A 57,671-nucleotide genomic window follows, 5' to 3' on the forward strand; every position below is an offset into this window, starting at 1 on the left:
AGGGAGCGGGACCCATCCATGGAAGTGCGCCCCGGGCAGACGCCCGCGCACTCCCGGTCGTTGATCCCCAACACCACGACGAGGGACACGATCCTTCTCGCAGCGGGGCCGCGGTCGCCGTCCAATCCTCCCAGTTGCCGGCGGATATGCGGAAAGCGACGGCCCTGCTTGCCTCCGGCAGCGGGATCCGGACGGTAACGGGGGCGCCGTCGCCGGACAGCCGGTACAGGCGTGAAGAGCGCCCCTTCCTGCCCAGGAAACGCAGGTGGACCCCTGTCTGCCCGCTGATCGAGAAGACCATCACAGCCGGGCTGTACGACGGCATCTTCAGCCGGTGGGTCTGCTCGCCGCTGCCTCTCATACCGCTGACCTGCGGCTGGGGGGCAGGCATCGGCAGGCTGGGCTCCGCCTCATGTGGCTGCGCGCGGACGACGCCGCCAGAGCCCGGCCGGTCCGGAGTGCTTGCACTCGAATTTTTGGTCAAGCGGACCGCGTCCGCCGCGCACACGGCGATGTTGCGGGTGACACCCCCAGCAGGTGCCCAACTGATCTGCCGGACGGCCCGACCATGCCGGGCGTCGAAAAAGCACAGCGGCATGCGCTCCGGCAGAGGCCGGCCAGCGATCAGGGCATCCAGACAGGCCAGCGCATGCCGGCCCTCGTCCAGCGACCGCAGGACAGCAGGTATGTCCGCCCGGGTGCGATCGCCGTCGGCGTCCCACTTGGCCTGGTCGTATGCGTCGAGAGCACGTTCCAGCTCGGCCCGCATCTCATCGGTGACGCCGGGCTGGCCGGAATGGAAGGGATGGACGTCCAGAGACTCACCGAAGGCGGTGATCTCGGCCTCGATCTCGGCGAGCGCCGACGCGTCGCGTCCGGCCCATGGCCACAAACGGCAGAGCTGCCGCCCACTCTTTCCCGCATGGTCGCAATCATGCGGCAGGCCCGGCAGGCCCGTCCTGAGGGCGCCGGCGGAGCACAGAGCGGCCAACTGAGGCACTCGGTCACACCCGGGCTCGCGGGCTCGCGGGTGTGACTGAGCGCTGCATCCGGAGAGTCTCGCCGGATGAAGCGCTCACGCGAAACCAGAGCCTCTGCGGTCAGTCCTGATCTTGAGCGTTCTGAGCTGCGTACCAGTTGGAGTCGATGGCGGGGTTGCGCAAGGTGCCCCAGAATCGTTCGTCAGGTATCGGTGGCAGTGACGGTCTGCCCAGGTCTGCGTGCAGATCCGCACGCCAGTCGACCGTAAGGCGACTGCGGATGCCCGCGCTCTCGTACACGGACCTGTAAGGCGAACCCCAGATTCCGTGTGCCATTGTCTCCGCGGCCCACCTGCGACTATCGTCCCGGTGGGCATTCGCCTGCACGAGTACCGCACGCAGTCGCAGGGCCAGCGGGTCGTTCTGGTCCGGCCGCGAGGGGACTTCACCCCGCTCCAACGCGTCCAGGGCCGACGTGACCTCCGGGTACTTGTTCAGGCCCGTTTCGACCGCCAGTCTGCGCAGCTGCTGCCGAGCGGCTGCAACCACCCGCTCCCGCGGCAGGACCGCGAGCAGTGCACCGAGTTCCTCCAGTCCGTCCGGGTAGCTCGCGTGGAGGAGGTCGGTGGGACTGCAGGAGAGGTCCAGCTCCGGGAGCTGTTCATCCCGTGCGCCAAGAGGATCGTCGGCACTGCCCCACTCCGGACGGGCAGGCATCGCCCACTCCCAGAACAGCCGGGCGTTGAACGTGACGACACCGGCATCCCGGCCGCGCTCGAGCTGGCCGGCCAGCTCTGCCAGATACCCACCAAGTGAGTCGGCCTTCCCCGAAACTGGTGCCGGTCTCGTCGAAGAACCGCCCGATCGCGCCGAAGGAGTCCCGCCCAGTACGGCAATCGATCATGAGACCGTCCGACGTTGCCCCATAGGAACCGAACTTCGCGTAGCCGTGCTGCCAGTAGTCCTCGGCCTCCTTCTCATCCAGGTCGTCGGCGACGGCGCGCATGAACCTGGTGTCCTCGAGGATCCCGCTCACTCCGAGTAGGCGGTCGTGCGTGTTGAACCGGAAGGCCTCTGGTCCGTCCAGTGCCCCGTCGTGCCGGAGCAGTGAAGCGATCAGGTCCGGAGGAAAGGTGATGCCCAGTCCATCCTGTGCCGCCGTGATCTCCTCAACTTTCGCGGGCGGCCGGAGCGTGGCGAAAGTGCGAGGCGCGTGCTCGCGCAGCCACGCGTCGATGCGGCTCCATGATTCCTGGACCAGGTCTGCTGTCATAGAGCTGACCCTAGAGTCAACCACTGACAGCTTGATCGTCGCTCACTGGCAGTCCGGCCGATCCGACTGTGACGCGTGTCCCTGCTCACGAGTGTGACGCGTGTCCCGGCTCACCGAATCATTGGCACCCCACGCTCCAGTCGCCGACTCAAGTGCTCACTCACCAAGCCGAACGCTCTGTCACAGCGGGCTCGCGGGCTCTTCGGGGGCGGCCTTCTACAGCTCGAACTACAGGTCCAGCACGTCATTGATCTGCACCTCCTGGAGGGAGCCGGCGCGGCGGCCACCATCCTGGAAGTACGCCTCTTCGAGCGCGTCGGCGGGCAGCTCGCTCAGCCGGTCGTCGCCGGCTCCTTGCTGCTGGGCGTCGAGGAGCCGTGCGGCGTACTGCGTACTGCGGGGGCAGGGCGACGGTGAGATGCCGGATGCGGCCCTCATCGCATGACAACGGCCGTCGTCGCATGAATGACAACCAGCAGCGAGGCCCCCGCGATCATCGTGGACTTGCGGCGGACGGCTCCGATCGCGACATCGCCCGCCTGCGCCGCGGCCGCTGCGAAAAGGAGCAACGAGCAAGCGGGTGACGACCCCAGGAAGGGAACGACGCCCGCCGCCACGCCCAACGGCACCCCCCTGACGGCGTACATCCAGCCGTGGAAGCGTTCACCGCCGGTCGGCGTGCCGCTGTCGCTCAGCGCCTGCGGGCGCATACCTCCCACCACCGCGAAGACGACCGAGCCGAGGGACACGATGGCGTTGGCGACCAGCAGGGCGGTCACGGCGCGTACTCCGTGGACGGTTCGGTGCCGTACTTCGTCCACACCTGTGCCACCGAGTCGTGTGTCAGCGGTCGTCCTGACTCGACCATGTCCCTGAGATCGCGGAAGTACTGCACATAGAGGTCCGGCGTGAAGGTGTTCAGCATGACCGCCGGCACGTCACCCACGTTGGCGAAGGTGTGCGGTGCCCCCGGCGGGACCATGACCCAGGTGCCGGCTGCGGCGTCGTGGTCGTCCTGCCCCACGGTGAAGCGCACGCTGCCCGAGAGTACGTAGAAACCCTCGTCGTGCTGGGCGTGACGGTGCTGCGGGGGTCCGGGGGTGTGCGGAGGGATGGTGATCTCGCCCAGCCCGAGGCGGTGGCCGGTACCGCTGCCGTCCTCAAGGATCCGGATCTGCGACGGCCCGTTGACGATGAGTTCACCCTCACCGGGGCCGACGATCGAAACCTGAACCATGAGACCTCCTGGGGCTGTTGATGCGTTCTGCTGACCAGGACTCTAGGCCCGATCCATCACTCATGCAAGTCGACTCTCACGAAGCGACTTCACTATCGTCATGAGAACGATGCGATACAGTGACGGGCGGCAGGAGAGGAGAGCCATGGACGGCAAGAGCCGCACCCGCCCGCGCACCAACCAGATGGAGCGCACCCGGACCGCCATCGTCGATGCGGCCCGCACCCTCGCCGACAGTGGCACGGAGATCAAAATGTCAGCGATCGCCGCCGAGGCCCGGGTCTCCGAGGCGACCGCCTACCGGTACTTCCCCGACCTGATCTCACTCCTGCGCGCCGCCGTCTCCCCCGAGGACCAGGTCGCGACCCTGCGAGCGGCGACGGACAGCGACGACCCGGTCGAACGGATCGGCCTGGCCACGCAGATCCTCGGCCGGGCGGTGCTGCGCCGGGAGGGCGCCGTGCGGGCGGTCATCGCTTCGACCATCGTGAAGCCCTCGACCGCCAAGGACCGTCCGGCCCGCCGCTTCGAACTCATCGAACACGCCCTGGCCCCGTGGATCGACGCAAACGGACTCGCGGGACACGCGGACGTCGAACAACTCGTCCGCGACCTCTCCGTCATCATCAGCGCCGAATCGGTCTTCACCCTGACCGACCTGTGCGGCCTGTCCCCCGACACCGCGATCGCCAGCCTCGTGGCCACCGCACGCCGCACCACCGCTGCTGCGGTCGCGGCCACCTTCCCCACTGCCGAACCTCACTGAACGACTCTGTCGAGAACCTCCGGGAACGACAGTTGACGATCTTGGCGTCGCGCCGGCTCACCATCCTGGAGCGCCATCTCGATGCGGACCGGAACAAGTTCGCGCCGGCAGACCGGGCACTGCTCGCCGCTCTACCGGCGCCCCTGTCGCGCCAGTCCCTCCGCCGGTCACGTCTGCGCGTACTGACCCAGCGTCTGGTCCGCGTGCACCCGTCGTGGGGGCTACCGCCGGGTGCACGGGGTGGTGGTGTGGAGCCTGAGCAGTTGGATGGTGCGGCGCCGGCACACGTCGCACGGCCGGCGCTGCTCCTGCGGGGGCCGGGTCGGTCCGGTAGGCGAGCGCAGGCGCCCTGAGGTGTCGTGCCGTCAGCCCTTGACGGGGCCACCGTTGATGGCGACTCGCTGGCCGTAGCGGGCGTAGGGGTAGTAGTCGTACGTGGCGTGGTGCTGAACGCAGCGGTTGTCCCAGAAGACGAGGGTGCCCGGGGTCCAGCGGACGCGGCAGTGCAGGATCGGCCTGCAGGCGATGGTGTCGAAGAGCATGTCGAGCAGGGCCTGGCTCTCCTGAGTGGCGAGCTGCGGGATGCGGCTGGTGTAGGCCTTGTTGACGTAGAGCAGCCTGCGGTCGGTCTCGGGGTGCCGGGCGATGAGCGGGTGCTCGCTCTTGGGGATGACGTAGTCCGCGGGCGGGGTGTATCCCGCCAGGGCCTGGGCGCCGTCGTGGATGGCGGTGAGCCCGTCCAGCAGGGAGCGCATGGCCGGCGAGAGCATCTCGTAGGCGAGGTGCATGTTGGCGAAGAGGGTGTCGCCGCCGCAGCCCGGCTCGGGGATCTCGGTGATGTAGAGCATCGACCCCAGCGACGGTTCGGCGTCGGCGGTGCCGTCGGCGTGCCAGCCGTTGCCCGCCACGTTCACCGCGGCCGACGTCGTGCGGATCTCCAGGATGTACGGGTCGCCCTCGGGCGGCGGCGGGTTGACGGGACGCGGCTCGCCGAAGGCCGTGGCGAAACGCTTGTGGTCCTCGGCGCTGATCGTCTGATCGCGGAAGACGAGGACATGGTGATCGAGGAACGCGGTGCGTATCTCGTCCAGTTGCTCCGCCGGGATCTCCTTCGACAGGTCGACGCCTGAGACCTCCGCGCCCAGGACCGGGGTGATGCGTTCGACCGTGAGCGTACGGTAGGGGTGCACGGGACGCGTGGTCACCGCTTCCAGTGCTTCGCGTTCGTAGGACTCCATGACTCCTCCAGAGGGGGTGGGGTTACGTGTCTCGGTCGAGCGGTTCGGCGTCGGACCAGTTCATGCCCGGGTCCAGAGGCCCGGCCGGTCCGCGCGGCCGAACAGGAACCCGCGGTGACGACCGGGCGTCCTGCGGTTCACCGGGTGCACCGTCTTGACCGGGTGCGTCATTTTCACTGGATGCATCGTTCTCACCGGCTTCACCCGCCGGCGTCACCGGGCGCGCTCCGTCTCGTCCTCGCGGCGTGCGCGGGCACCGGCTGCCGGGTCCGCCAGCGTTGCCGTGATGCTCTCGGCCACCGTCCGCACATGGGGTGGCGCGACGATGCCGTAGTGGTCGGTGGGCAGGGTCCGTCGTACGGCGGAGGGTGGCAGCAGGGTGCTCCACTGCCGGTCCGTCTCCTGCGGGTCGCCGGGGGCCGGTACACCCGCCGTGGGCTGTTCGGCCAGCCACACGAACGTGGGGACGGAGGCGAGCGGCCGAACCCGGTGCTCGCCCAGGCTGCGCAGGTTCGCCCGGCAGCAGCGGGCCAGTCTCTCGGCGTACGCCTGTGCGTGCTCCGCCGCCACCGAGGAGACGCCGGTACCGAGTTCGGCGGCGAACACCTTCTCCAGGTGGGTCTCGTCGTAGGCGGCGACCAGCGCGTCCGCCCGCGGCGGTGGCGGGTCCAGCAGATGGAGCGCCTCCAACGGCCGCCCGGCCGACTCGGCCAGAGCGGCCATCTCCATGGCCACCCGGGCTCCGTAGGACCATCCGGCCAGGTGAAGCCGGTGGTCGGAGCCGCCGAAGCGGTCACTGAGTGCCGCGTCGTAGTGGCGGGCGCGTTCGGCCAAAGACCATGCGGGCACCGCGGCGTCGCGGAGTGCCGGATCGGCGATGAGGCACACGGTCGGTGCGGGTCCCAGCGCTGCCACCAGAGACCGGTAGGCCTGGATGTCTCCGCCCACGGGGTGTATCAGGCACAGGACGGCCGGGCCGGTTCCCTCCTGCCAGATGTCGAGGGCGACCCGGGGGGCGGTGGTTCCGGCCGCCGCGGCGCCGGGATCGCGGGGACTGAGGGACGCCTCGATGTGTTTGAGGATTTCGGAGAGGCTGACCCGGTGGCTGAAGGAGGCCAGGTCGAAGGCGAGTCCGTAGTCGTCCTCGATCTGGGCGATCAGGCTGATCAGGGTCAGTGAGTCGGCGCCGAGGTCGTACAGGGAGTCGTCCGGGTCCAGGTCGTCCACGCCCAGCAGGTCCTTGATCACGTGAGTCATGGCGCCGGCCCGCTGCGCGGCACCGTGCGGGTACGGGGAAGACGAACCGCCCGGGTACGGGGAAGGCGGACTGTCCGGATACCGGGAAGCTGAACTGTCCGGGTACGAGGCCGCGGAACCCGCCTCGTCGTCCGTGCGGTGCGCCGGTGCTGATCGCGGGGTGAGCGGCTGCGCCCGGCCGTCGGGCGAGGGAGCGTAGAACGCGCGGGAGGCGTCGATGTCGGTGGTGGAGACGAGCAGCTGCGGCAGCTGCAGGGCCAGGGCGTGGGCGAAGACCGCCTTGCCCTCCGCGACCGTCAGACCGGTCTCCAGGTGGGCCCTGTGGCGGCTGTCCGGGTTGCGGACCCGGGTCGCCATGCCGGTCTCGCTCCAGATGTCCCAGTCGATGCCGATCCGGACGGTCGTCTCCGTCTCCTCGGCGCGGTGGTGGGCGAAGCCGTCGAGGAGGCCCGCGCCGGCCGCGTAGTCGCTCTGGCCGACGCCGCCGAGCAGGGCGGACATCGAGGAGCAGTAGACCGCGATGTCCGGTTGGAAGGTCTCGATCAGGTGCTCCACGACGAGGGCGCCCTTCTCCCTGGCCGCGGCGGCGTCGCGCATCGCCGTGGCGTCGCGTTGGACGAGCAGCCCTCCGAACCCGAGGCCGGCCGCGTGGACGACGCCGTCCAGCCGCGGCGTGCGCTCGGCGACGGCCGCCGCGACCTCGTGCACGGGCATCTCCGCCAGATCCGCCGGTACGAGGCCGACGCGGTCGGCCCAGCGGGTCAGTTCCGCGGGCAGCCGTGGATTCCTCGACGACAGCAGGACCCGGCCGCCGGTGTGCTCGAGGAGCCAGGCGGCGATGGCGCGGCCGATGCCGCCCGTGCCGCCCAGTACCAGGTGGACGGTGTCCCCGCCGCACGGTACGAGGGGCTCGGCGCCCGGCGGCACCGGCACGGGCGTGGTGCCCGGTCGCCACCAGTAGCCCTGCCGCAGCGCGAGCTGCCGGGGCAGAGCAGGGCCGCCGGGACGGCCCGCCCGGGGGGCTCCGGCGACGGCCGCGGCCACGTGTGCCGCCCAGCGGGTGAGGTCGCCGTCGGGGAGGTCGAGCCAGTGGCCGTCCAGGGCGCCCTCCTGAGGGGCGACCTCGACCGGCCCGGCGAGAAGCGCCAGTTCGGGACGGTCCACCGTCCCGGCCACGGGCCGGGCGCCGTACGACAGCCACCACACGCGCGGGCGGCCGGTCCGTCCGGACAGTGCCTGGGCCAGGGCGGCCGTGGTGTCCAGGCAGGCGTGGCGGGCGTGTTCCAGCGTGCCGGTACCGACCACACCCGTCACCTCCAGCGGCAGCGCGTGCACCCACTCCACATCGGCCAGGGCCCTGGTGTCGTCGGTGCCGTCCCCGGACAGTGCGTCGAGCAGCAGGCGCAGGGACGCCGGGTCGGCCGGGTCGGCGTCGAAGACGTCGGGGCCCCTGCGGGCGAAGGTGCCGGCCGGGTGCACCCGTACCACGCGTGACGCCACGGCTTCGAACGGCGCGAACGCCGTCCGCGGTGTGCTCTTCGAGGCCATGACGACCACGACGGACGCGCGGTCGGCCGGTGCGGTGGTGACCGCGACGGCGGCGCGGCGCAGCCGGACCCAGTGCGGCTGGTGCAGCCAGTCGCACTGGGGCAACCGCTGCGGCCGTGGCGGCCGCTCCGGTTGCGCGGCCGGGGCCTTCGGCGTGCGGTCGAAGTCGTACTCCGTGAGCGCGAAGGACGGAGGCGGGAAGTCCCAGGGCGCAGGGGCGGATCCCGTCCGCCAGTCGACGGACCGTCCGGCGGTCCAGTCCTCGGCGAGCTCGTGGGCCGTACGACCGGCGGCGGGGACCGGCACGGCGTCCGGGTCCGCGGTGCCGTGCGGGACCTCTCCCGCGGCCACCGCGTGCAGCCAGGCCACGGCGGCCGCGACGTCCGCGACGGCCGCCGCGGTCCGCAGGCGGCGGGCCGTACGACCGGATTGCAGATGGCGCAGTACGGACTCGTAGCGCTCGGGCCGCGCTTGGAGGTAGTCGGCGATCCGGGCGGCGTCGGCGGCGAGGGCGTCCGCGCTGGAGGCGGACAGCACCAGGCACCTCGGTACCGCGCCGGATCCGGCGGTCGTGGCGGTCCCGGTCCCGGTGCCCGCTCCGGCACCCGTGCGCGTTCCGGTCTCCGTTTCCGTACCGGTGTCCTGTTCCACGATGATGTGGGCGTTGGTGCCGCCGATCCCGAAGCTGCTCACCGCGGCCACCCGCGCGCGTCCCCCGGACCAGGGCGTGGCACGGGCCGGGACGTGGAAGGGGGCGGGGTCGGGGCCGATCTCCGGGTTGAAGGCGCGGAAGTTGAGGGTGGGCGGGATGGTCCCGTGATGTACGGCGAGGACGGAGCGTACGAGGCCCACCACCCCGGCGGCCGCGCCCAGGTGGCCGAGCTGGCTCTTGACGGAGCCGAGCGCGCAGCGGCCGGACTCGCTCACGCCGAAGGCCTGGCGCAGTGCGCTCACTTCGATGGGGTCGCCGAGCCGGGTGCCGGTTCCGTGCGCCTCCACGTAACCGACGTCGGCGCCCGTGCATCCGGCGCGGGCCAGGGCGGTCTCGATCACCTCGCGCTGCCCGGCCACGGACGGCGCGGTGTAACTCATCTTCGCCGTGCCGTCGTTGTTGACCGCGGAGCCGGTGACGACCGCGTAGACGGTGTCGCCGTCGCGCCGTGCCCGCCGCAGCGGTTTGAGGACCACGACACCGACGCCGCTCGCGCCGACCGTCCCGGTCGCGTCGTCGCTGAAGGGGCGGCAGTCGCCGTCGGCGGAGAAGATGTGCTGCGGGCGGTAGCGGTAGCCGCCGGTCAGGGTGGGGTCGACGAGCACTCCCCCGGCGAGCATCACCTCGGCATCGCCCTGGCGGAGCAGGCCGGCCGCGAGGTGCACGGCGACCAGGGAACTGGAACACGCCGTCTGGGCGCTGAACGCGGGTCCGGTCAGCCCGAGGTGGTAGGCGACCTTGGTGGCCAGGAAGTCCTTCTCGTGGTGCAGGGCGAGCTGGAAGCCGTCGGGCAGCCGGCCGGGGTCCGCCTCGCGCAGCATGGACTGGAAGTAGGTGCTCTCCCCCGCGCCGGCCACCAGGCCCACGCGTGCGGCGGAGGTGTCCGCGATCCCGGCGTGTGCCAGTGCCTGCACGCAGGCCATCAGCAGGTGCCGCTGCTGGGGGTCCATCAGGCGTGCTTCGTGCGGGCTGATGCCGAAGTGGCCGGGATCGAAGTCGAGCATCCCGTCGAGCGTGCTGTGCGCGCCGATGACGCCCTTCGGGGCGTCGACACGGCGGATACCGGTGCCGCCGGAGACCACCAAGTCCCAGAAGGCTGCGAGGTCCGGGGCGCCGGGCACCCGCACCGCCATGCCGACGACCGCGATCGGCTCGCCGGGCTGCGGTATCGCGCCGTGCGTCCCGGCCGGTGCGGCGGGTGTCCGGGTGCCGGGGCGGCCGCCGGCGGCGAGGTGGCGGGCCAGGGAGCGGACGGTGACGTGCTCGAACAGGTCCGCGACGCCGAAGCGCAGCCCGAGCGCCGTGGTGCAGCGCAGGTGGAAGCGCATGAGGGCGAGACTGGAGGCACCCGCCTCGAAGAAGGTCTGGTCCGGTCCGATCGCCGCCCCCGTGACCTCCTCGAAGGCGGCGGTGAGCCGCTCCTCCTCGGCCGAGAGGCCGGTGCGGGCGGCCACCGCCCGGCGTATCTCCTCGCCCGGCGCGCGAAGCGCCGCCTGCCGGTCCAGCTTGCCGCTGGGGGTGCGCGGCAGCGTCCGCAGTCTGCGGAAGCGGTCCACGCGGACGTAGGAGGGCAGCGAGGCGGCAAGGTGCGCGGTCAGGTCGTCGGCGGACGGGAATCCGTCACGGATCTCCAGACAGGCCGTCAGCCGGTCGCCGTCCCGCGCGACGACGGCGCCCGCCACCGCGGGATGGCGCAGCAGGGCCGCTTCGACGGAGCCGAGCTCCAGCCGGTGCCCGCTCAGCTTGATCTGCTGGTCCTCGCGGCCCGCGTAGTGCAGCAGGCCCTCGCGGTCGAACCACGCCCGGTCGCCGCTGCGGTAGAACAGGCCCGCGCCGGGCACCTCGATGAAGCGGGCGTCGTTCAGCAGGGGTTCGCCGAGGTAGCAGCGGGTCGTCATGGTGCCGCCGATCAGCAGCTCGCCGGTGCACCCGGGCGGAACCGGATCGCCCCCGGCGTCCACCACCCGCAGGTCGGCACCGGCCACCGGGCGTCCGACGGCGGGCCGCTCGGGCCACTGCCACGGGTCGCCTGCCAGGCACAGGGCACCGACCACGTGCGTCTCGGTCGGCCCGTAGTGGTTGAACAGGCGGGCGCCGGGCAGTGCGGCGAAGAAGCGGCGGACGGTGTCGGTGCACACCGGTTGCTCGCCCGCGGTGACCACCTCGCGCAGCCGGGAGGGGAACCGGCCCAGGCGGACCGCGTACTCGGCGAGCAGTTGCAGGGCCACGTACGGCAGGAAGATCCGCTCGGTGCCCGCGGACTGAAGCCGCTCCAGCAGCGCGGGGACGTCCTGGCGCCACTCGGGGCGTACGAGTTGGAGGCTGCCGCCGGTGCACAGCGTTCCGAAGATCTCCTGGAAGGACACGTCGAACGCCAGCATCGAGAACTGCTGGGTGGCCGCCGCGCCGGTCAGGCCGCCGGGTCCCGACTGCCACTGGATCAGGTCGCACAGGGTGCGGTCGGAGATCTGGACGCCCTTGGGGACGCCGGTGGAGCCGGAGGTGAAGAGTGTGTACAGCGGCCGGGTGCCCTCGTGCGCGCGCCTGTCGTGCGGCGCTTGCGCGTCGCCGCCCTCCCGCGGCGCCGGGTCCGCCGGATCCGCCGGCACGACCGGGTGGCGCACCACACCGCCAGGGAGCAGCGCGTCCAGCGCGGGCGCGCCGTCGCGCCCGACCAGGACGCACAGCGGGTCGACCCGATCCAGGACCCGGCGCAGCATCTCGGCCGGGTAGGAGGGGTCGAGGGGGACGGCGGTGACGTTCAGCCGCGCCAGCGCCAGCAGGGCCACCACGTGCTCGGCGGAGGGGTCCAGGTACAGGGCCGCCCGGCAGGGGCCGCCGTCGGCCGGGATCGGGTAGCGGTCGGCCAGTTCCGCGGCGAGGGCCCCGGCGAGGACGTCGAGCGCCGCGTAGCTCAGGGCGCTGCCGTCGGCCGTGAGCACGGCGGGGGCGTCCGGGGTGCGGGCGACCTGCTGTGCGAAGCCCTCGGCGATCGTGGTGAAGCCCGGTTCCGGGACGGGCCCGCGCCCGTGCTCCGGAAGGGACCGCCGGTACGGCGCGACCAGCTCCCGCACGGTGGAACGGCCGCCGGACGCGAGTGCGTCCACGCCCCGCCGCAACAGCTCGGCCATCGCCTCGACGTCCTCGCCGGTGAACCGGTCCTCGGCGTACTCCCACAGCAGGTCGAGTCCGTCCGCGTGCTCGACCACGGAGACCGTCATCGGGCACTTGGCCTCCGGCGCGGCCCACCACAGGGGGCGCTGGACACAGCCGGGCAGCCGCAGCCCCGCGAAGTCGGTGTTCTCCAGGACGAACAGGAAGTCGAACGGGGTGCCGTCGCCGACGGCCTCCCAGCCGGTCAGCACGTCCGCGAGCGCCACGTCCTGGCGTCGCAGCACCTGCCCCGTGCCGGTCCCGGTGCGGGCGAGGTGCGAGCGCAGGTCCGCAGCGGGCTCGACGACGACGGGCAGCAGCACGGTGTTCGCCATCATGCCCACGCTGTCCTCGAACTCGCCCAGCGGGCGGTTGGCGACCGGGGCCGCGATGCGCGGGCGGAGCAGGCCGCTCACGCCGTACAGGCTCCAGGAGAAGACGCTCAGCAGCACCTGGAAGCGGGTCAGTCCCAGCTCGGCGCAGAGGCGGTCCACCGTTGTCCGGCGTACGACGTCGAGGGACATGTGCAGCAGCCGCGCCCGCGGCGCCGGATCCGCGTCCTGGGCGGGCAGCGCCTCCTGGGGCTCCTGCAGGCCCCGGTAGTGCGCCAGGAGTTCGTCGCGCTGCGCCTGGTAGGCCGCGGTCGCGAACCAGTCGCTCTGCCAGGCGGCGAAGTCGAGGGGGTTCGGAGCCGGTGCCGTTGCCGGTGCCGTGTTCCGGCCGGTGTCGGCATCGGTGGTCCCGGCGGCGTAGTCGGCGGACAGGTCCCGCAGCAGGACGCTCAGTGACCAGCCGTCGACGGCGATGTGGTGCAGGTGCAGCAGAAGCGTCCCGCCGCCGTCACGGGGCAGCCAGCAGGCCCGGAACATACGGGGGACGGCGAGGTCGAAGGGCTCGGCGAAGAAGGCGTCGGCGAAGGCGTGTGCCTCCTCCTCGTCCCACGCCTGCTGTGCGCTGCCCGGCTCGCGCCAGGGGTCGTACGGCTCGGTGACCGTCTGCCGCAGTCCCTGCGGCGCGAGGGTGAAGCCGGTGCGCAGTGCCGGGTGGCGTGCCACCAGGGTGCGCAGGGCCCGGCGCAGGGCGGCGGTGTCGACGGGCCCGTCCACGCGGAAGGCCTGGCCCACCGAGTACGCCCGGGAGCCCGGTGCGCGGCGCTGGAGCAGCCACAGCCGCTGCTGCTCGCTCGTGGCGGGTGCCGAGGAGGCACCGGCGGCCGCGAAAGCCGGATAGGTGCCTTCCCCGCCAGGAGAGACCGCGGTGACGGCCTGGGCGATCGCGGCCAGATCCCCGTGCAGAACGGCCGCCTGCGGCAGATCCCGTCCCCATCTCTGCCGGACGGCGAAGCAGAACCGCAGGGCCTTCAGCGAGTCACCGCCGGCGGCGATCCACCGGTCACCGAGCCCGAGACCGGTGGCGCCCAGGATCTCCTCGGCCAGCTCCAGGACCTCGCGCTGCGTCCGTGTCGCGGCCGGTCCGCCGGAAGCGTCCGGCCGCCAGGGCCGGCCGGCCCGTTCCAGCAGCGCGACCTGGTCGACCTTGCCGTTGGCGTTGAGCGGCAGCTCCGCCACGCGATGGATCCGGTGCGGGCGCATGTAGACGGGCAGGCGGGCCGCGAGGTGGCTGTCGAAGTCCTCGTAGGACAGTTCCTGTTGCAGGACGACGAACGCCAGCAACTCGTTGGGCCCGTCCTCCCCCGCGCGGCGTGTGCACACGTAGGCCCGCCGGACCGCCTCGTGGGCGAGCACATGCCGTTCCACCTCGCCGGGCTCGATCCGGAAGCCGCGCACCTTGACCTGGCGGTCGATCCGTCCGACGTACTCCACCCGGCCCTCGTCGTCGGCCCGTACGAGGTCACCGGTGCGGTAGTGCCGCTCCTCGCCGCCGTCGAGCCAGGCGAGCCGTACGAAGCGCCGCTCGGTCTCCTCGGGCAGGTCGCGGTAACCGGCCGCGAGTCCGGCGCCGCTCAGCAGGAGCTCGGCGACCTCCCCGGGCGCGGCGACCCGCTCCTGGCCCGGCACGACCAGCACGGCACCGGTCTGCGGCAGGGGCCGGCCGATCGGCACCACGTCACCGTCGAAGTCCCGCGGGATCGGATGGCACAGGGCGAAGGTGGTGGACTCCGTCGGCCCGTAGATGTTGAACAGCCGGGTGCCGCTGTCGGCGTTGTCCCGGTACCAGCGGCCCATCACCCGGGCGTTGAGCTGCTCGCCGCCCACCAGGACCTCGCCGGCCGCGGCGAAGCAGTCCGGTACGGCCGCGACCACCGCGTTGAACAGCGCGGTGGTGACGAAGACGGTGTCCACCCGCTCGCGCCGCAGGGCCGCGGCGAGCCGCTCGGGGGTGTGCACGTCCGCGTCGCCCAGAACCACACAGCAGCCACCGGTCAGCAAGGGCGTCCACACTTCGAAGCTCAGGGCGTCGAACGCCGGGTTGGCCAGGCAGGCGTAGCGCAGGCCGGGTTCGGCACGTATGTATCCGGGACGGGCCAGCCGCATGATCCCGGCGTCGCGGACCTCGACGCCCTTGGGCCGCCCGGTCGTTCCGGAGGTGTAGAACAAGAAGGACACCCCGCCGGGGGCAGCCGGCTCCTGCACCGTGTCCGTGGTGTCCGCGACGGCCGCGGGTCCGGGCAGGAGGGTGTCCACGGCGAGTGCCCTCACGCCCGGCGGAAGCGCGGTGGCGCTCTCGGGGGTCTCGTACACCAGGGCGGCCGCTCCGGAATCCCGCAGGATGAGAAGACGGCGTTCGGCGGGGCTCTGTGTGTCCAGCGGCACCACCCGGGCGCCCAGTCGCAGCAGGCCCAGCATCACGCAGACCAGCCGCCACGAGCGCGGCAGCGCCACCGCCACGGCCTGCCCGCCCGCCACGCCCCGGCGGGCCAGTTCCCCGGCCACGGCGGCGGCCGCGGCGTTCAGCGTCGCGTAGTCCAGCCGTACGTCGCCGTCGGCGACCGCGTCCGCCCGCGGTGAGCGCAGCGCCTGGCGATGTATCGCGAGGGCGAGCCCGACCGGTGTGCTCGTGCTCGGCTCCGGACCCACGTCGGCGGGGGATGTTTCGGCGCGCGGTTTCATCGGGCCTCCGACGTGTCAGCAAGTGCCGTCGTGCCGGAAGGTGCCGGGATGCCGGACGGCGCGGTGCGCTCCGTTCCGCTGCCGCCCGGGGCGGCCGTCAGCCGGTCCAGTTCGGCGGCGAGGACGGCGGCGACGCGCGGCAGTTCGTCGCTCTCCAGCATGTCCCAGTGGCCGCAGGCCACCGGCTCGACCACGAACTGGCCGCTGACGCGGCGCCGCCAGAACGCGCGCAGGCCGGCGGCCGCGCTCTCGCCGTCCTCGTCCTCCACGGCCGTCGCCTGCATCAGCACGACACGGGCCGGCGACTCGGGGACCGCGTAGCCGCGCGCCGTCTCGCGGTGGTGGTTGTAGACGGTCAGGTACCGGGCCACCTGGTCGTCGTCGATGCCCGGGTACATGCCGTTGAAGCGCACCAGCTTCTCCCGGAACTCCTCCATGCCGACCGGCAGGATCGCGGGCGGCTGCTCCGTGTCCTGCGCGTCCTGCGCGCCATGGGTGTCGAGCAGGACCACGCTCACCGTCTCGTGTCCGGCCGCCACCAGGCGCCGGCCCATTTCGTAGGCGATCAGACCGCCGTAGGACAGCCCGGTGAGCACCAGTGCCTCGTCCGGGCGGGGAGCGACGAGCCGCAGATACTCCTGGGCCATCGCCTCGACACCGGGCAGGAGGGACTCGCCGGGGTTGATACCGGGCGCCTGGAGCCCCACCACACCGACGTCGTCGGGCAGCGCCGTGGACAGCGGCAGATAGCAGAACGCGGTACCGCCGGCGGGATGCACGCACACCACGCGCCGCCGGGCGCAAGCCGCGCGGAACTGAACCAGGCTGCTGGACTCCGCGGACGGCGGGGCCCCGGCGCCGTTGCCGCGCACCCGCTCGGCGAGCGCCTCGATGGTGGGGTGCAGCATGACGTCCCGGACCGGCAGCGGCACGCCGAGTTCCTCCTGGACGGCGGACGCCATCTTGATCGCCGAGATCGAGGTGCCGCCGAGCTCGAAGAAGTTGTCGCCGATGCCGACGTCCGGGTGCAGCAGGACGCGCCGCCAGATCCGGTACAGCGTCATCTCGACGTGGTCGCGGGGCGTGGCCGTGTTGACCCGTCCGGAGCGGGCCGCCGCCGTGGCGCGCAGCACGGCGGGCCGGTCCACCTTGCCGCTGCGGTTCAACGGCAGCCGCGGGAACTCGGCCACCGCGACGGGGATCATGTAGTCCGGCAGACGGTGCTCCAGGGCCGCGCGCCACTCGTACGCCGTCCGCGTGTCCGCGGCGTCGCATCCCACACCGGCGACCAGGTGGGGGCCTCCGGGTGTGTCCCGGTCGGCCAGCACGACGGCCTCCCGTACGCCGGGCACGGCCAGCAGCGCCGCCTCGACCTCTGCGGGTTCGATGCGGAAGCCGCGCAGCTTGAGCTGGTCGTCACGGCGGCCGACGTACTCGGCGTTGCCGTCCGGGAGCCAGCGCGCCAGGTCGCCGGTGCGGTAGACGCGTTGGCCGGGCACGAACGGGTCGGGGACGAAGCGCTCGTCGGTGAGGTCGGGCCGGTTCAGGTATCCGCGGGCCAGGCTCGCTCCGCCGAGGTAGACCTCACCGGGAACCCCCACCGGCACCGGGCGCATACGGTCGTCGAGCAGGTACAGGCGGGTGCCGCGCAGCGGCCGTCCGATGGGGCACGACCGCTCGTACGGCCCCGGGTCGGTGTAGGCGGTGGAGTAGAGCGTCGCCTCGGTCGGGCCGTAGCCGAAGCAGATGCGCAGGCCGGGCAGCTGCTCGCGCATGCGGTGCAGGGCGCTCTCGGGCAGGGATTCCACTCCGGTCAGGAGCTGACGCAGGCTCAGCCCGGCCAGGCGTGTGGCCGGATCCTCGTCGATCCACAGGACGTAGGACGGGGGCAGGAACGCCTGGGTGACCTTGCGTTCGCGCAGCCAGCCCATCAGCGCCGCGGGATCGCCCCGGAGCTCGTCGGGGACCATGTGGAGCACCGCTCCGGTGGTCAGCGGCATGAGGAGTTCGTGCACCGAGGCGTCGAAGCCGATGCTCGACCAGGCCGACGACGCCTCGCCGGGGGCGTCCGCCATGAGTTCGCGCCAGTGGTCGAGGAGATTGACGACACTGCCGTGCGTCACCGCCACGCCCTTGGGGCGGCCGGTCGACCCCGAGGTGTAGATGACATAGGCGAGCCGGGCGGGATCGGCGTCGGTGTCCTGCGCTCCGTCGTGCGTCCCCTCGGCCTCCACCTCCGCCAGGTTCCGCCACAGCCGCCGGTCGTCGCCCTCGGTGTCCGTCCGGTCGGTCAGTACGAGGACCGGTTCCGCGTCGCTCACCATGGCGGTGAGCCGTTCCGGGGGCTGCCCGGGGTCGAGGGGCAGGTAGGCGGCCCCGGCCTTGAGGATGCCGAGCACGCCGACGACGAGTTCGGCGGTGCGTCCGGCGTGCAGGCCCACCACGCGGTCGGGACCGGCACCCCGGGCGATCAGCGCGTGAGCGAGCCGGCCGGCCCGGCGGTCGAGCGTCGTGTAGTCCAGCTCGGCGTCACCGGCCACCACCGCGAGCTGCCCCGGCCGTTCGCGCACCTGCGCCGCGAACCGCTCGAGGACACCCGCCGGCGCCGGTCCACCCGCCGCGGTCGCGGCGGGCCCCGCGCTGAAGGTGGCCAGCAGTTCACGCTGCTCGTCCTCGCTCAGCAGCGTGAGGTCCGCGATCCCGGCACCGGGCCGTTCGGTCATCAGGCGCAGCACGCGCAGGAACTGGCGCACGTACCGTTCGACGGTCTCCCGGTCGAAGAGCGCCACCGCGTAGTCGATCTCGCCGGTGAGCTGCCGGCCCTCGTCGGCCAGGGCCAGGACCATGTCGAACTTCGCGGGCACGTGAGCGGCGTCCTCCCGCAGCTTCACGTCCAGTCCGTCGAGTTCGAGCTCGTTCCGCATGGAGGGGACCCAGGCGAACATGGTCTGGAACAGCGCCGTGTACGCGGGGCTGCGCGGTGGGTTGGCCACTTCGACGACTCGCTCGAAGGGCAGGTCGACGTGTGCGAGGGCGTCGCGGATCCGCTGGTTCACCCGTTTCAGGGCGTCCCGGACGCTGGGTGAGCCGGAGAGGTCCGCGCGCAGGGCGAGGGTGTTGACGAAGAAGCCGATCAGACCCCCGACGTCTCCGCGCCGGCGATTCGACGTCGGGGCGCCGACCACGATGTCGTCCTGCCCGGAGAGCAGGGACAACAGCACGGACCAGCCGGTCAGAACGGTCGCGTACAGCGAGACATCGTTGTCAGCGGCCAGGTCTCGCAACGCCCGCGTCAAGTCCTCGTCCACGGTCACGGAAAGCCGGTCCCCGCGGAAGTCCTGCTCGGGCGGGCGGAGCCGGTCGGTGGGCAGGGAGAGCACCGCGGGGACGCCGGCCAGTGCGGCGGCCCAGTAGTCGGCGTGCGCGCCGGGCTCGTCCCCCGACATCCAGTCCCACTGCCAGCGGGTGTAGTCGCTGTACTGCCAGGTCAGTTCGGGCAGCGACGCATCCTGCCCCCGCTTGAGCGCGGTGTACACCAGGCCCAGCTCGCGCAGCAGCAGGGAGCGGGACCAGCCGTCGAAGATGATGTGATGGGCCGTCAGGATCAGGACGTGGTGGTCCGGTTCCAGCGCCACGAGGCAGCCGCGCGCCATGGGCTCCTCGCCCAGGCGGAACGGGGTGGCTTCGGCTTGCAGCCGTATTCGCGCGAACCGCTCGGCCGCCTCCGGCAGTCCCGCCAAGTGCGCCAGGTCCTCGAAGGCCACCGGGAACCGGGTGTCCGGCGGGTCGACGACTTGAAGCGCCGACCCGTCGGCGGGCACCAGGCGGGTACGCAGGGCCTCGTGCCGGGCCGCGAGCAGGTGCAGCGCCTTGATCAGCAGGTCCGGGTCGAGCGGTCCCCGGATGTCGAAGGGCATCGGCTCGTTGTAGGCGGCGCTGGCGTCTCCGTCCATGCGCGCCATGACCCACAGACGCTCCTGTGCCAGCGACAGGGGCGCGGACGATGTTTCTTCGCCCGGGTGACGGGGGACTGCGATTCGGGGCAAGGACACGGATCACCCTTCACGAGAAGAGAACGCGGCGAGAATCGGAGCCCGTATTACCGGAGCACCGGTGATTCACGCGATCGTGCGCGAGCACGCCCGGCGCGATCGCCTTCGCGCGATTCCTCGCACGATTCCAGACCGACGTCCGGGACGCATGCCCGTGAATACCAAAACTCCATAAAACTGCGTCGAGTTCATGCGCAGGAGAGATTGCGGAGGTTTCTGCCTTTTCGACCGACCCTACGGTGGTCCATTTCCGTCGATGTTAAATGTGCGCCGATTAGAAGGTCAACCGTGACCCATCCCACATCAATTTCGCGACATCACGTTGTTTACGCGCGGCACGCCACTTCAAGGGAACTGCCAGAAAATAGCGGGCAAAAGCGACGACAGGGCGACAGTCGGCTCGAATTCCGCCCGCCCGGTACCTTCACTCCGGACGTGCCGCGCCCACGCCCTCCGGGACGGCGTATCCGGACACGGAAGGCCACCGCACGGTCAGCACGACGGAATCGTCCTCGGCGACCCAGGAGTGATCCACTCCCTGGCCCCAGACGACGTAGTCGCCCTGTTCCTCCAACAGCACGCTGCGACCGGGGAACCGCATACGGAAGCGTCCCGTGACGAGAACCAGGAGGGCTGTCCGCACCTCGCCCCGCACCCACTGGGCCCGCTGCTCGCCGCGCGGGTGGACACCCCACTTGACCTCGACGGCGTCACTGTGCCGGGGATCCCCGCGGTCCCTGAAGTGCCCGAGCAGCCAGCCCCGGTCCACTGCCGCGTCCTTGCCCGCGCTGCCCACGTACACACCGTCGTCCACGCCGTCCATGGCCCCCCACGCTAGCAACGTCCCCCTGTGTCACCGCAGCGCCCCGGCCAGCGCACCCGCGGCCACCTCCGCTCCGTCGGTGCGGAGCCGGCTGCCCAGCTCCCCCGCCCGCGCCCGGGTTCCGGGGGCCAGGGCCGTCTTGAGTGCGACGCCCAGGGTCTCGGCGGTCGCGCTCGGACCGTCGAGTGCCGCGCCGAGTTCGAGGTCCGCGACCCGGCCGGCCCAGTACGGGTTGTCCGACAGCTGGAGAGGTATCACCACCTGCGGCGTGCCCGCCCGGGCGGCTGTCAGCGTCGTGCCCGCACCGCCGTGGTGCACGACGGCGGCCACCCTGCCGAACAGCCGCTGGTGATTGGCCTCGCCGATGGCGAAGCAGTCGTCCGCGCCGTCGGCCACGTCCAGGTCGGCCCAGCCGCGGGACACGAGCACGCGGTGTCCCTGTGCGCGGATCGCTTCGACGGCCAGGCGGCCGATGTCCGGCGAGGGGCGCATGCTGCCGAACCCCACGTACACCGGCGGGGCGCCCGCGTCCAGGAACGCCGCCAGGTCGGCCGGGAGTTCGCGTTCGTCGGCCAGGGTCCATGCGCCCGTCTGTACGACGTCCAGGCCCGGGGTCCGCCGCCACGGCCCCAGGACCGGGTCCGCCGCCAGCCATGGTTGGCCGGTGAAGACGTGGTCGCGGACGTTGTCCACCGGCGGCAGGCCGAGCGCTGCCCGGTGGCTGTTGAGCACCTCGCCGAACTGCGCGTTCACATGGCCGGCGTCCAGCTCCCACAAGGTGCGGTTGCCGGCCGCCTCCGGCTCCGGCCAGCCCGGCCGCGGCGGTGGCGCATGGTACGGCGACGGCAGGTGCACCGCCGCATAGCTCACGTACACATAGCGGACGCCCGCGTCTTGGGCGACGGACCGCGCGGCGACCTGTGCCAGACCGGCCGCCACCACCACGTCGCATCCCTCGGCCGCCGCGGGGAGGGTGTCGAACTGTGCCCCGACCAAGTCGGTCCGGTACCGGTCCAGGTCCGCCGGCGACGGCAGAGCCGCCCCGCGCATCAGCTCTCGCACCGGCGGCCCGACCGGCACCATTCGCACGTCGATGCCCGCGAGGCGCTCGGCGAACTCCTCGTCCGGCGGGGCGCACATCCGCACCTGTGCACCGCGTGCCCGTAACCGCACCGCGAGTGCCACCAGTGGTTCGACATCGCCACGCGTCCCGTAAGTGGACAACAGCACCCGCATTCAGCGTCCTCTTTCGTCGTGTCTTCCAGCGGTGGGTGTCCCCACAGCACCACGCCGGGAAACAGCACTCGCCAAGGCATTACCGCGCTCCGGCAGCGGGAATGCCGGTCTCGTCCTGATAACTCGGCCATTGCGCCGCCATCGCGCGCCGGACCGAGGTTCGGCGTCGGCCTGCTCTGGGCAGCCTGTGCTCGGCGAGGTGTGCAAGGTCCCCGAACGTCGACACAATCGGAGAGCTACTCGATGCAGGGTTCATCCCCACCCGTGCCCGATGTTTCCGTCATCCTGCCCTGCGCTGGGCACGGAACCCGTTTCGGGTCGCCCTACCCGAAAGAGCTGCACTGCCTTAACCCCGGGGTCACCGTCCTGGACCGCAGTCTGGAAGCTGTCGTCGAACTCGCCAAAAGCGGGCTCGACGTACGCCTGGTCGTCGTGTTCGGGGCGCACAAACTGGAAACAGTGAATTATCTCGCGCGCTACGCCGACGTCTTCCACATGGTCTTCGTCTACCAGAACGAGTCGTTCGGAGTGGGCCTCGACGGGGCGATCCGGTCCGCCCTGCCCATGACCCGGGGGCCGGTGGCTCTCGTCCTCCCTGACATCGTTATCACCGATGCTGATCTGCCCGGCAAGCTCCTGGAGGCGATACGGCAGGCAGAGGTGACCGGCTGGAGCGTGGTGGCCGCCGAGGAGCGGGATCCCCGCATGCTGCGGCAGATGGGCGCACTTGCCCTGGCCGAGGCGGACGGCGGCGTGAGCGTGGAGGCCGCTACGGACAAGCCTGCGGACCCTTCGGGCTTCAACGCCTTCTGGGGCATGGTGGCCGCCGCCGAGGACGAGGCGCACAGACTGCCCGACGTCGTGGGCGACGGGACGGCCAGCCCACTGACCGGCGCCGTCGCCTGCTTGGTGGAGGGCATCGTCAACTACAACACTCCGGCGGGCTGAGCCTGCCTGTGTGATGCCCCCGCTCGAGGACTGTGCAGCCGGCTTCGATGATCTGCTCGACTCGCCGGCCCGGCGGCGGGGCTTCCGTCAGCACCTGACCGGGCTGCCGGCGCCGCGTGAGCGGAACAGGACGCTGACCCGACCAGCGGCCGGGGAGCGCCGGCGGTTCCATACTGAGCACTGACGCCGGGGCCCGCCGCCGTCGCGCGCATGCGACCAATCCGCGGCTCGCGCGGTCCCGGATCACATAGGGCTGTTCCGCCTCGCCGCGCCTATGAGAGAGCCATCGTGAAGGAATTCGTATACATCGGCAGTGATCCTGCTGCCCAACCTGATCTGCAACAGCTGGTCCACGAGGTGGCCCTGGGCGATCAGGAGGCTTTCGCCGCGGTCTACGACACCGTGGCCGGCTCCGTCCTCGGGGTCGCCCGGGCCGTCCTGCGTGACCAGGCCCAGTCGGAGGAGGTGGCGCAGGAGGTGCTGGTGGAAGTGTGGCGCACGGCCCGCGCTACCGGCCCGAGCTCGGCACGGCCATCAACTGGATCCTCACCCTCGCCCACCGGCGGGCCGTGGACCGGGTCCGCTCCGTGGAGGCCGCAGCCGCCCGTGACACCAGAGCCGCGCTGCTCGAGCACCAGCCGGCCTACGACGAGGTGGCCGAGCAGGTCGAAACGAGGCTCGAGCAGGAGCAGGTACGGCGCTGCCTGCGCACCCTGACCGAGCTGCAGCGCCAGTCGGTCACGCTCGCCTACTACCGGGGCCTGGCCTACCGGGAGGTCGCCGAAGCGCTGGCGCTGCCGCTCGGGACGGTCAAGACCAGCCTGCGCGACGGACTCATCCGGCTCCGCGACTGCCTTGGGGTGACCGCATGACCACGACCGATCTGCACGCTCTGACCGGCGCCTACGCCGTGCACGCACTGCACGGTGAGGAACGTGCCGCCTTCGAGCGTCACCTGGCCGAGTGCGAAGCCTGCCGGCAGGAGGTCACGGAGTTCACGGCCACTGCCGGACGCCTGGCCCTGGCTTCCACGGTGCGCACGCGCCCCGTCATGCGGGAGCAGGTCTTGCAGCGCATCACCACCGTGCGGCAGGTGCCGCCCGGTGCCGCGCCGCTGGAGCGGGTGCGTCGTGGCGCGCAGCGGGGACGGGGCCTGACCCGGTGGGCGCTGGCCGCCAGTGTGGCCGCCGCGGCCGCGTTCGGCGGAACCGCCGTGTGGCAGTACGAGCGCGCCCAGGACGCTTCGCACGAGGCCGCCCGGGCGCAGCGGCAGGTCGAGGACGTGGCCGGGGTGCTGGCCGCGCCTGACGCCACGTCGCGTTCGGCGAAGGTGGCGGGTGGCGCGGGCACGCTGGTGGTCTCCGCCGACCGGGACCGGGCCGTGTTCGTGGCCTCGGGGATGACCACTCCTCCGCGGGGCAAGGTGTGCCAGCTCTGGTTCGCCGACGGCGGGAGGATGCGCTCGGCCGGCCTGATGGATCCCGACCGCGGCAGCCAGGCGGTCCTGATGCAAGGTGCGGTGGACGGCGCCTCCAAGATCGGCGTCACCGTGGAGCCCGCGGGTGGATCGAAGCAGCCGACGTCGACGCCGGTCGCCCTGCTCGGCCTGCCGGTGTGAAGGTGCGCGTGCGGAGCCCCGCCCGGCGGCCGGGGCTCCGCACGCGGTTGTCAGCCTCGGCGCGGCGGCCGGGGGAAGAAGCCGCTGGTGCGGGCCACGTACGCATCCCACCCGGGACGGCCGGCCATGTGCCTCTCCAGCAGCCGCTTCCCGCTTCCGCCGATCAGCAGCACGCTCATCGCCAGCGGTGAGACAACGGACACGACGGCGGCCTGCCATCCGCCGTCGCAGGCGATGAGGAACAGCCCCCACCAGACGCAGAAGTCCCCGAAGTAGTTGGGGTGGCGGGTCAGCCGCCACAGACCCTGGTCCATGACGCGGCCACGGTTGGCCGGGTCCGCCTTGAAACGGGCCAGCTGGGCATCGCCCACGGCCTCGAAGAACAGGCCGACGGCCCAGAGTGCCGCGCCGGCGAAAGCCGGGGCGGACAGCGGCCGAGGCGTGTACTGCGCTGCCTGCACCGGCCGCGACACCAGCCACACCAGGGCCCCCTGCAGCAGGTAGATCATCCGCAGGGCGTACAGATTCCGGCTGCCCCGCGCGCGGGCCAGCATCGCCTCGTACCGCGGGTCCTCGCCGTGGCCGCGCCCCCGCCGGGCGATGTGCACCGCGAGCCGCAGCCCCCATACGACGGTCAGGACCGTGACCAGCAGACGTCTGCCCGGATCGCCCTGGCCCGCCGAGACACCGAAGGTCACCACGGCCACCGCGGCGAAGGCCGGCCCCCAGGCGATGTCGACGACACGGTGCATGCCCAGGCTGGGGGCGATGGCGAAGGTGCCCAGCATGACCGTCAGGTCAGCGGTGTGAGCGAGGGATCGTTTCGGCAGAGTATGTCCTGGCATGGCGAGCAAGACGGTCGAGGCTGCGCTGTTTCCCGGGATCGATGTGCGAGTGGAGCGCGTCAGCGACTCCTCCGACGTCCTCGTGGTGGAGGCCGTGTCCACCGCTCGCCCGGGCCGGTGCCCGGACTGCCGGTAACAGGCGAGACGCATACACAGTTCATACCAGCGCGCCCTGGACGAATGGCCATTGGCATCTCGCCGGGTCATAGTCCGGCTGCGGGTCCGCCGGTACTTCTGTGACTGGAAGTCGCTGATCACTGACACCTGTTGCAGAACCTGTCCGCCGCCGTGGAGAAGACCTGTCACCAGCATCGCGACTGCCTGCGTAAACGTGCCGAGGAGGAGACGGTGACAGAGGGGCCGGAGCCGCCCCCGATGCAGTTACCGCCCGCGGAACTGCCCCGCACCCAGATCACCGAACGCACCCGCCACCGCTACGAGGACATCCACCGCCTGCTGGAGAAACGCTGGACCCTCAGCGCCATCGCCCGCCGGCTGAACCTCGACCGCAAGACCGTGCGCCGCTTCCGCGACACCGACCTCGACGAACTGCTGGCCTCCGCCCGCGAGCGCCGCCCCAACGGCGTCCTGGAGCCGTTCAAGGCATACCTCAACGTCCGCTTCACCGAAGCCCAAGGCCAGGTCAGCGGCACCCGCCTGTTCCTGGAGATCCAGGCTCGCGGCTACCGCGGCGGCCTCCAGGTCGTCCGCAAACACCTCGCCGCCCTCCGTGCGGGCACCGTCGAACCGGTCCGAGCTGACATTCCGAGCCCTCGCAAGATCACCTCGTGGATCATGCGGCCCCGGGAGACTCTCGCCGAGAGCCAGGACGAGCGACTCCTTCAAGTCCGGCTCGCCTGCCCAGACATCACCCGGGCCTGCGACCTCGCTCGGGCGTTCGCCGACATGGCCCGTCACCAGCGCGGATACCTGTTACTGGAGTGGATCCGGCAGGCCGAGCAGGACGCGCCGAAGCTTATGAAGGGCTTCGCCGGCTTCCTCCGCCAGGACCTCGACGCCGTCACCGCCGGCCTCACGCTCCCCTGGAGTTCTGGCCTCGTTGAAGGCCACGTGAACCGGGTGAAAAACACTCAAGCGAGCTGTGTACGGCCGGGCCTCGTTCGAACTCCTCCGCACTCGCATCCTCACTCAGCCGTCGATGCCCCTTCAGTGGGCCTCTGGTGGTGGGGAAGGTTGAGCTGTTCATGCAGGAGAGCCGCAGCCCGGAGTTCATTGGTGACCATCACCTGAGCCAACCTGCCCGCGAGTGCGATCACGTTGCCCCAGGCTGGAGCGTCGAGGTAGACCTCGTCCGGGGCATCGCGCCCCACTTCGTCCTGCACGGTCGAGTAGACCTCGCCCAGTTCCTTCACGAGCGCGACTTCCTCCTCGGTCCGCAGGCTCTTGCCCAGCCACGGCGCGGGATCGTCTGCGTTGCAGAAGTCGTCGAACAGTACGGTGACCACGTAGTCCAGGTCCTCGAACTCCTCTGGCCGCAGCCAGACATCGCGCTGCCACGACGGACTCGCAAGGGCGAGAACCGCTGGCACAACGTGAAGTCGGAAGACCGGGAACTCAATGCCGTGATCCGTCACAACGCGAGCCTACTGACAGGGCGAGGGACACAACCCACTGACCAGTGCGCTGTTCACGGAACTGCGGACAGAGCCAGTTTCAAAGAGCCTCATCAGAGCCGCCCCCGATGACATGGACGTGGCCGGGCTGTCGCCGGACTCGCGCTGCCCGGCACCACACCCTCGCTGCGGGCCCGCTTCACCGCCCTGCTCTTCGACTCGCCGCACCCGGCCAACGCGTCCGCTCTGCCTCCGCTGCCCTGCGAGGAGGGCAACCTGCGCACGGCGGTCCACAACGTCACGCGCGCCCGAGACCGGCCGGGACGGCAGCGCTTCTTCGCGGCCGGGCATGCCTTCCCTTCCACGAGTTCCTCCCCTCCGGGGTGTGCCGGACCCGAGCCGGTCGGTCAGGGCCTCAGCTGGACCGTGGTGATCAGCCCTGATCAAAAGGGGGCCGCCGGCAGCTCGGGATCATGCGGTGGAGTGATCGAGGGCCAGGACGGCGGCGCCCACTGCGCCGGCGCTGTCGGCCAGCTCCGCGGGGCGGATCTCGGTGGGGACCGTGTACGCCGCCGAGCGTGTCAGCGACTGGTTCAGGCCGTCGGCGAACAAGGGCAGACAGGACGCCGCGCTGCCCCCGATGACAGTCACTCTCGGCTGGTAGACGGCGTGAAGGGCGGCCAGGCCGCGGCCGACGAGAGCGCCGTACTCGGTGAAGATGCGGCGCACCCCGGGGTCGCCGGAGGCTGCCTCGCTGCCGTGCCGCAATGTCTCGCGGGCCGGGTGGTCCTCGCCGAGCCGGGCACGGAGCATACGTTGCAGAGCGCTGCGTGAGGCGGCCTGCTCCCAGCAGCCGGTCAGGCCGCAGTAGCAGACGGTGGGATCGGAGCCCACCGGAAGGTGGCCGCCTTCGGGATGGGCGCCGTCCAGACCGCGTACCGGACGCCCGTCGACCAGCATGGCGGCGCCGATGCCGGTGCCTAGCGTGATCATGAGCATGCGGTCGCAGCTGCGCCCGGCTCCGGCCGCGTGTTCGCCGAGAGCGGCGCTCACGGCGTCGTTGTCGATCAGAACCGGTACGCCCAGGCGCTTGCGCAGAGCGTCGACCAGCGGGAAGTCCGAGAACCAGGGCAGGGTGTCCTGGTTGTGGATGATTCCGGCGGCGTTGTCCACCGGTCCGCTCGCGCCGACCCCCACGGCGGCCGGCACCGTGCCGGGCGGCAGCAGGCCGGTGACGAGCCGTGCCAGTCCCTCGATGCGGTTGTGGACCGGTCCGGCGCCGAGTTCAGTGCTGAGAGCCTCGGCGGAGGCGGTGATCCGGCCGTCCTGCCAGGCGACGGCCCTGATCCCGGTGCCACCGAGGTCGAGGCCCACGACAGGGGCCGTGTGCCGCCCGCTCACAGCGTGTCCGTGATCTTGCGGCCGAAGCGGAACTCGCCCGGGGTGTGCCCGGCGGCGCGCGCGAGCGCCACGGTGAGCTGCTGGACGTGCGCCATGCCGAACACCAGCCGTTCGAAGGCGTCGCCCCCGGCCGGGGTGGCGAAGTGCTCGGTGCCCGGGTAGGCGCGGGGGCCCACCGTCACCACGGCCGAACCGCTGGCGGTCAGGTCCCGGGCGAGCGCGGACAGTGTCGCGTCGCGCTCGTCACCGGTGCCGAAGAGCAGCACGGTCAGGCCCGGCCCCGCGAGCTCCAGCGGACCGTGCCGGAAGGCACCGCCCACATATCCCTCGGCCGCCACCCGGCTGGCCTCCTTGGTGATCAGTGCGCCGGTCAGTGCGGTGGCCGCGTCGGGGCCGGTCCCGACATAGGCGAAACGGGGGTGCGCAGCGGTCAGGGCTTGCTCGGCGAGGCCGGTGGGCAGCGGTGGGTCGCCGAGCAGGGCGCGCAGTTCCCCGGCGGTACGGCGCAGTCCGGCGGTCGCCTCCTCGTCCTTCTCGCCGCTGTGCAGTGCGGCCAGGACCCGGCGGTGTGCGGCGAGGGTGTTGACGTAACTCTTGGTGCTGACGGTGGCCTCGGGGCCGCTGTGCAGTTCGATCAGTACGTCGGCGGCGCGCGCCAGCGGGCTGGTCGGGTCGTCCGTGGTCGCCAGGACGGTGCGGGGCCGGCTCACGCCCTCGAGGCGCTCCAGCAGGGCGAGCAGCTCACCGCTGCGGCCGGACTGGGAGGTGGCCCACAGCAGCGTGTTCGCGGTGATGCGCTCGGGGGTGTCGAGGAGCTGCCCGGAGTCGATGCGCCAGACGGGCAGCCCACCGGCCGCGAGGGCGCGTTCGACCGGCACGAACGAGTAGAGGGACGAGCCCATGCCGGTGAGGACGATGCGGTCGTACCCGGTCAGGTCGATCCCGGCGAGAGCCGCGGGCAGGGTGCCGTCCGCCTGCCGGAGCAGGGCGTCGGGCTGCGCGTCGATGTCGGCGAGATAGCCGACGGTGGAGACAGGCTTGGTCATCAGGGGTCCTTCCGTACGCATGTGCGCTGGTAAAAGGGGTGACCAGGGGGGCCATCAGCCCATCACGCACGAAAGCGTGCAGTCAATAAGCGAAAGCGTGCAAAGAATTCCGCACGGAGTGCGATGCGGAGGTGAGCCGGCGGAATACGGTGTGCGGGTGTCGGGTGGCGTTACGGCTGGCTGTCCTCGACAGTGACGCAGCGCAGGTTGGGCCCGTACGCGGCTCGCTGGTCCGTGGGCAGCTCGTCGTCGGTGATCAGTGCGGAGACGGCGTTCAGGTCGCACACCGGGGCGAGCGACCTGCGGCCCAGCTTGGAGCTGTCGGCCACGATCGCGACCCGCTCCGCCGCCTCGATCATCGCCTGTTTGACGGCGATCTCGACCACGTTGACGTTGGTGATCCCGGCCTTCGGGTGCACGCCCTCGGCCCCGAGGAACGCCCAGTCGACGTGCAGTCCGCGCAGCGAGGCCACGGCGCCCGGGCCGACCAGGGTGTAGACGGTGTCCAGCATGACTCCGCCGGTCATGTGCAGTTGAGCACCCGGGTGTCCGGAGAGGCACAGAGCGACCATCAGGTCGTTGGTGATCACCGTGAGGTTCTGTCGCTGCCGCAGCGCGGCGGCGACCTGGTACATGGTGGAACCGTTGTCGATGATCACCGACTGGCCGTCCTCGACCAGTTCGGCGGCTGCCTCGCCCAGCGCCCGCTTCGCCCCGGCTCGCTGGTTGCGTCGCACGTCGTACGGCGTGTCCACGGCCTCGGCCGGGTCGGCCGGCAGTACCCCGCCCCGGGTGCGGCGCACCAGCCCCGCCCGCTCCAACTGGGCGAGGTCACGGCGGACGGTCGATCCGTCGACGCAGAACTCGCGCGCCAGCTCCTGGGCTCCGGCGTACCCGCGGGCCCGGACGCGCTCCAGCATGAACCGCCGGCGCTCGGCAGAGGACTCGGACACGGGGCAACCTCCTGCGACTTGTCGGTCGGCCGACAACCCTACGGGGCGTGCGCACGGTGGTGCACGCCACCGTGCACCACCGCCGACTTACGCGCCGCGAGCAGCGGCGGCGGCCCGGAATCGTTCTTCCAGCTGCTCCAGCGTCCGGCCCTTGGTCTCCGGCATGCGCAGGCAGAACAGTACGAAGAGCACGCAGACAGCGGTGAACAGCCAGAAGGTGGTTGGCGTGCCCAGGCCGTCGAGCATGGGCAGCGAGGTCAGGCCGATCACCAGGTTGGTGGCGAAGATGACGAAGGTGGCCACGCCGGTCGCCTTGGCCCGTACATGCAGCGGAAAGATCTCCGAGATGACGACGTAGGCGACCAGGCCGGGACTCACCGCGTACATCACGATGTACAGGCTCAGGAAGGTGAACGACAGCCAGTTGGCGCCGGGCAGGTCGGGGACGGACATCACCACGGCGAGGGCGGCGAGGGTGAGCGTCATGCCGACGGCGCCCGCCAGCAGCAGCGGCTTGCGCCCGACCCGGTCCACCAGGGCCATACCCACCACCGTGAACAACACGTTGACGACACCGAGGCCGACGGTGGCCAGCAGCGAGGAGCTGGAGCCCATCCCGGCGGACTGGAGAATCTGCGGGGCGAAGTAGATGACCAGGTTGATGCCGCAGCCGTTGGCGAAGAACGCGACCAGCACGCCGACCAGCACCATCGGACGCACCCAGGGCGTGTTCAGCTCACGCCAGCCGCCGCTCGTGCGGGCCTCCTGCGCGTGTACGAGCTCGATCTCCCGCAGCTCGGCCTCCACGTCGTCCTGGCCCCGGACCCTTCGCAGCAGGCTTCGTGCGGTGTCCGAACGGCCGCGGGCGACCAGCCAGCGCGGCGACTCGGGCACCAGGAGCACGCCGGCGGCCAGCAGCAGGCCGGGTACGGCCGCGAGCCCCAGCGACCAGCGCCATGCCTGACTGTCGGCGAACAGGGCGTTGACGCCGTAGGCGAGCACGATGCCCAGCGTGGTCAGCAACTGGTAACCGGCCACGAGCGCACCCCGCAGGCGTGCCGGTGCGAGTTCGGCGATGTAGACGGGGACCAGTACCGACGCCGCGCCCACCCCTGCCCCCAGCAGTACGCGGGCGAGCAGCAGTACCGTCAGGCCGGGGGCGGCTGCTGACAGCAACGCCCCGACGGTGAACAGTACGCCGGACAGCAGCAGGGTCGGCCGGCGGCCGTAGCGGTCACCGAGCGGACCGCCGGACATGGCGCCGACGGCGCCTCCGAACAGGGAGGTGCTGACGACGACGCCCTCCATGAAGCTCGACAGGCCGTAGTCGTCGGCCACGAAACCCGCCGCGCCTCCGGCCACGCCCGTGTCGTAGCCGAAGATCAGGCCGCCGAGGGTACTGACGGCGATGGCCAGGTAGACGTACCAGGTCATTCGTCCCGTGTCCGGGCTGGACTCCGAGGAAGCAGCGGTTAGGGAGGTGGGTGCGCCCTGCGGGGCGTCCGGGTTGGTTTGCATGCGTGACCGTCCTTGATGTGCTCGCGGCGGAACCCACCCTTCAGCACGCGACTGTGTCGTGCTTGAGCGGACCCGCGGTGCGCGGAGGGTGTCCATCGGTTTCTCGGAGTTCGGGTGGCGGTCGAGGACCGACCCGTGGACCTCCGCAATGGCAGGATCCTCCGCTGCACGTAAGCGTGCAGTCAATAGCCCCAATCGTGCGGAAAATACTGCACGCTACCTGCATTTCGCGCAGGTAACGTGCGGATTTCGTCGTCTTCTGCAAGCACGACCTCTCGGCAGGTGCCTCGACTTCGGTGTCATGTGCCGGCTGCCCGCCATGGCGGCGATGTCCAGGGAATTCGACAGGCGAAGTGCCGGAACGTGGTCCGGATCTGCGCCGATCCCGGTTCGGACGCGGTCCGGCCGGGCTCGGCCGGGTTCCCGCTACTCGCGTTCGACCGGGCCCGTGGACCCGCGCACCACGAGATGGGTCGGTAGGACCCGCTGCACCGGCTCGGGGTGTTCCTCCCCCGCCGGTGTGCCCAGGCCCCTGAAGAGCAGGTCGACAGCGGCGCGGGCCGCGTGCGCCTTGGGGACGTGCACGGTGGTCAGGAGCGGGGCCGCCATGCCCGCGAGGGCGATGTCGTCGCAGCCGGTCACGCTCATCTCGTCCGTGACTCGGACGCCCCGCGCGGTGAACCGGCTTATGAGGCCGAAGGCGACGATGTCGTTGAAGGCCACCACTGCAGTGGCGCCGGAAGCCAGCACCACGTCGGCGGCGCCGGTGATGCCCCCGTCGAAGTGCGGGGCGACGCTGCCGACATGGACGATCTCGACGTCGTTGGCGGCGGCCGTCTCGTCGATGCCCGCCGCGCGCTCCTGGGCCATCCAGGTACTGCGCGGCCCGCCGGCATACGCGATCCGCCGGTGGCCGAGTGCCTGGAGGTGGCGCAGGGCGTCGGTGATGCCCTCAGCCATGTCGGCAGTGACGCTGGCGAAGCCGGGCTCCTTGCGGCGCAGCAGCACCACGAGCTTGGGCGTGAGCCGCATCTGGACCTGGGCCCCGCTGTACGCGTACGTCACCGGGGTCCGCGCCGGGCTCGTCGGTGTAGACGGCCACGATTTTGGCGGCCCGGTCGGCCGGTACGCCCCACGACAAGATCTCGGCGACCACGAGCGGCCTCCTTCTCCGGAAGCCCGACCCCGTACGCGTCCTACCCCGTACGCGCCCGACCCCGGACGCGTCCTCTCCGCACCGAATGCTGGTGAGGCCGTGGACGCACCGGCAGGGCTGGCACCGGCTCACGGCGTGGAGAGCCGGCCGGTGGCACCTTCCTGGCGGCGGTCCATGAGTTCCCGGGCTCGACGCACGAACGTCTCGTGCAGTTCGCCGGCCGCCTGTGACACGGACTCCGCCCGCCGGCGTTGCAGCATCAGCAGCACCCGGGCGGAGTCGTCGGTCAAGGGGCGGCACACGATCCGGCCACTGCGTTCGAGCGGGTCGCCGAGCACGCTGAAGTCGGGCAGCACCGTCGCCCCGAGCCCTTCCGCGACCATCAGCTTGCCCATTTCCGCGCCGTCCGTCGAGTACGAGAACGCCGGAGTGCGGCCCGCCAGGAGGCGATGCACGTAGCGGTGCATCACGTAGCCGGTGCGCATCGCGATCAGCGGCTCGGTGAGAAGGTCGTCCACGCAGACCTCGTAGAGGGCCGCCAGTGGACTGTCCGGCCGTACGCACACCACCGGCCGCCCGCGCAGGAGCTCGGTGGCTTCGAAGCCGGCGGGCAGGTCGTCGCCGTCGAGATGGTTGACCAGGCCCAGATCGAAACCGCCCTCGGCGAGCCCGCGTTGGATCTCCGTCTGCCGGGCCCCGACCACTTCGACGTGGGTGAGCGGATGAGTGGCCCGGAACTCCCGCAGGACGGGGATGAGCAGCGGGACCGTCGCGGCGTTCACCGTGCCGACGCGCACCATCCGGCTCAAGCGGTGCTGCTCCCCCGCCGCCACCCGCAGCCTGTCCACGGCCTCGAGCACGCTGACGATGTGCGGCATCAGCTCCTGCCCCACCGTGCTCATCGTCGCCCCGGTGCGTTTGCGCTCCAGCAGGTCGACGCCCAGTTCCCGCTCCAGGTTGCGCACCGTCTCGCTCAGCGCGGGTTGCGACAGGCGTAGTTCGTCGGCCGCCCGGCGCAGCGAGCCGAGCCGGGTGACGGCCGTGATGTATTCCAGCTGTTCGGTTCGCATGCCGGAAGAATGCGTCGGATTCGAGAGGTGTTCAAGGCTTTCCCTGTCACACGTTCGTGAAATTCAATGGTCCGCGATACGAGAACGGTCGGGTTTTCCTTGACGGTGCTCGACGACTGCTGCGACTATCAACGGCATGAAGAAGCGACTGGACCTCACGCGGCGACGCCACGTCGACCTCGCACGTGTCTCCAGCGCCTCCTGTCGCGCCGCGGCCTGACCACTCCGCCGCAGATCACACCCCTCACCGCCTGAACCGGGCCTGCCCGCGCGTCCCCTGCGGCGTCGCCACGCCCGTTCATGGCTCATTCGTTTTCAGGTGCACGACCGTCGATTTCGGTGTGCCCGAAAACAATTCCGCACCAGGAGTTCCGCGATGTCCGCAGCGCCCGTGAAATTCGCCTACTGGGTCCCCAACGTCAGTGGTGGGCTCGTCACCAGCACGATCGAACAACGTACCGACTGGGGGTACGAATACAACCGTGAACTCGCCGTCCTCGCCGAGAACAACGGCTTCGAATACGCGCTCAGCCAGGTCCGCTACATGGCCAGTTACGGCGCCGAGTTCCAGCACGAGTCGACCAGCTTCAGCCTCGCTCTGCTGCTCGCCACCCAGCGTCTCAAAGTCATCGCCGCCGTCCACCCCGGCCTGTGGCACCCCGGGGTCCTCGCCAAGCTCGGTGCCACCGCCGACCACCTGTCGGACGGCCGCTTCGCCGTGAACGTGGTCTCCGGCTGGTTCAAGGGCGAGTTCACCGCACTCGGCGAGCCCTGGCTGGAGCACGACGAACGCTACCGGCGCTCCGAGGAGTTCATCCGCGCCCTGCGCCAGATCTGGACCGAGGACCACACCGAACTTACCGGCGACTTCTACCGGTTGCGTGACTTCTCCCTCAAGCCCAAGCCGTTGACCAGCCCCGGGCGACCGCACCCGGAAATCTTCCAGGGCGGCAACTCCTCGGCCGCCCGCGCCATGGCGGGCCGGGTCTCCGACTGGTACTTCTCCAACGGCACGGATCACGACGGGGTGACCGAGCAGATCAACGACGTCCGCAGGTCCGCGATCGAGGTCGGCCGTACCCCGCCGAAGTTCGGGCTGAACGGCTTCCTCATCGCCCGGGACACCGAGGCCGAGGCCCGCGACACCCTCCGCGAGATCGTCGCCAAGGCAGACACGGCGGCTGTCGAAGGCTTCAGCACCGCCGTGAAACAGGCCGGCCGGTCCACCTCCGACGGCAAGGGAATGTGGCAGGACTCCACCTTCGAGGACCTCGTGCAGTACAACGACGGCTTCCGCACCGGGCTGATCGGCAGCCCCGAACAGATCGCGGAACGCATCGTCGCCTACAAGCGACTCGGCGTCGACCTCCTCCTGCTCGGGTTCCTGCACTACCACGAGGAGGTCGAGTACTTCGGCAAGCGCGTACTCCCCCTCGTGCGCGAGTTGGAAGCCCAACTCCCGCGGCAGCCCGCCGAGTCCGCTCTCACCTGACACACCGCACCGCACCGCGAAAGAGGTAACACCATGAGCACCGCCACACCCACCGACTGGCACACCCGGCCCGCCCCCGCGACCGCCGAGGAGTGGATCGCCCGCGCCGCCGAGGTCTCCGCCGTCCTCGCCACCGACGCCGCCGCCCGCGACCGGGCCGGCGCCACTCCCCACGCGGAGATCCAGCTCCTCAAGGACTCCGGCCTGGTCACCCTGCTCGGGCCCGTCGAGCACGGCGGCGCCGGTCAGGACTGGACCACCGCCTACCGGGTGGTGCGCGAGGTCGCCAAGGCCGACGGCTCCATCGGCCAGCTCCTCGGCTACCACTACCTGTGGAACTGGGCCGCCCGCCTCGTCGCAACCCGCGAGCAGTGGGAACACGTCGAGGCCGAAGCCGCCCGCAACCAGTGGTTCTTCGGCGGCGCCGTCAACCCGCGCGACCATGACGTCGTCGTCACCGAGGACGGCGACGACCTGGTCTTCACCGGCCGCAAGACCTTCTCCACCGGCAGCAAGGTCTCCGACGTCACCGTCCTCGAAGGCGTCTTCGAGGGCACCGACCAGCACGTCTTCGCGATCGTCCCGTCCGACAGCGCGGGCTTGACCTTCCACGACGACTGGGACAACATCGGCCAGCGGCTCACCGAGAGCGGCGGCGTCACCCTCGACGGCGTCCGCACCCCCTGGTCCTCGGCGGCCGGATACGTCGACAAGAAGTTCCAGCCGCGCGTCTACAACACCCTCAACGTCCCCACGATCCAGCTCGTGTTCGTGAACTTCTACCTCGGTGTCGCGGCCGGCGCCCTGGAAACCGCCGCCACCTACACGCGCACCAAGTCCCGCTCCTGGCTGCATGGCGGGTACGACCGCGCGACCGACGAACCGTATGTCATCGACATCTACGGCGACCTGACCGCCAAGCTCTGGGCGGCGGAGGCCCTCGCGGACGCGGTCGCCGCCGAAGGACAGCGGCTGCACGACGACCCGGACGCCGTCACCCCCGAGGCCCGCGGCGCCTTCGAGGTCCGGGTCGCCGCGGTCAAAGCCCGCGCCACCGATGTCGCCCTGGAGATCGGCAACCGGATCTTCGAGGTCACCGGCGCCCGCGCCACCGCAACCGACGAGGGCCTGGACCGCTTCTGGCGCAACGTGCGCACCCACACCCTGCACGATCCCGTCGCCTACAAGCGCCGCGAGGTCGGTCGCTGGGTTCTGGAGAGCGAGCTGCCCGAACCCACCTGGTACTCCTGACCGTCCCCTTCCGGGCGCCCGTCCCGCACGGGCGCCCGGGCTCCCAGAAAGAGGCAGCCTCATGGCCACCGTCCTTTCCGTCTCCGGCAGCCCCTCCGCCGTCTCCCGCACCGGCCGCCTGCTGCGCCATCTGGACCGGCGGCTGACCGCCCAGGGACACGAGGTCATCCCCCTCGACGTCCGCACCGTCCCCGCCGAGGCACTGCTGGGCGCGGATCCGCACCACCCCGCGATCGTGGAGATCGGCGAACTGCTGGCCCGCGCCGACGGCCTCGTCGTCGCCACCCCGGTCTACAAGGCCTCGTACTCCGGTGTCCTCAAGGCGCTGCTCGACCTGCTCCCGCAGTACGCGCTCGCCGGGAAGACCGTCCTGCCGCTCGCCACCGGTGGCTCCGTCGCCCACGTGCTCGCCATCGACTACGCGCTCCGCCCGGTCCTGTCCTCGATGGGCGCCGCCCACATCGTGCAGGGCTGGTTCACCCTCGACAAGGACATCTCGGTGCGCGACGACGGCACGCTCGCCCTCGCACCGGCCGTCGCCGAGGCCCTGCGTCCGATCGTCGACCAGTTCTCGGCCGCGCTCGGGTACCGCCGGCCCGTCCTGGCCGCGGCGGGCTGACCCCGATGAGCGCCCACGTCATCGCCGATGATGCCGAGGCCCTCGCCGTTGCCACGGCCCTCGCCGACGAGTTCCGCACCGGGGCCGCGCAACGCGATACGGCACGCACACTTCCCACCAGCGAGCTGGACCGGATGTCGGCGTCCGGCCTGCTCGGCGTGACCGTCCCCGCGCAGCACGGCGGCGCCGACGTCAGTTCACTGACGCTCGCGGAGATCTTCCGGCTGCTCGGTTCGGCCGACAGCAGCCTCGCGCAGATTCCGCAGAGCCACTTCGTATACGCCAATGTCATCCGCAGACAGGGCACTGAGGAGCAGCAGAAGTTCTTCTTCGCCGAGCTGCTTGCCGGGCGCCGCTTCGGCAACGCCCAGTCCGAGGCGGGCACCCGGCACGTGCAGGAGATCCGCACCCGCCTGACACCCCGGCCCGACGGCTCGTATCTGCTCACCGGAGTCAAGCACTACTGCACCGGCGCACTGTTCGCCCACTGGATCCCCGTCCTCGCCCTGGCCGAGGACGACCGCCCGCGAGTCGCCTTCGTCCCCCGGGACGCCGACGGTCTCACGGTGGCCGACGACTGGGACGGCATGGGCCAGCGGACGACCGCGAGCGGCACCGTACGCCTGGACGGCGTCGCCGTCCCCGCCGACCGGGTCCTGCCGCACCACCTGACGTTCCAAGGACCCCAACTGCACGGAGCGGTGGCACAGCTGCTGCATGCCGCCATCGACGTGGGCGTCACCCGGGGGGCGCTGGCCGAGGCGGCGGAGTTCGTGCGGACCAAGTCCCGGCCCTGGTTCGAGAGCGGGCTGGACACCGCCGCCGAAGACCCGCTGCTGATCCAGCGATTCGGTGAACTCGCCCTGCAGGAGCGTGCCTCGGTGGCGTTGTTGCGCGAAGCCGCGCGGGCGGTGGACGCGGCTCGTGATCATCTCACCGACGAGTCGGCCGCCGAGGCCTCCATCGCGGTGGCCGCGGCGAAGGTGCGGGCGTCCGAGGCCGCCGTGTCCGTCGCCGGCGCACTGTTCGAGGTCTGCGGCACCCGGTCCGCGCTCAACTCCCTGAATCTGCACCGTCATTGGCGGGACGCCCGTACCCACACCCTGCACGACCCGACCCGCTGGAAGATCCAGCACATCGGCCGGTACGTGCTCAGCGGCACCCTGCCGCCCCGTCACGGCCTGCTCTGACGGCCTCGCGATCGGAGAAATCCTGTGTCCCTCACCTTCCACTGGTTCCTGCCCACCAACGGCGACAGCCGCCATGTCGTCGGAGGCGGCCACGGCACCCCTGCGACGGCCCTGGGCCGGGAGCGGCCACCGACGGTCGCTTACCTGAGCCAGATCGCCAGGGCAGCCGAAGACGTCGGCTTCGTGGGGGCGCTCACTCCCACCGGCGCCTGGTGCGAGGACGCCTGGCTGACGACCGCGATGGTCAGCCAGAACACCGAGCGGCTGAAGTTCCTGGTGGCGTTCCGGCCCGGCTTCGTCTCACCCACGCTCGCCGCGCAGATGGCGTCCACGTTCCAGCGGCAGAGCGGCGGACGGCTGCTGCTGAACGTGGTGACGGGTGGCGAGAGCCATGAGCAGCGCGCCTACGGTGACTTCCTCGACAAGGACGCCCGCTACCGCCGCACCGGTGAGTTCCTGGAGATCGTGCGCGCGTTGTGGGAGGGGAAGAGCGTCGATCTCCGAGGTGAGCACCTCCGGGTCGAGGCCGCCAGGCTGGCCCGAGTGCCGGATCCCGTTCCCGAGGTGTACTTCGGAGGCTCCTCGCCGATCGCCGGCGAGGTCGCGGCTCAGCACGTGGACGTGTATCTCACCTGGGGCGAACCGCCGGCCCAGGTCGCGGAGAAGATCGCGTGGATCAGGGGCCTGGCGGCCGAGTCGGGACGGACCCTGCGCTTCGGGATCCGGCTGCACGTCATCACCCGGGACACCGCCGAGGAGGCGTGGGCCGAGGCACGGCGGCTCCTCGCCGGGTTCGATCCGCAGACGGTCAAGGCCGTCCAGGAGGGACTCGCGCGAAGCGAGTCCGAGGGACAGCGGCGCATGCTGGCACTGCACGCGGGCCGACGGGACGCACTGGAGATCCACCCCAACCTGTGGGCGGGGATCGGGCTCGTCCGTGGCGGCGCGGGCACGGCCCTGGTCGGCTCCCACGAAGAGGTCGCAGAGCGGATCAAGGAGTACGCGGCTCTGGGGATCGAGGAGTTCGTACTGTCCGGCTACCCGCATCTGGAGGAGGCGTACTGGTTCGGAGAGGGGGTGCTGCCGCGGCTCGCGCGGGACGGACTGTGGCGGCATCCGGCCGGGGCGGCGGCCGCCCCGGAGGCTCTGGTGCCGTTCGCGTCGTAGAGATGGACCTGCCACCGGAGCGTCGCGACGACCCCGGAGCGAGTCCAGTCGCGACTCCCACTCATCGATCGAGATACATGCCGATCGAACCGTGCGCAGCGGTGTCGGCGAAGCCGAATTTCTCGTACAGGAAGCGCGCGGGTCCGTCCGCGATCAGCGAGACGTACGCGGTGGCGGGCGCGCGGCGTTCCAGCTCCTCGATGAGTGCGGCCATGATGCGCTTTCCGAGCCCTCGTCCCTGATGCGCGGGATGCACGCACATGTCCACCACCTGGAACGCCGTGCCGCCGTCACCGATGATCCGCCCCATGCCTATGGGCTCATTCTCGTGATAGAGAACCACGCCGTACCACGCGTTGGGCAAGGCGAGCGCGACCGCTTCGGGAGCTTTGTCGGAGAGCCCGGCGTCGACGCGCAGACGGCGGAACACCTCGACGGAAGGCACATCCGCACACAGCGAGTAAGGACTCCTCATCTCATTCATGCATTACATGCTAAGTCGTGTGCCGTTCGCCGTCACTGAAGTCGTGGGCGGTCACGGGGTCTGACCGCGTTCGACGGGCACACACCGGGCAGCCTTGTGGTGCTGTTCACCGACTTCGCGACCTGCCCGCTGCAGCCCGGCGAGAACCGGCTCCCGGTCGCGATCGAGGCCGGTGACCTCCTCGGCGAACCGGAGTGGGCGGACCTCCTCACGCCCGCGGACCGGCGCGGCCTGCCCCGTTGTCCTGGTCCCACGTCCGGCCCTACGGCGAGGTGAAACTCGCCATGACCGGCAGACCCCCGCTCAACACGGGCTGACCAGTGCCCGGTTGGGGATCCCTTGCCTACACGGCCTGTGATCCGGCAGGGGTATCACGATCGCCTCGGAACACAGCGCCGCGAGATCCCTGGGCGTCCGAAGCCCGCGCCGATCCGACGTCGAGCGCTCAGCGCTTGGTTTCGTACCTGGTCAGGACCAGGCCCTCGGGAAACGTACGGGTCTCCACCAGGGTCAGGTTCACCCAGTCGTCCAGGGCCGTGAAGAACGGCGTGCCGCCGCCTACCAGGACCGGATGGGTGACGAGCACATACTCGTCGATCAGCCCGGCCCGCATGGCCGCCGCGGCGAGTGTGGCACCGCCGATGTCCATGGGGCCGCCGTCGTCGGCCTTGAGCCTGGTGATCTCGGTGACCGCGTCGCCGGTGACCAGACGGGTGTTCCAGTCGACCGTGCTGGTCGTGGAGGAGAACACCGCCTTCGGCATGTCCCGCCAGCGGCGGGCGTACTCGATCGCCGCCGGTGTGGCACCCGGCTGCTCGTCGGCGGTCGGCCAGTGGGAGCTCATCGCCTCCCACAGCTTGCGCCCGTACAGCGCCAGGCCCGTCGCGGCCACCCGGTCGGACCACCACTGGAACAGCTCGTCGCTCGGCACGCTCCAGCCGAGGTCGTCGCCGGGCGCGGCGGTGTAGCCGTCCAGGCTCATGTTCATGGCAAAGGCCAGTTTCCGCATGGCGTCAGCCTCCCGTGAGTCGGTATTCGGCGTACAGACCAGCACGGCGCGGAAAAATCATCGGTCGGGCCACACTGCCGCAGTACGTACCGGATGCACTCCGGATTCACTGCGGCGGAGCTTCTACGATGATCATCGCGACCTGCCGCGGGTTCTCCGTCCGCCGCAGGCAAGGTGTACGCCTTTACCGCGGCAGTGCCGGGAGGGCGGGCCGGCGTGACGATCGAACCGTTGACCGAACTCGGGACCGGGGACGCGCTCCGGCTGCCGCGCGCCCGGGTGGTGCCCCTGTCCGCCCCGCCCTCGTCGTACACCGGGCCGAATGCCGGCGATCAGCACCACGCGCCCGCGCACCGGTGATGCCCCCGTAACGCCGCGAAGGCGAGGCCGCGACGTCCCGGGTGCGATTCTGCGGCAACCATGCCTGGGCCCCTCGGAGTCCCGACGCGCGTTACCCATGACCCTTCGGTGAGCCGGCACGCCGAGCAGTTCGCCGCCGTCATCGCGGGCTCCCTCGCCCGACGTCGGGTCCAGTGTGACCTGCTGAGCACTCAGGCGGGCGCACTGGAACACAACGTCTCCCCGCAGGTAGCCGCCCGCGCGCGGCCGTGGCCAACGTCGCCGGCATCGCGGCGCCGGCCCGCCGGCACCTTCCTGAGCCGGGCGACAGCGCACCGCAGCTGATCGCAACCATGATCATGACCGACGGTGCCGTGTGGACACCCGCACGGCCCTCCCCGGCCATGCTCGCCGCCTACGAAGCCGACCCCGCCCTCACCGCTTTCAAGCCGGACTTCCCCGCTGCCCTGCAGGAGATACTGGCCACGCTCACCGTGGGCACCATCGCCCGCGCCTCCACCTGAGCCCGTCCAGGCAGTGGCCATGGGCCGGGCACCGGTGCCACGCCCCCCCGCGGCGGCCGATGTCGCCCTGCTCGTCCAGCGGATCCGTCTGCCGGCGGATCAGCTGGGAAAGGCTGCGGCAGGCCGGGGGCACGGCCCGCTCCCCCTGGCGTCGCCGGCCCCGCACGGGCGGGGTGCCCTGGGCGCGTGATCCGCACCGTCCCCGACCGGCACCCAGGTGCACGCCCTACTTCGGTGCCTGGAAGCCGCCGATCTTCTGCTCGAGCAGTTCGGCCAGCCGCAGCGGGGTGCGGTCCTCGAACATCGGGCCGATGAGCTGCACTCCCACCGGCAGCCCCTCGGGGGACCGGCCCGCGGGGATGGCGGTGGCGGGCAGACCGGGCATGGTGGCCACACCGGCCCAGACGTGCTGGTCGAAGTACGGGTGCCCGACGCCGTCGATGTCGATCCGGCGTTCCGGCGGATCGGGGTTGTGGTCGTGCGGGAAAGCGGGAGTGGGCGTGATGGGACACACCACGGCGTCGAAGTCGGCGAAGAGCTGCCGCCAGCCGTGGCGGTGGAGCTCGCGACGGCTGTTCGCCTCGATCCAGTCGCGGTGGCTGAACACCATCCCGCGCAGCCGCGCCGCATCGAGACTCTGGTCGTCCGCGCTCAGCCGGGCGGCGCGGGTCCGCAGTTCGTCGTAGGACTCGACGGGGAAACGCGCGACGGAGCCCGAGAACAGCAACCGCGTGTAGGGCGTCGCGGCTTCGGCCGGATCGGGCAGCAGCGGGCTGTGCCGTTCGACGCGGGCGCCGTCGTCCACGAGCGCGTCGGCCACGCGCTCCACGGCCGCCCGCACGGCTGATCCGGTCGGGATGTGCGGATGCTCGTCGAGGACCAGGACCCGGAAGTCGCCGAGCCGCTCGTGACGCGCGGGCGGCAGCGCCACACTGTGCGCCTTGCCGAGCGTCAGCGGGTCCGGTCCAGCCATGACGTCGAGCGCATCCGAACTGATGAAGTCCTCCCCAGCCACAGACACATCGCCCGGCCGCCGTTGCCGTTGCCGTTGCCGTCGACGGCAACGGCAACGAGTCCGAACGGGCAGCGGACGTGAGCGGCCGTACGCCGCCCGCATTCAGCCCTTGCCGACCAGGGCCACCACTTCGGCGGCGTGCTCGATCGAGCCCTTCACCGTCTCGACGGCGTACAGCGAGTCGACGACGAAGTGGTCGATACCCGTGCGCTCCCGCACGGACTTGATGGTGTCGGCGACGGCCGACACCTGTGTCCCGGCGTCGATGTTGACACGCAGTACGGTGTCGATCTCCGACGGGTCCCGGCCCGCTTCCCGCGCCTGACGGTCAATCAGCTCTCGTTGGGCCAGCAGGCCGTCCACGTCCACGTAACTGGGCACCACGCACAGCGGCAGCCAACCGTCCGCACGCCGGGCCACCCTGCTCAGAGCACGCTCGGACAGCGCACCCAGGTAGACCGGCGGCCTGGGCCGGCGGTGCGGCTTGAGGGGAGAGTGGTGCGACGGCACGGTGATGTGCGCGCCTGCGTACTGGGCGGGATCGGTCGTCCAGATGTTCTCCAGCGCATCGAGCAGTTCTTCCATGCGCGCACCTCGCCGGTGGAAGTCCAGCCCGGCCGCTTCGTACTCCTCGGGGGACCATCCGATGCCGAAGCCCGGCAGAAGACGCCCCCGACTGATCAGATCGATGGTCGTCAGCGCCCGGGCGAGCTGCACCGGCGGGTACAGCGGGGCGATCAGTACATGCGTACCCAGTTCGACGCGTTCGGTGACACCCGCCGCGGCACCCAGCAGGACGAACGGATCGGCCGCGGCGTTGAGTTCGGAGGGGATCGTCGTGCCCTGACCGCCGTAGCCGATCTTCGGGGACACGGCGGCCAGATTGCGGTCACTGACCCACAAACTGTCCGCGCCCGCCTGCTCCACCTGCCGAGCGAAGTCCACGACCTCGTGCACGTGGGAGGCCTGCTTGTGGAACTGCGGAAGCGCAAAACCGATCTTCAATTTCCAGTCCTTGCTGTGACGAGGTGTGCGTCGTGCCGTCGGCTCACCGGACGCCCCATACACGTGAGCAGCAACAACGTGCTCTCTGTGTCCGGGAGTTGACCCTTCCAGGCTATACCGGCGCTCGCGGGATCCGCTGACGGGACGCGCGCTTACGGGATGGTGCCGGAGCCTGGCACGACCGACCAACTCCCGCGCCCGCAACGGCAGACACCTTGTTACCACCGGCATCCACCTCCTGGCGCGACGAGGCTGCCATGGCCCTCGACACCGACGGGCCCGACAGGAAGACCGACACATCCAGCCGCACACGGCCCGGATGCACGACTACTACCTGGGCGGCAAGGACAACTATCCGGTCGACGCGGGAGCCTCCGAGCGCGTCCTGCAAGGGCTCCCGCACGGCCGCGGACCCGCCGCCCGTGGATCACGACGGACCTTACGGACCTTACGGGCCTTCGCCGCCCCTCCACCTTGACCTTGCGTCTCGATAACTTTCCCTGTCCTGTGGTCAGATGGAGCACTTGGCCACGCAGGTGCACGCGCGTGACGGTAGTGGAGTTTGCGGCAGGTCAGGACGGGCGGGTTTACGTCGAAGTCCGCGGCAGCATCCAGGTTCTGTCCGTTTCCGGCCGCGTCCGAGGGCTCCTTGCGGCATCTTCGCGCCCAGCAGGCCCACGTTGCCGCCTCCTTATCAGGCGTGTGAAGTGGGCTACTGCCCGGTGGTCCCGCCGGACGACGTTTCCACAATGCGCTGCCACTTGACGCGCTCGACCAGGATCTGCTCGGCCTCCGGGTCGGCTTCCAGCAGGCCCATCACCTCGTCGAGGAAGTCCTCAAGGGGCATGGCCACGTCGGAGTTCTGCTGGTTCATCAGCGTGGTCCGGGTGGCCGGCGGGACCAGCTCGATCACCTGGACGTTGCTCTTGAACAGCTGCACGCGCAGGCTTTCGGTGTAGGAGTGGATCGCGGCCTTGGTGGCGTTGTAGGTCGGCGTGGCCGGCAGCGGCACGTACGCCAGGCCGGAGCTGACCGTCATGACGGTCGCGGCGGGCTGGGCGAGCAAGCCGGGCAGGAACGCGCTGATCAGCCGGATCGGGCCGAGCAGGTTGACCTCGACGGTGCGCTCGGCGACGTCCAGCGACGCGGGGTCGCGAAGGTACTCGGGCTCCATGATGCCGGCCATGGTGATGACGGTGTCGAGGGCCGGGTAGCGGATGGTGAGCTCGTCGCGGACGGCGGTGATCGACGCCGGGTCGGTGGTGTCGACAGTGATCGTGCCCAGACCGGGGTGCTCAGCGGCGAGCTGCTGCCTGCCGGCTGGACCTGGCCACCTGCGAGGTCGTCGGCTACTCGATGGCCGACCACCACCGCACCGGCCCCGTCGTCGGCGCACCGAAGACGCCGCCGGCCGCGGCCGTCTCCAGCCCGGCCGCATGGCGCATTCCGACCGTGGCAGCGCACCCACCAGCACCCAACTCCCGAAAAACAGTGGGTGAGTTGAGTCTTCGCGAAGGCTGCGGACACACCGGATCCCCCGCTACGACCGTGAGCGCGGTCGAGCACGGCGCCGTCCTGTCACCGGGTCTTTCCTCCGGCTGACGGCGACTCGGCACGATGGCCCGCCCCCCGTTGCCGGTGGAGAGCGCGCAGTCCGGCCAGCATGATGCCGAGGCTGTAGTGGAAGTCGTCCTCAGGGGTGCTGCCGGAGGCGTGGCGTTCGCTCAGGGCTCGGGCGAGAGTGGGGAAGGGGAACTGGTCACCGCAGGCCGTTGCACGTTCGGTGTCCGGGGCCGGCCGGGCCTGTTCCTCGACGGTGCGGCCGAGGACGAAGTGCACCAGGGCGCCTGCTGCACGGGAGGCGTCGCCGAGGCTGAAGCCGGCGTCGTGCAGGACCTCGGTGGTGCGCTCGATGAGGGTGCCCAGCGTGCGGGCGCGGGTGACGTCGGCGCCGATGGCGACACGGGCGCCGTCACGGTGGACGAGCAGGCTGCGCCGTAGCGAGCCGAGGGTCCGCTCCAGCCACTGCCACCACGGTTGCGAGGGCACCGGGCGGCTCAGTTCCGCCAGGGCGGAGGTGAGCATGGCGTCGGTCATCTGGTCCAGCAATGCTCGTTTGCTGTCGAAGTGCCAGTACAGCGCCGGTGCTTTGACGCCGAGTTCGGACGCGACCCGGCGCACGGTGAGCTTGTCGAGACCGTGGTCGTCCAGCAGTCGCAGGGCCGTCCTGGCGGCGGCTTCCCTGTCGATCGCCATATGTGCCAGCCTCCTCTCACCCTTGACACCTTAACAAGTTAAGGGCACGCTGAGCCACCCCTTCCCTTAACAAGTTAAGGAGATGTGCTCGATGAGCACCGATGTGATCGTGGTCGGAGCCGGACCGGTCGGCCTGCTGCTCGCCGCCGAACTGCGCTTGGCCGGCGCCGCACCGATGGTCCTGGAGCGACTCGCCTCGCCCTCCGGCCGGCGCAAGGCTCGCGGCGTGGGACCACTGGCCTTCGAGGCACTGCAACGGCGGGGGCTGGGCGAGCGACTGGCCGCGCACCAGCCTCAACTGAGCGCCGAGAAGACGAAGGACCACGGCAGCGCGAAGGGCCACTTCGCCTGGATCCACAAGATCGAACCCTCGTGGCAGGAGGAGCCCGACCGCCGGGGCGCTTTGATCTGGCAGCCGGACCTGGAGGCGGTGCTCGCCGAGTACGCCGCCTCTCTCGACGTCCCCGTGTACCGCGAACACACGGTGGTCGCCATCGTTCAGGACGACCAGGGCGTCACCGCGACCGTCCGCACCCCGGCGGGCGAGCAGCAGGTTCGGGCGGCCTGCCTGGTGGGCTGCGACGGCGGCCGCAGCACCGTCCGCGGACTGTGCGGATTCGGCTTTCCCGGCACACCCCCGCTGATGACCGCCCGTCAGGCCCGCGTCGAGATCAACGGGGCGGAGCGGCTTCCGCCCTCGGGTCGGACCCCGACCGGCATGCTGCTGCACGGCCCGGGTGTCATCGGCACCTTCGACTTCGCCGACGGGTCCGAGGACCGCCACGGGCCGCTCACGCGCGAGGAGCTGCAGACCAGCGTGCGGCGTGTGACCGGTATCGACGTGACCATCACCCGGCTCAGCGACGCGCTGCGGTTCACCGACAACGCCCGCCAGGCCGCCACCTACCGCCAAGGCCGGATCCTGCTGGCCGGTGACGCCGCACATGTCCACTCCCCCAACGGCGGTCAGGGCCTCGGCCTCGGCCTGCTGGACGCGGCCAATCTCGGCTGGAAACTGGCCGCACACGTGCGGGGCGAAGCACCGGCAGGGCTCCTCGACAGCTACCCCGCCGAACGACACCCCGTCGCCGCCGCCGTACTGCACAACACCCGCGCACAGTCAGCCCTGATGCGGCCGGGGCCGCACACCGACGCGCTGCGCGACATCGTCTCCGACCTCATGGACATCAGGGAGGTCAACCAGTACTTCGGCCGGATGCTGTCCGGGCTGTCGACGCGCTACGCGTTCCCTTACCTCCCAGCGGATGCCCACCCCCTGAACGGCCGTCACTGTCCCGACCTCCGCATAACCGTCACCACCGACGGCAGACGTCGCACCGCTCGGCTCAGCGACTTCACCCGCGCAGGCCGGGCGGTCCTTCTCGCACCCGCCGACAGCCCCGCGCTCACCGCGGCCGCCGGCTGGCGGGACCGGCTGGAAGTCGTCGAGGGCACAACGGTCGACGAGCACGGCCTGTCAGGCGTTCTCGTCCGCCCGGACGGCGCCGTCGCCTGGGCCACCGCCTCAAGCTCGCCCGCCGATGCCGATCCGCTGCGAACCGCACTGCGCACCTGGTTCGGCCCCTCGTCCTGAGAGGCCGGTTCGGTCGAGGCATTCGGGGAAGGCGCGGGCCTCGGCCGCGGCCGAGGGCAAGAGCCTCAAGCAGTACCTGCACAACCTCGGGGTCCGCGAGAGGCAGCGCAAGCGGTTCGTCGTCGGCGCGGCCACGTGGGCCGAGCGGCTGCGCGGCGAGTTCGACGAAACGTCTCCCGACGAGGTGCCTGGCATCCGGGCGCCGTGAGGGGACCGCGGCCGCCTGATGCCCCTGCGCATAGACGTCTCTGGGCTCCTCGACGTCCAGAAGGCCGCCCTCGGCCACGAGGACGTGTCCATCGCGGACCACTCCGCCCTGGTCGCGGCCGTCGCCCGGCACAGAACCGAACTGCGCACCCTGGCCACCGCCGACCCGGACGCCGTCTGGCCGGCGGCCGCGCTCATGCACACATCGTGCGTCTGGAGAGATCCGTCCGCGGGCAGAAGCAACAGGACCGCAGTGTCGTCGATGATCGCCAGATTGACCGCGCCGACACCACCGTCGATGGTCACCACGCGGGCGTGGTAATCGGCGAGACAGTGCATCTCCTCGCAGTGCGCTCGCAGCCACCGGTGCAAGGCCCTCTTCCCGGGGCGCTCAGCCCGCGGAGCCGAACGCGTCGTTCATCTTGTTCGGCGCGTCCTTCGCGGCACCCGGCACGTCCTTCTTGCCGCTGACGACCTCCAGGAACACGGTCGTTGGGTTCGCCGAGTTGTCGGCGCGTCATGCCGGTCGGTTCAGGGGCCCGCAGCGAATGCTGCGTGAGGGTAGGCCGCCTGTCTGCCGTGACCTGGCCTGACGTGTTGTCGGCCGCCGTCGCGTCCTGCGGATGCCGGGAGTGGAGGCCGCAGTTCCGGTCGCCGTGGAAGCGGTGTCGGGTGATCGGCAGGGCGGCGCTCTCCTCATCACTGACCTGGACACCGGTGGGTGGCCGCGGCCGCGACGTCAGTCTGGTCGTGCTTGCGCCGTCCACCGCGGGAGAGCCCGCGCGCACCCGACTGGTCGCTGCGGCAGGCACGTCGACGACGCTCTCGCCGCGGACGATGAGCCACTGAGCGAGATACCGGCCCAGTCCGTTGGCGTTCTCCACCGCCCATCTCCGCTGCGGCCACCGCTTGTCCCAGGCCAGCAGCCGCCGGTAGTCCGTCAGATTCGCCTCGATCCGCACCGCACCGTCCCGACCTGCTGGTTCAATTCTGGCTCGAGGGCGGTGGCGGTGGTGGCGGCAGGCATGGACTTACGGGGATCGATACCGAGCCATGTCACTGGACTGTGTCTCCACCGGCGACATACCCCGGGAGAGCCAGCCCCGAAGAGCGGCAGACGGTTCACGAGTCACCCGGCCCGACGCCCTACGGCACGGCTACGAGCGTCCACCCGAGTTCGGCGCCCGGACACGTCGGCACAACCGGCCCGTGACCGGTTAGGGCGTGTGGCGGAAGTCCCGCCTGCCGCGCGACGCCATGCACGCCCTCTCGCCGCACCGGGCGAAAGCCCAAGTACGTCCAGTACGAGGTTTTCGCCCGGCACGCCGAGAGCACGCCGCGCGGCCCGCCCTTCGGGCGAACGACGGGACTTTCGCAACACGCCCTAGCCGTGCGCCTCACCCGGCCGGACACGGCGTCGGGCCCCAGGCCGGCGTGAGCCCGACGCCGTTCGCCGTCGTACCCGGCCGCGGCTCAGTCCGTGAGCACGAGCCGGCACGTCTCACCCGGCTGTACGGGCACCGCACGGTCCGGCAGACGTATGTCGATGGGCGAACGGTCGGACGACGGCACCGCGATCTCCAGCCGGCCGCACGGGCCGCCGCGCGGCTTGCTCCGGCCGCCGGTGGCGGTAGGTGAGCAGAGCCCGCGAGACCTCCGGGAAGTGCAGGTTGAGACAGGGCAGCACGAACAGTTCGTCCCAGAAGACGTGACCGCGGTACGCCTCGCCGTGCCGTCCGCGGGCCGGCACGCCCACGTCCAGGTCGGCCGTGTGCGGTGAGAGGGTCTGCAGGATGTGGAAGAGGTGCGGGCGCAGGATGCCGCCCGCCTCTCCGGGGACGTCGAGTTCGGCGCGGCGCCAGAGCTGGTCCCAGGCCGTCAGGTGCCGCTCCAGCAGTTCGTCGGAGCCGGGTGCGGCGGCGACCCGGTCGACGGCCGCGCGCAACGGGTCGCTGATGGCGGGATCGCGGGAGGTGTGCAGGGCGACGGTCTTGTCGACGGTGACGGTGTGGCCGGCGGACGACGGAGTCTCTTGCTGACGACTGCCACGGCGAAGTAGTCGTCCGGCCGTGCCGTCGGGCGGCACGGCCCCGTTGCGGGGACCGTGCCGCCGGGAACAGCCGGCGCGGTGTTTCCGCGCCAGGAATCAGGCCACCAACGCGCTCGGCTCCTCCTCGGCTTCCTGGACCAGCCGCTCCAGCGTGGCACGGGCGCGGGACACCCGGGAGCGGACCGTGCCGACGGGGCAGCCGGCGAAACCGGCCGCCTCTTCGTAGGACAGCCCGACCACCTGGGTCAGCACGAACGCCTCCCGGCGTTCCCCGGGCAGGGTCTCCAGAAGGTCCAGCAGGGCCACCCCGTCGTCGAAGCCCGGCAGGTCGCGCGGCTGGGCGTGTTCCACGGCCACCCGCCAGTCGACGGCGTCCGCGATGCGCGGGCGGACCGCGGCGCGGCGCAGGCTGTCGGCGACCGCGCGCCGCGCGATCGACAGCAGCCAGGTACGGGCCGAGGCCCGGCCTTCGTAACGGTGCAGGCTCGCGAGCGCCCGCGCGAAGGTGTCCTGGGTCAGGTCGTGCGCGGTCTGCGGATCGCCGCTGAGGTGGGCGACGTAGCGCAGTACGTCGTCGTGCAGGGCGCGGACGAAGTGGTCGGCCGCGTCGGGGTCGCCACCACGGGCGGCCAGCGCCCAGGCGGTCGCCGACGCGTCCGCGCGGGCGCGTTCCGTCCGGGGAGCGGGCAGGACAGAGATCATCACGTGATGTCCTTCTCGGGTCGTCCGGGGCCGGCCCGCACAGGGGCATGGCTCACCGGCACAGGGAGGGCGTCCGTACCCGGGGGTACGGCGATACCCGGGGCCCGTCAGGGAGCACGTGGGTGCCCCGAGGTGGGGAGTCCGCCGGTCGAGCCGCGCGCGAGGGCGCCGCGGAAGGGAGGCGGCGGGGTGGGCCCCGGTGGATCCGGCTGTCTCAACAGACAGCGGCGCCCTCGGGTGGCCCCCGGAAGGTGAGGGAAGAGCACAGCAGCAGCCGCACGGGAGCCGGACACGCGGCAGCACGGCGTCCGCGCACGGACGGGCGGCTGAGCGGTGCGGGCAGGGCCAGCAGCAACCGCAGGGGCGCCACCAGCCGGGCGGCCGCCGCCCGCAGTACACGGAAGACGGCTCGCTCGCCGTGGGCGAGCCACAGCCCGCACAGGACCGCGGCGAGGAGGTGGGCGGCGAACATACCGACCGAGGCCGTACCGCTCATGCCGGCCATGCCGTGCATGTGGCCGGAACCGCTCATGCCGTGCACCGTGTGCGCAGCCGACCCCATGTCCATGCCGCTCATGGAGCCCATGTCCATGCCGCTCATGGAGCCCATGCCCATCGAGCCCATGTCCATGGGACCCATCGAGCCCATGTCCATGGGACCCATCGAGCCCATGTCCATCGAGTGCGAGCCCGTGGGGGCGCCGGCGGGAGGAACAGCGGCCGGATCGGACGCGAGCGTCTGCGCCAGGGAGAACGTCTCGTGAAGCACCGCCTGCGCGGCGGTCACGACCGCGACGATCAGTGTCCGGCCGCGCTCCCGGCCGGCCAGCAGCCAGCCGGCCACACCGGTCCCCGCCGCACCTGCGGCCATGGCCCACCAAGGTACGGAGGTTCCCGACATCGTGGCGTGGCCGAGGGCGGCGAGCAGGACGCAGACGGCGGCGAACACGCCGGCCCGCGTCGCGCGGCACAACCCTCGGACAGTCATAGCCCGTTCATCCTCGCACCCGGCATCCGAACGTCGTCAGGGGGTACGTACGGACTCCCACCCCCCGACTCACCGAAACAGGGGTGACTCAGCTCACATCCGCCTGGCGGGAACTCCAAGTCCGCGACGGACGACTACTGGAAGGAGACGGTTCCTGGTCGCACCACCACGGCCAGGGACTCCACCGGTCCGCTGCGCCGGAACTCCAGGGTGAATGACACGAGGTCACCCGACCGCCACCCGCCCGAAGGCACGGGCACGGTCAGGTCCAGCCCGCTCGGGGACATGGCGAGGGTGTCGCCCGCGGCGACGGAGACGGAGTCGACCTCGGAGCCGTAGGCCGCGTTCCCCTGCCGCATACGGTGCCGGGAGAGTGTCACCTCGCCGGAGACATCGCGTGCCGTGATCCTGACCAGTGTGTCGGCCGCGCCGCCCGTGTTGGCTATGTGGAAGAACGCCGCTGTCTCCGGGACTCCGGCGGACGGCAGCAGCACCTTCCCTTCGGTGACCTCGATACGCGCCGGGCTGCCCGCCCGCCCCGTGCCGGCCCAGGCGGTCAGACCCGCCAGCGCCACACTGCACGCGGCGACGGGCACCAGGGCGGCGATCGTGACCTCCCACAGCCGCCTGCGGCCCATGACCCGCTTCACCGGACACCGGCCTTCGCGCCCAGCGCCCCGCCGTGGCTCCGGCCCCGGGCGACAGACGGCTGCCAGCTGCACAGCCGCAGGCTGTTGGCGACCACCAGTACGGAACTCAACGACATCGCGGCGGCTGCGAACATCGGATCGAGCAGACCGACCATGGCGAGCGGCACGGTGACGACGTTGTAGCCGAACGCCCACGCCAGGTTGGCCCGGATCGTGCCGAGCGTGCGCCGGGCGAGCCGGACCGCGTCGACGAGCGCCTCGATGTCGCCGCGCGCGAGGGTGAGGTCGGCCGCGCCGATGGCCACGTCGGTGCCGCTGCCCATGGCGATGCCCAGGTCGGCGGCGGCGAGCGCGGCGGCGTCGTTCACTCCGTCGCCGACCACCGCGACCCGGTAGCCCTCCTCCTTCAACTCCCGTACCAGGGCGGCCTTCTCCCCGGGAGTGCAGCGGGCGTGCACCTCGTCGATGCCGAGCGCGCCGGCGACGGCCTCGGCGGGCGCCTTGCGGTCGCCGGTGGCCAGCACCGGGCGGATACCGAGGCGGCGCAGCCGGTCCACGGCCCGGTAACTGCCGGGGCGCACCAGGTCGCCGACGGCGACGAGCGCTGCGGCCCGGCCGTCGACCGTCACCAGGACCGGTGTGTGCGCGGCCTCCTCCGCGGCGGCCAGTGCCTTGGCCAGCGCCCGCGGCAGCCTGCCGTCGGGCGCGCCCACCTCGACCGTACGGCCGTCCACCCGGCCGCTGACCCCGAATCCCGGGATCGTGGCGAAGTCCGTCACGTCCGGCAGCGGTCCGGCCGCGTCCTTGCGGCGCGCGTACGCGGTGACCGCCCGGCCGATCGGATGCTCGGAGCCCTGCTCGACCGCCCCCGCCAGCCGCACCACGTCGTCCTGCCCGAAGGAGCCCGGCAGTGCGGTCACCGTGGCCACCGTCATGTGACCGGTGGTCAGCGTGCCGGTCTTGTCCAGGACGACGCAGTCCACGTGCTGGAGGGCCTCCAGTGTCTGCGGTCCGCTCACCAGCACGCCGAGCTGGGCACCGCGCCCGGTGGCGGCCATCAGGGCGGTCGGGGTGGCGAGGCCCAGCGCACAGGGGCAGGCCACGACGAGGACCGCCACGCAGGCGGTGAGGGCCGCCTGCGGATCGGCCCCGGCGCCCAGCCAGAACCCGAGGACGGTCACCGCGATCGCCATCACGACGGGGACGAACACCCCGGCAACTGCGTCGGCCAGCCGCTGCGCCCGCGCCTTGCCCGCCTGCGCCTCCGTGACCAGGCGGGTGATCCGGGCCAGCTGGGTGTCCGCGCCGACCGCCGTGGCCTCGACGAGCAGCAGCCCACCGGCGTTGACGGCGCCGCCGACGAGGGCCGATCCGGGGCTCACCTCGACGGGTTCGCTCTCGCCGGTGACCAGGGACAGGTCCACCGCCGAACTGCCCTCCGTGACCCGCCCGTCGGTGGCGACCCGCTCACCGGGGCGCACGACGAAGATCTGCCCCACCCGCAACCGCTCGATGGGGATCGACCGCTCGCCCTGCCCGTCGCGCACGGACACCTTCTTGGCGGCCAGCTCCGCCAGGGACCGCAGGGCCTCACCGGTCCCCCGCCGGGCCCGGCCCTCCAGGAACCGCCCGGTCAGCACGGACAGCGGCACACTCACGGCGGCTTCGAGATACAGGTGGGCCATGCCCTCGGAGGCGGACGGCACCAGGCTGAACGACATCCGCATGCCGGTCTCGCCCGCGCCGCCCAGGAACAGGGCGTACACCGACCAGGAGAAGGAGGCCACGACACCGAGCGAGACCAGGGTGTCCATGGTGGCCGTGGAGTGCCGCAGTCCCCGTAGCGCCCGGAGGTGGAAGGGCCAGGCGCTCCACACCGCGACCGGGGTGGCCAGCATGAAGCACAGCCACTGCCAGTTGCGGAACTGCCATGCCGGGACCATCGACAGCACCAGCACCGGCACCGCCAACAGGGCCGTGACCAGCAGCCGTTCCCGTTCGCGGCGGGCCTCGGCGTCGTCCTGGTCCGTCTCCTCGGCGTCGTCCTGGTCCGTCTCGTCGGCGTCGTCCTGGTCCGTCTCCTCGGCGTCCGCGTCGTCCTCGGCCGGCGCCGGCAGCGCGGCCTGGTATCCGGCCTGCTCGACCGCGGTGACCAGATCACCGGCAGCGTACTCGGCCGGATGGCTGACCCGGGCCAGCCCCGTGGCCAGGTTGACCGTGGCCGTGACGCCCTCCAGCTTGGCGAGCTTCTTCTCCACCCGCCGCACACAGGCCGCGCAGGTCATCCCGCCCACCGTGATGTCCGTGACCACGAGACTCGCGGTCGGTTCGCCCGCCATCACCCACCGCTCCCGTGGCCCATGCCCGGCATGTCCTCCATGCTTCCGCCCGTGCCGTCACCGCTGCCTCCACTGCCACCGGACCCTCCGGTGCCGTGCATGCCGGGCGCCACGGGTCCCGCCGCCGAGCCGACGGCGTACGACACCGAGAACACCAGCGCGAACAGCAGCAGGAAGCCGCAGAGCGCGAGTGGGGGGAGATATCTGCGAGCGGTCACACCGGCGGGGCGGGGTGACCGCGGAACTTCGGCCATGACCGGCCTTTCCTGGTCGCTTCGAGCCGTCCTGCCTCAGATGGCAGTCGCAGCCGTACCGGTCCAGTAGTCGTTCCGGCAGGACGCCGAGTTCCCGGCCGTCCGTCATGAGGTACGTCACAGAGGTACGTCCGGCGTCTTCACAGCGGTACATCGGTCGTGCGCCACAGCGGTACATCGGCCGTGCGCCACAGCGGTACGTCAGACGTGCGTCACAGCGGTACGTCCGACGTGCGTCACAGCAGGAGGACGAACATCACCGCCATGCCCACGGCCATCGCGCCGTGGCAGGCAGGCTCCGCTGCCGCGTCGTGGACGAGGACGGCCGTGCCCCGCGTCGACGCCGGGGCCACGCGTCCCCGGTCGAACGCCTGCGACAGCCACAGCAGCCCGAACGCGGTGAGGGCGACGGCCAGCGAAGCGGCGGTCCACTGCTGCCCCGCACCGGTCAGCGACATCGTGCTGACCGCGTCCGTGCCGGACATGTCCATCCCCTCCATGTCGTGGTGCCCGCCCCCGGAGCCGCCGGAGGACATCGCGGACCCGCCCATCACGGCGGCCATCCACGCCATGGCCAGCATCATGACGACGTGCGGGACCGCGACGAGGAGGCGTGTCCTGAGCGGGTCCGTCACCGGCGAGCGGAACGCGGCGGTGGCCGCGAACCACACCGCTCCGACCGAGAAGAGGACGACCTGCCAAGCGACGGGGAGGTCCATGCCCCAGGGCCAGGCCATCGCCGCCATCGCGGCGCCCATGACGGCGTGCAGGAGGTGGCCCACCCGGCCGGGAACCGTGCGCCCGGGGGTCATCGCCAGCCACAGCGCGTACAGGGTGGGCAGCACGAACAGGACGGTGAGGATCCACCGGAGACCGGTCGCGTTGATCATGCGGGCACCTCCGTCCGGGCGGCGCGGCGCCGCTGCCGGGAGCCGACGACCAGGTCGACGGCGATGAAGCACAACAGGGGAAGGCCGAACAGAGGTATGTAGTAGCCGATCACGGCGGTGACCAGGACGGCGGGCGCCAGGAACCAGCCCGGCAGCCGCCGCCAGGCCCCGCGCGCCGGCGCGCGGCCGAGCGCGAATCCCCCGGTCCGGGTGGGCCTGCGCAGCCACCACATGCGGTAGCCCCACAGGAGCATGCCGATGAGGGCGATCGCGAGCAGCGCGAGAACGATCTGGTTGACCAGGCCGAACAGGATGCCCATGTGGGCGTCGATGCCCCAGCTCGTCAGCTTGGCCAGGAACGGGTAGTCGGCCCAGTACGTGCGGTCGATGATCTTGCCAGTGGCGGGGTCGACGGCCACGGTGTCGTGGCGTTCGGGCCAGGAGCGGGTGTTCTCCTTGACCACGTACGTGGCCTGGTCCTTCGTCGGCGGCGCCACGTTCATCACGCCGCGCAGTCCGGCCTCGTGGGCGGCGGCCACGACCGCGTCGACGCCGACGTCGGCCGCCGACCCCGACCCGGTGCCGGACTTCTTCCCAGCGGCGGGCAGGGTCGTGGAGATGGCCGGACTCGGCCCGGCGAGCGCCGACTGGATCTCGCCGATGCTCGCCCCGGCGTACGTGGACCAGGTCATGCCGGTGACGGACAGTCCGAGCAGACCGACCGAGGCCCACACGCCGACCACGGCGTGCCAGGACACGGTGCGCTTGCGCCCCTTCGGACCGCCCTGGGGGACGAGGACCCGCCGGATCCGGTTGCGGGCGCGGGGAGTCGTCAGCCACAGGGCGAGGCCGCCCAGGATCTCCACCCACAGCCAGCTCGCGGCGATCTCGCTGTAGACACGGCCGGGTTCACCGAGGTGCAGGTGGCGGTGCAGCCCGTCCACCCAGGCCCGCACGGGCATCCACCAGCCCGCGAAGGTGCGTTCCTGGCCCAGTACTTCGCTGGTGTACGGGTTCACGAACGCGGTCTGCGTGTAGTTGTCCGGCAGCCCCGGCTTCTCGAAGACGACCCGGGTGCTGTCGGTGCGTCCGGGCGCCGGGGTGACCGAGACCAGCGTCCCCTCGGGCACCGCCGCGCGGGCGGCGGCTACCTGCGCCGACAGCGCGTCCAGGTCGCCGTCCGGGCTCACGTGCAGTTCGTGGCGGTAGACGACCGCCTCGATCTGCGGCGTCGCCGTGTACAGCAGCCCGGTGACCGCCGCGACGAGCAGGAACGGACCCATGACGACGCCCGCGTAGAAGTGCAGCCGCAGCAGCAGCGGACGCAGAGCGTTCCACGACAGGGTCGGACCGCTCATGGGTGCGTCGGCCGTCGCCTTCACTCCGAGCGCGTCGGCCGTCGCCTCCACTCCGGTCGAGGTGTGGGCAGTGCCGGGCTCCGGCGTGTCCGGCGGCGGCTGAGCGGTGGTCGCACCTGTCGCGTCCCGCGCTGCACGGCTCTCCGTCATGACGGTCCTCTCTGCCGGTACGGCTGCCGCCGCGTTCGATCGTCCGGTGCAGTAGTCGGGCGCACGGGTAAGGAAGTTCCCCAGCCTGACGTGACGGCCGTCACGCTGGCCGTACGGAGCGTTCGGACGTACGGCGCGCGTCGCGCGTCGCGCAACACCGGGGAACGGACCGGAGTGATCAGATCCACACCGGCGCCTATTGCGAGCTATTTGCAATTACGTATTTGATGCGTGTGCCCTTGGTTCCGGAGCAACAGGCAGGAAGGAACTTCTCCATGCCGGTCATCCCCACCCGCCGCAGTGTGCTCGCCGCGGCGGTCGCGACAGGCGCCGGCCTGCTGCTTCCCGGCTGCTCCTCCACCGGCTCCGGCTCTTCCTCACCGAAGAAGGGCGGGACGCTCAGCGCGGCCTTCCCGGGCGCGGGGGTGAAGGAGACCATGGACCCGCACGCGCAGCGGCAGTTCGTGGACATCGCCCGGCACAAGGCCGTCTTCGACAAACTGGTGGAGCTGGACTCGACACTGCGGCCGGTGCCCAGGCTGGCGCGTTCCTGGTCCAGTGACGACGAGGCCCGGGTGTGGCGGTTCGACCTGCGCGAGGCACGGTTCCACGACGGCCACGTCCTCGACGCGGACGACGTGCTGTACAGCCTGTCCCGCATCC

The 57,671-nt window shown here is 71.3% G+C and carries 43 protein-coding genes and 8 pseudogenes (1 of these 51 running past the window's edge); 19 read left to right on the plus strand and 32 right to left on the minus strand.

Translation table 11 applies throughout. The features are described from left to right. The 5 genes and pseudogenes from ACFV6E_RS22595 to ACFV6E_RS22615 form a co-directional block, all read right to left on the minus strand. A pseudogene (locus ACFV6E_RS22595) lies at positions 1-1,000 on the minus strand (hypothetical protein); the annotation flags it as partial. Positions 1,001-1,641: 641 nt separating this feature from the next. Then, positions 1,642-2,253, minus strand: coding sequence for an SMI1/KNR4 family protein (locus ACFV6E_RS22600; RefSeq protein ID WP_385464014.1), 612 nt, complete (start codon positions 2,251-2,253; stop codon positions 1,642-1,644). A gap of 228 nt (positions 2,254-2,481) precedes the next feature. Then, positions 2,482-2,698 (minus strand): annotated as a pseudogene (locus ACFV6E_RS22605) (XRE family transcriptional regulator); the annotation flags it as partial. Beyond that, a complete protein-coding gene (locus ACFV6E_RS22610; RefSeq protein ID WP_385464017.1) occupies positions 2,688-3,032 on the minus strand; it encodes a hypothetical protein in 345 nt (114 codons plus the stop codon). The gene ACFV6E_RS22610 and the pseudogene ACFV6E_RS22605, both read right to left, overlap by 11 nt. Beyond that, positions 3,029-3,490, minus strand: coding sequence for a cupin domain-containing protein (locus ACFV6E_RS22615; RefSeq protein ID WP_385464020.1), 462 nt, complete (start codon positions 3,488-3,490; stop codon positions 3,029-3,031). The genes ACFV6E_RS22610 and ACFV6E_RS22615 overlap by 4 nt, the downstream gene beginning before the upstream one ends. 145 nt (positions 3,491-3,635) lie before the next feature. On the opposite strand from ACFV6E_RS22615, the gene ACFV6E_RS22620 reads away from it, so the two are divergent. Beyond that, positions 3,636-4,256 carry a TetR/AcrR family transcriptional regulator gene (locus tag ACFV6E_RS22620; protein WP_385464023.1) on the plus strand — a complete coding sequence of 207 codons (621 nt, stop codon included), beginning with the start codon at positions 3,636-3,638 and terminating at the stop codon, positions 4,254-4,256. Positions 4,257-4,621: 365 nt separating this feature from the next. Here ACFV6E_RS22620 and ACFV6E_RS22625 read toward each other — a convergent pair whose 3' ends face one another. The 5 genes from ACFV6E_RS22625 to ACFV6E_RS22645 form a co-directional block, all read right to left on the minus strand. Then, positions 4,622-5,494: a TauD/TfdA dioxygenase family protein gene (locus tag ACFV6E_RS22625; RefSeq protein WP_385464025.1), complete on the minus strand. Its 873-nt coding sequence runs from the start codon at positions 5,492-5,494 to the stop codon at positions 4,622-4,624. 213 nt (positions 5,495-5,707) lie between these two features. Further along, on the minus strand, positions 5,708-15,235 hold the full coding sequence (locus tag ACFV6E_RS22630; RefSeq protein WP_385464028.1) for an amino acid adenylation domain-containing protein: 9,528 nt from the start codon (positions 15,233-15,235) through the stop codon (positions 5,708-5,710). Next, the gene (locus ACFV6E_RS22635; RefSeq protein ID WP_385464031.1) at positions 15,232-19,287 is read right to left on the minus strand and encodes an amino acid adenylation domain-containing protein; all 4,056 of its coding nucleotides are present in this window, start codon (positions 19,285-19,287) and stop codon (positions 15,232-15,234) included. Before ACFV6E_RS22635 ends, ACFV6E_RS22630 begins: the two co-directional genes overlap by 4 nt. A 424-nt stretch (positions 19,288-19,711) precedes the next feature. Next, positions 19,712-20,101: a signal peptidase I gene (locus ACFV6E_RS22640; protein ID WP_385464205.1), complete on the minus strand. Its 390-nt coding sequence runs from the start codon at positions 20,099-20,101 to the stop codon at positions 19,712-19,714. Positions 20,102-20,140: 39 nt separating this feature from the next. After that, entirely contained in the window at positions 20,141-21,346 is a 1,206-nt protein-coding gene (locus tag ACFV6E_RS22645) for a glycosyltransferase (RefSeq protein WP_385464034.1), read from the minus strand. A 264-nt stretch (positions 21,347-21,610) separates the two neighbouring features. On the opposite strand from ACFV6E_RS22645, the gene ACFV6E_RS22650 reads away from it, so the two are divergent. The 3 genes and pseudogenes from ACFV6E_RS22650 (at position 21,611) to ACFV6E_RS22660 (ending at position 23,912) form a co-directional block, all read left to right on the plus strand. Then, complete coding sequence (locus ACFV6E_RS22650) at positions 21,611-22,294, plus strand: NTP transferase domain-containing protein (protein WP_385464037.1); 684 nt, start codon at positions 21,611-21,613, stop codon at positions 22,292-22,294. Positions 22,295-22,582: 288 nt separating this feature from the next. Then, positions 22,583-23,166: pseudogene (gene sigK / locus ACFV6E_RS22655) on the plus strand (ECF RNA polymerase sigma factor SigK). Continuing rightward, positions 23,163-23,912, plus strand: a complete 750-nt coding sequence (locus tag ACFV6E_RS22660; protein ID WP_385464040.1) for an anti-sigma factor domain-containing protein — start codon at positions 23,163-23,165, stop codon at positions 23,910-23,912. Before sigK ends, ACFV6E_RS22660 begins: the two are co-directional and overlap by 4 nt. A gap of 50 nt (positions 23,913-23,962) precedes the next feature. Here the strand turns inward: ACFV6E_RS22660 and ACFV6E_RS22665 are convergent, their stop codons facing one another. Then, positions 23,963-24,757 carry a DUF1295 domain-containing protein gene (locus tag ACFV6E_RS22665; protein ID WP_385464043.1) on the minus strand — a complete coding sequence of 265 codons (795 nt, stop codon included), beginning with the start codon at positions 24,755-24,757 and terminating at the stop codon, positions 23,963-23,965. Positions 24,758-25,024: 267 nt separating this feature from the next. Here ACFV6E_RS22665 and ACFV6E_RS22670 point away from each other — a divergent pair, with 267 nt between their 5' ends. Continuing rightward, positions 25,025-26,008, plus strand: coding sequence for a transposase (locus ACFV6E_RS22670; protein ID WP_385464046.1), 984 nt, complete (start codon positions 25,025-25,027; stop codon positions 26,006-26,008). Here ACFV6E_RS22670 and ACFV6E_RS22675 read toward each other — a convergent pair. The 7 genes from ACFV6E_RS22675 to ACFV6E_RS22705 form a co-directional block, all read right to left on the minus strand. Continuing rightward, a complete protein-coding gene (locus ACFV6E_RS22675) occupies positions 25,903-26,352 on the minus strand; it encodes a hypothetical protein (RefSeq protein WP_385464049.1) in 450 nt (149 codons plus the stop codon). The genes ACFV6E_RS22670 and ACFV6E_RS22675 overlap by 106 nt on opposite strands. A 450-nt stretch (positions 26,353-26,802) precedes the next feature. Continuing rightward, positions 26,803-27,732: an ROK family protein gene (locus tag ACFV6E_RS22680; RefSeq protein WP_385464052.1), complete on the minus strand. Its 930-nt coding sequence runs from the start codon at positions 27,730-27,732 to the stop codon at positions 26,803-26,805. Further along, positions 27,729-28,778: an SIS domain-containing protein gene (locus ACFV6E_RS22685; protein ID WP_385464055.1), complete on the minus strand. Its 1,050-nt coding sequence runs from the start codon at positions 28,776-28,778 to the stop codon at positions 27,729-27,731. Before ACFV6E_RS22685 ends, ACFV6E_RS22680 begins: the two co-directional genes overlap by 4 nt. Positions 28,779-28,948: 170 nt before the next feature. Next, positions 28,949-29,731, minus strand: coding sequence for a DeoR/GlpR family DNA-binding transcription regulator (locus tag ACFV6E_RS22690; RefSeq protein ID WP_385168753.1), 783 nt, complete (start codon positions 29,729-29,731; stop codon positions 28,949-28,951). A gap of 87 nt (positions 29,732-29,818) precedes the next feature. Continuing rightward, positions 29,819-31,249 (minus strand): sugar porter family MFS transporter, encoded by a 1,431-nt coding sequence (locus ACFV6E_RS22695; protein ID WP_385464058.1) that lies wholly within the window; start codon positions 31,247-31,249, stop codon positions 29,819-29,821. Between the two features lie 426 nt (positions 31,250-31,675). Continuing rightward, positions 31,676-32,314 (minus strand): LacI family DNA-binding transcriptional regulator, encoded by a 639-nt coding sequence (locus ACFV6E_RS22700; RefSeq protein ID WP_385168747.1) that lies wholly within the window; start codon positions 32,312-32,314, stop codon positions 31,676-31,678. A gap of 219 nt (positions 32,315-32,533) precedes the next feature. After that, positions 32,534-33,475: a LysR family transcriptional regulator gene (locus tag ACFV6E_RS22705; protein WP_385168744.1), complete on the minus strand. Its 942-nt coding sequence runs from the start codon at positions 33,473-33,475 to the stop codon at positions 32,534-32,536. 136 nt (positions 33,476-33,611) lie between these two features. Between ACFV6E_RS22705 and ACFV6E_RS22710 the strand changes: the two genes are divergently transcribed. The 6 genes from ACFV6E_RS22710 to ACFV6E_RS22735 all read left to right on the plus strand — a co-directional run bounded on the left by ACFV6E_RS22710 (position 33,612) and on the right by ACFV6E_RS22735 (position 39,194). Further along, positions 33,612-33,695, plus strand: a complete 84-nt coding sequence (locus ACFV6E_RS22710) for a putative leader peptide (protein ID WP_385168806.1) — start codon at positions 33,612-33,614, stop codon at positions 33,693-33,695. 156 nt (positions 33,696-33,851) lie between these two features. Continuing rightward, positions 33,852-34,967 (plus strand): dimethylsulfone monooxygenase SfnG, encoded by a 1,116-nt coding sequence (gene sfnG / locus ACFV6E_RS22715; protein WP_385168741.1) that lies wholly within the window; start codon positions 33,852-33,854, stop codon positions 34,965-34,967. 33 nt (positions 34,968-35,000) lie between these two features. Further along, positions 35,001-36,218, plus strand: a complete 1,218-nt coding sequence (locus ACFV6E_RS22720; RefSeq protein ID WP_385168738.1) for an acyl-CoA dehydrogenase family protein — start codon at positions 35,001-35,003, stop codon at positions 36,216-36,218. A gap of 61 nt (positions 36,219-36,279) precedes the next feature. Next, positions 36,280-36,837, plus strand: coding sequence for an NADPH-dependent FMN reductase (gene ssuE, locus ACFV6E_RS22725; protein ID WP_385168736.1), 558 nt, complete (start codon positions 36,280-36,282; stop codon positions 36,835-36,837). Between the two features lie 5 nt (positions 36,838-36,842). Beyond that, positions 36,843-38,027 (plus strand): SfnB family sulfur acquisition oxidoreductase, encoded by a 1,185-nt coding sequence (locus tag ACFV6E_RS22730; RefSeq protein WP_385464061.1) that lies wholly within the window; start codon positions 36,843-36,845, stop codon positions 38,025-38,027. Between the two features lie 24 nt (positions 38,028-38,051). Beyond that, a complete protein-coding gene (locus tag ACFV6E_RS22735) occupies positions 38,052-39,194 on the plus strand; it encodes an LLM class flavin-dependent oxidoreductase (protein ID WP_385168731.1) in 1,143 nt (380 codons plus the stop codon). A 61-nt stretch (positions 39,195-39,255) separates the two neighbouring features. On the opposite strand, the gene ACFV6E_RS22740 is transcribed toward ACFV6E_RS22735, so the two are convergent. Next, on the minus strand, positions 39,256-39,669 hold the full coding sequence (locus tag ACFV6E_RS22740) for a GNAT family N-acetyltransferase (RefSeq protein ID WP_385464208.1): 414 nt from the start codon (positions 39,667-39,669) through the stop codon (positions 39,256-39,258). Positions 39,670-39,723: 54 nt separating this feature from the next. Between ACFV6E_RS22740 and ACFV6E_RS22745 the strand changes: the two are divergent. Further along, positions 39,724-39,954, plus strand: a pseudogene (locus ACFV6E_RS22745) (DUF1684 domain-containing protein); the annotation flags it as partial. A 169-nt stretch (positions 39,955-40,123) separates the two neighbouring features. On the opposite strand, the gene ACFV6E_RS22750 reads toward ACFV6E_RS22745, so the two are convergent. After that, positions 40,124-40,687 carry a dihydrofolate reductase family protein gene (locus ACFV6E_RS22750; RefSeq protein ID WP_385464064.1) on the minus strand — a complete coding sequence of 188 codons (564 nt, stop codon included), beginning with the start codon at positions 40,685-40,687 and terminating at the stop codon, positions 40,124-40,126. Positions 40,688-40,903: 216 nt separating this feature from the next. Here ACFV6E_RS22750 and ACFV6E_RS22755 point away from each other — a divergent pair, with 216 nt between their 5' ends. Together ACFV6E_RS22755 and ACFV6E_RS22760 are read left to right on the plus strand one after the other, a co-directional pair. Beyond that, entirely contained in the window at positions 40,904-41,047 is a 144-nt protein-coding gene (locus ACFV6E_RS22755) for a hypothetical protein (protein ID WP_385464067.1), read from the plus strand. Positions 41,048-41,107: 60 nt separating this feature from the next. Next, positions 41,108-41,550, plus strand: a pseudogene (locus tag ACFV6E_RS22760) (hypothetical protein). A 226-nt stretch (positions 41,551-41,776) separates the two neighbouring features. Here the strand turns inward: ACFV6E_RS22760 and ACFV6E_RS22765 are convergent. Together ACFV6E_RS22765 and ACFV6E_RS22770 are read right to left on the minus strand one after the other, a co-directional pair. Next, positions 41,777-42,532 (minus strand): annotated as a pseudogene (locus ACFV6E_RS22765) (amidase family protein); the annotation flags it as partial. A 135-nt stretch (positions 42,533-42,667) separates the two neighbouring features. After that, positions 42,668-43,570 (minus strand): TIGR03619 family F420-dependent LLM class oxidoreductase, encoded by a 903-nt coding sequence (locus ACFV6E_RS22770; protein WP_385464070.1) that lies wholly within the window; start codon positions 43,568-43,570, stop codon positions 42,668-42,670. Positions 43,571-43,868: 298 nt separating this feature from the next. On the opposite strand from ACFV6E_RS22770, the gene ACFV6E_RS22775 reads away from it, so the two are divergent. Then, entirely contained in the window at positions 43,869-44,048 is a 180-nt protein-coding gene (locus ACFV6E_RS22775; RefSeq protein ID WP_385464211.1) for an SAM-dependent methyltransferase, read from the plus strand. Between the two features lie 234 nt (positions 44,049-44,282). On the opposite strand, the gene ACFV6E_RS22780 is transcribed toward ACFV6E_RS22775, so the two are convergent. Next, entirely contained in the window at positions 44,283-45,008 is a 726-nt protein-coding gene (locus ACFV6E_RS22780; RefSeq protein WP_385464213.1) for an SDR family oxidoreductase, read from the minus strand. Between the two features lie 140 nt (positions 45,009-45,148). Further along, entirely contained in the window at positions 45,149-45,826 is a 678-nt protein-coding gene (locus ACFV6E_RS22785; RefSeq protein ID WP_385464073.1) for a TetR/AcrR family transcriptional regulator C-terminal domain-containing protein, read from the minus strand. 91 nt (positions 45,827-45,917) lie between these two features. Between ACFV6E_RS22785 and ACFV6E_RS22790 the strand changes: the two genes are divergently transcribed. The 3 genes and pseudogenes from ACFV6E_RS22790 (at position 45,918) to ACFV6E_RS22800 (ending at position 47,949) form a co-directional block, all read left to right on the plus strand. Continuing rightward, positions 45,918-47,420 carry an FAD-dependent monooxygenase gene (locus ACFV6E_RS22790; RefSeq protein WP_385464076.1) on the plus strand — a complete coding sequence of 501 codons (1,503 nt, stop codon included), beginning with the start codon at positions 45,918-45,920 and terminating at the stop codon, positions 47,418-47,420. Between the two features lie 34 nt (positions 47,421-47,454). Beyond that, positions 47,455-47,647, plus strand: a pseudogene (locus ACFV6E_RS22795) (hypothetical protein); the annotation flags it as partial. Continuing rightward, on the plus strand, positions 47,647-47,949 hold the full coding sequence (locus tag ACFV6E_RS22800) for a hypothetical protein (RefSeq protein WP_385168713.1): 303 nt from the start codon (positions 47,647-47,649) through the stop codon (positions 47,947-47,949). The pseudogene ACFV6E_RS22795 and the gene ACFV6E_RS22800, both read left to right, overlap by 1 nt. A gap of 1,242 nt (positions 47,950-49,191) precedes the next feature. Here the strand turns inward: ACFV6E_RS22800 and ACFV6E_RS22805 are convergent. From ACFV6E_RS22805 to ACFV6E_RS22840, 8 genes and pseudogenes are all read right to left on the minus strand, one after another. Next, positions 49,192-49,641: pseudogene (locus ACFV6E_RS22805) on the minus strand (glycoside hydrolase family 65 protein); the annotation flags it as partial. 132 nt (positions 49,642-49,773) lie between these two features. Then, positions 49,774-50,379, minus strand: coding sequence for a sigma-70 family RNA polymerase sigma factor (locus tag ACFV6E_RS22810; RefSeq protein WP_385172578.1), 606 nt, complete (start codon positions 50,377-50,379; stop codon positions 49,774-49,776). A gap of 214 nt (positions 50,380-50,593) precedes the next feature. Beyond that, entirely contained in the window at positions 50,594-51,367 is a 774-nt protein-coding gene (locus ACFV6E_RS22815) for a hypothetical protein (protein ID WP_385464078.1), read from the minus strand. 134 nt (positions 51,368-51,501) lie between these two features. Next, on the minus strand, positions 51,502-52,005 hold the full coding sequence (locus ACFV6E_RS22820) for a copper chaperone PCu(A)C (protein ID WP_385464081.1): 504 nt from the start codon (positions 52,003-52,005) through the stop codon (positions 51,502-51,504). A gap of 8 nt (positions 52,006-52,013) precedes the next feature. After that, entirely contained in the window at positions 52,014-54,356 is a 2,343-nt protein-coding gene (locus tag ACFV6E_RS22825) for a heavy metal translocating P-type ATPase (protein WP_385464083.1), read from the minus strand. Further along, entirely contained in the window at positions 54,356-54,610 is a 255-nt protein-coding gene (locus tag ACFV6E_RS22830) for a hypothetical protein (RefSeq protein WP_385464086.1), read from the minus strand. The genes ACFV6E_RS22825 and ACFV6E_RS22830 overlap by 1 nt, the downstream gene beginning before the upstream one ends. 236 nt (positions 54,611-54,846) lie before the next feature. Further along, positions 54,847-55,500 carry a DUF5134 domain-containing protein gene (locus ACFV6E_RS22835; RefSeq protein ID WP_385464089.1) on the minus strand — a complete coding sequence of 218 codons (654 nt, stop codon included), beginning with the start codon at positions 55,498-55,500 and terminating at the stop codon, positions 54,847-54,849. Then, on the minus strand, positions 55,497-57,008 hold the full coding sequence (locus ACFV6E_RS22840) for a PepSY-associated TM helix domain-containing protein (RefSeq protein ID WP_385464092.1): 1,512 nt from the start codon (positions 57,006-57,008) through the stop codon (positions 55,497-55,499). The genes ACFV6E_RS22835 and ACFV6E_RS22840 overlap by 4 nt, the downstream gene beginning before the upstream one ends. Before the next feature lie 275 nt (positions 57,009-57,283). Between ACFV6E_RS22840 and ACFV6E_RS22845 the strand changes: the two genes are divergently transcribed. Beyond that, positions 57,284-57,671: the beginning of an ABC transporter substrate-binding protein gene (locus ACFV6E_RS22845; protein ID WP_385464095.1), read on the plus strand. It continues 1,148 nt past the right edge of the window; only the first 388 of its 1,536 coding nucleotides appear in the window; its start codon is at positions 57,284-57,286; its stop codon lies beyond the right edge, outside the window.

The organism is Streptomyces sp. NPDC059785 (assembly GCF_042732375.1).
In the GTDB taxonomy this organism is placed as follows: domain Bacteria; phylum Actinomycetota; class Actinomycetes; order Streptomycetales; family Streptomycetaceae; genus Streptomyces.

Bases quoted from the DNA above. Each gene is read 5' to 3' on its own strand.
- ACFV6E_RS22600 (WP_385464014.1), bottom strand. From the start codon at position 2,253: ATGACAGCAGACCTGGTCCAGGAATCATGGAGCCGCATCGACGCGTGG.
- ACFV6E_RS22615 (WP_385464020.1), bottom strand. From the start codon at position 3,490: ATGGTTCAGGTTTCGATCGTCGGCCCCGGTGAGGGTGAACTCATCGTC.
- ACFV6E_RS22620 (WP_385464023.1), top strand. From the start codon at position 3,636: ATGGACGGCAAGAGCCGCACCCGCCCGCGCACCAACCAGATGGAGCGC.
- ACFV6E_RS22625 (WP_385464025.1), bottom strand. From the start codon at position 5,494: ATGGAGTCCTACGAACGCGAAGCACTGGAAGCGGTGACCACGCGTCCC.
- ACFV6E_RS22630 (WP_385464028.1), bottom strand. From the start codon at position 15,235: ATGAAACCGCGCGCCGAAACATCCCCCGCCGACGTGGGTCCGGAGCCG.
- ACFV6E_RS22645 (WP_385464034.1), bottom strand. From the start codon at position 21,346: ATGCGGGTGCTGTTGTCCACTTACGGGACGCGTGGCGATGTCGAACCA.
- ACFV6E_RS22660 (WP_385464040.1), top strand. From the start codon at position 23,163: ATGACCACGACCGATCTGCACGCTCTGACCGGCGCCTACGCCGTGCAC.
- ACFV6E_RS22665 (WP_385464043.1), bottom strand. From the start codon at position 24,757: ATGCCAGGACATACTCTGCCGAAACGATCCCTCGCTCACACCGCTGAC.
- ACFV6E_RS22685 (WP_385464055.1), bottom strand. From the start codon at position 28,778: ATGACCAAGCCTGTCTCCACCGTCGGCTATCTCGCCGACATCGACGCG.
- ACFV6E_RS22695 (WP_385464058.1), bottom strand. From the start codon at position 31,249: ATGCAAACCAACCCGGACGCCCCGCAGGGCGCACCCACCTCCCTAACC.
- ACFV6E_RS22705 (WP_385168744.1), bottom strand. From the start codon at position 33,475: ATGCGAACCGAACAGCTGGAATACATCACGGCCGTCACCCGGCTCGGC.
- ACFV6E_RS22710 (WP_385168806.1), top strand. From the start codon at position 33,612: ATGAAGAAGCGACTGGACCTCACGCGGCGACGCCACGTCGACCTCGCA.
- sfnG (WP_385168741.1), top strand. From the start codon at position 33,852: ATGTCCGCAGCGCCCGTGAAATTCGCCTACTGGGTCCCCAACGTCAGT.
- ACFV6E_RS22720 (WP_385168738.1), top strand. From the start codon at position 35,001: ATGAGCACCGCCACACCCACCGACTGGCACACCCGGCCCGCCCCCGCG.
- ssuE (WP_385168736.1), top strand. From the start codon at position 36,280: ATGGCCACCGTCCTTTCCGTCTCCGGCAGCCCCTCCGCCGTCTCCCGC.
- ACFV6E_RS22730 (WP_385464061.1), top strand. From the start codon at position 36,843: ATGAGCGCCCACGTCATCGCCGATGATGCCGAGGCCCTCGCCGTTGCC.
- ACFV6E_RS22740 (WP_385464208.1), bottom strand. From the start codon at position 39,669: ATGAGGAGTCCTTACTCGCTGTGTGCGGATGTGCCTTCCGTCGAGGTG.
- ACFV6E_RS22750 (WP_385464064.1), bottom strand. From the start codon at position 40,687: ATGCGGAAACTGGCCTTTGCCATGAACATGAGCCTGGACGGCTACACC.
- ACFV6E_RS22780 (WP_385464213.1), bottom strand. From the start codon at position 45,008: ATGCGGCCGGGCTGGAGACGGCCGCGGCCGGCGGCGTCTTCGGTGCGC.
- ACFV6E_RS22785 (WP_385464073.1), bottom strand. From the start codon at position 45,826: ATGGCGATCGACAGGGAAGCCGCCGCCAGGACGGCCCTGCGACTGCTG.
- ACFV6E_RS22790 (WP_385464076.1), top strand. From the start codon at position 45,918: ATGAGCACCGATGTGATCGTGGTCGGAGCCGGACCGGTCGGCCTGCTG.
- ACFV6E_RS22800 (WP_385168713.1), top strand. From the start codon at position 47,647: ATGCCCCTGCGCATAGACGTCTCTGGGCTCCTCGACGTCCAGAAGGCC.
- ACFV6E_RS22810 (WP_385172578.1), bottom strand. From the start codon at position 50,379: ATGATCTCTGTCCTGCCCGCTCCCCGGACGGAACGCGCCCGCGCGGAC.
- ACFV6E_RS22815 (WP_385464078.1), bottom strand. From the start codon at position 51,367: ATGACTGTCCGAGGGTTGTGCCGCGCGACGCGGGCCGGCGTGTTCGCC.
- ACFV6E_RS22820 (WP_385464081.1), bottom strand. From the start codon at position 52,005: ATGGGCCGCAGGCGGCTGTGGGAGGTCACGATCGCCGCCCTGGTGCCC.
- ACFV6E_RS22825 (WP_385464083.1), bottom strand. From the start codon at position 54,356: ATGGCGGGCGAACCGACCGCGAGTCTCGTGGTCACGGACATCACGGTG.
- ACFV6E_RS22830 (WP_385464086.1), bottom strand. From the start codon at position 54,610: ATGGCCGAAGTTCCGCGGTCACCCCGCCCCGCCGGTGTGACCGCTCGC.
- ACFV6E_RS22835 (WP_385464089.1), bottom strand. From the start codon at position 55,500: ATGATCAACGCGACCGGTCTCCGGTGGATCCTCACCGTCCTGTTCGTG.
- ACFV6E_RS22840 (WP_385464092.1), bottom strand. From the start codon at position 57,008: ATGACGGAGAGCCGTGCAGCGCGGGACGCGACAGGTGCGACCACCGCT.